The organism is Mucilaginibacter sp. P25 (assembly GCF_050859465.1).
Classification (GTDB): Bacteria; Bacteroidota; Bacteroidia; order Sphingobacteriales; family Sphingobacteriaceae; genus Mucilaginibacter; species Mucilaginibacter gossypii.
This window is the reverse complement of sequence record NZ_CP193937.1, coordinates 5918611-5973805: the sequence shown is the minus strand read 5'-3', so window position 1 is coordinate 5973805 and position 55195 is coordinate 5918611. Positions and strand designations below refer to the sequence as shown.

At 41.9% G+C, this 55195-nt stretch carries 65 protein-coding genes and 3 pseudogenes (2 of these 68 running past the window's edge); 24 read left to right on the top strand and 44 right to left on the bottom strand.

Annotated elements, in window-relative coordinates; all coding sequences use genetic code 11:
- From ACRQ5D_RS30150 to ACRQ5D_RS30140, 3 genes are all read left to right on the top strand, one after another.
- A protein-coding gene (locus ACRQ5D_RS30150; protein WP_091162225.1) for a glycoside hydrolase family 3 N-terminal domain-containing protein crosses the window boundary here: on the top strand, positions 1-834 show its 3' end. The gene continues 1584 nt to the left of window position 1, outside the view; 834 of the gene's 2418 nt are visible here — the last part of the coding sequence; its start codon lies beyond the left edge, outside the window; the stop codon is at positions 832-834.
- A 142-nt stretch (positions 835-976) separates the two neighbouring features.
- The gene (locus ACRQ5D_RS30145; protein WP_431198647.1) at positions 977-1105 is read left to right on the top strand and encodes a hypothetical protein; all 129 of its coding nucleotides are present in this window, start codon (positions 977-979) and stop codon (positions 1103-1105) included.
- Positions 1096-1416, top strand: a complete 321-nt coding sequence (locus tag ACRQ5D_RS30140) for a DUF695 domain-containing protein (protein ID WP_431198646.1) — start codon at positions 1096-1098, stop codon at positions 1414-1416. The genes ACRQ5D_RS30145 and ACRQ5D_RS30140 overlap by 10 nt, the downstream gene beginning before the upstream one ends.
- Before the next feature lie 38 nt (positions 1417-1454).
- Here ACRQ5D_RS30140 and ACRQ5D_RS30135 read toward each other — a convergent pair whose 3' ends face one another.
- Positions 1455-2285 (bottom strand): sterol desaturase family protein, encoded by an 831-nt coding sequence (locus ACRQ5D_RS30135; RefSeq protein ID WP_091162229.1) that lies wholly within the window; start codon positions 2283-2285, stop codon positions 1455-1457.
- Positions 2286-2556: 271 nt separating this feature from the next.
- On the opposite strand from ACRQ5D_RS30135, the gene ACRQ5D_RS30130 reads away from it, so the two are divergent.
- The 8 genes from ACRQ5D_RS30130 to ACRQ5D_RS30095 all read left to right on the top strand — a co-directional run bounded on the left by ACRQ5D_RS30130 (position 2557) and on the right by ACRQ5D_RS30095 (position 8625).
- Complete coding sequence (locus ACRQ5D_RS30130) at positions 2557-3198, top strand: DUF2071 domain-containing protein (RefSeq protein ID WP_431198645.1); 642 nt, start codon at positions 2557-2559, stop codon at positions 3196-3198.
- Between the two features lie 34 nt (positions 3199-3232).
- Positions 3233-4096 carry a helix-turn-helix domain-containing protein gene (locus ACRQ5D_RS30125; RefSeq protein WP_091162233.1) on the top strand — a complete coding sequence of 288 codons (864 nt, stop codon included), beginning with the start codon at positions 3233-3235 and terminating at the stop codon, positions 4094-4096.
- A gap of 96 nt (positions 4097-4192) precedes the next feature.
- On the top strand, positions 4193-4732 hold the full coding sequence (locus ACRQ5D_RS30120) for a carboxymuconolactone decarboxylase family protein (RefSeq protein ID WP_091162235.1): 540 nt from the start codon (positions 4193-4195) through the stop codon (positions 4730-4732).
- Between the two features lie 90 nt (positions 4733-4822).
- Complete coding sequence (locus ACRQ5D_RS30115; protein ID WP_091162904.1) at positions 4823-5440, top strand: pyridoxamine 5'-phosphate oxidase family protein; 618 nt, start codon at positions 4823-4825, stop codon at positions 5438-5440.
- Positions 5441-5504: 64 nt separating this feature from the next.
- Entirely contained in the window at positions 5505-5930 is a 426-nt protein-coding gene (locus ACRQ5D_RS30110; protein ID WP_091162237.1) for a VOC family protein, read from the top strand.
- A gap of 8 nt (positions 5931-5938) precedes the next feature.
- On the top strand, positions 5939-6472 hold the full coding sequence (locus ACRQ5D_RS30105) for a hypothetical protein (RefSeq protein ID WP_091162239.1): 534 nt from the start codon (positions 5939-5941) through the stop codon (positions 6470-6472).
- 18 nt (positions 6473-6490) lie between these two features.
- Entirely contained in the window at positions 6491-7183 is a 693-nt protein-coding gene (locus ACRQ5D_RS30100; RefSeq protein WP_091162241.1) for a DUF4288 domain-containing protein, read from the top strand.
- Between the two features lie 209 nt (positions 7184-7392).
- Entirely contained in the window at positions 7393-8625 is a 1233-nt protein-coding gene (locus ACRQ5D_RS30095; protein WP_091162242.1) for an ROK family protein, read from the top strand.
- 109 nt (positions 8626-8734) lie between these two features.
- Here ACRQ5D_RS30095 and ACRQ5D_RS30090 read toward each other — a convergent pair whose 3' ends face one another.
- From ACRQ5D_RS30090 to ACRQ5D_RS30060, 7 genes are all read right to left on the bottom strand, one after another.
- Positions 8735-9367 carry a hydroxymethylglutaryl-CoA lyase gene (locus ACRQ5D_RS30090; protein ID WP_432327573.1) on the bottom strand — a complete coding sequence of 211 codons (633 nt, stop codon included), beginning with the start codon at positions 9365-9367 and terminating at the stop codon, positions 8735-8737.
- A gap of 20 nt (positions 9368-9387) precedes the next feature.
- Positions 9388-9585 (bottom strand): hypothetical protein, encoded by a 198-nt coding sequence (locus ACRQ5D_RS30085; protein WP_432327572.1) that lies wholly within the window; start codon positions 9583-9585, stop codon positions 9388-9390.
- A gap of 127 nt (positions 9586-9712) precedes the next feature.
- The gene (locus ACRQ5D_RS30080) at positions 9713-11026 is read right to left on the bottom strand and encodes an NAD(P)/FAD-dependent oxidoreductase (RefSeq protein ID WP_091162246.1); all 1314 of its coding nucleotides are present in this window, start codon (positions 11024-11026) and stop codon (positions 9713-9715) included.
- A 236-nt stretch (positions 11027-11262) separates the two neighbouring features.
- Positions 11263-14253, bottom strand: coding sequence for a protein translocase subunit SecDF (gene secDF, locus ACRQ5D_RS30075; RefSeq protein WP_091162248.1), 2991 nt, complete (start codon positions 14251-14253; stop codon positions 11263-11265).
- 116 nt (positions 14254-14369) lie between these two features.
- Positions 14370-14852 (bottom strand): dihydrofolate reductase, encoded by a 483-nt coding sequence (locus ACRQ5D_RS30070; protein ID WP_091162250.1) that lies wholly within the window; start codon positions 14850-14852, stop codon positions 14370-14372.
- A 109-nt stretch (positions 14853-14961) separates the two neighbouring features.
- A complete protein-coding gene (locus tag ACRQ5D_RS30065; RefSeq protein WP_218134326.1) occupies positions 14962-15186 on the bottom strand; it encodes a four helix bundle protein in 225 nt (74 codons plus the stop codon).
- Between the two features lie 157 nt (positions 15187-15343).
- Entirely contained in the window at positions 15344-16165 is an 822-nt protein-coding gene (locus ACRQ5D_RS30060) for a thymidylate synthase (RefSeq protein ID WP_091162252.1), read from the bottom strand.
- A 179-nt stretch (positions 16166-16344) separates the two neighbouring features.
- On the opposite strand from ACRQ5D_RS30060, the gene ispE reads away from it, so the two are divergent.
- A complete protein-coding gene (ispE, locus tag ACRQ5D_RS30055; RefSeq protein WP_091162254.1) occupies positions 16345-17145 on the top strand; it encodes a 4-(cytidine 5'-diphospho)-2-C-methyl-D-erythritol kinase in 801 nt (266 codons plus the stop codon).
- Positions 17146-17470: 325 nt separating this feature from the next.
- On the opposite strand, the gene ACRQ5D_RS30050 is transcribed toward ispE, so the two are convergent.
- The 6 genes and pseudogenes from ACRQ5D_RS30050 to tgt all read right to left on the bottom strand — a co-directional run bounded on the left by ACRQ5D_RS30050 (position 17471) and on the right by tgt (position 22843).
- Positions 17471-17848 (bottom strand): NAD-binding protein, encoded by a 378-nt coding sequence (locus tag ACRQ5D_RS30050; RefSeq protein WP_431198641.1) that lies wholly within the window; start codon positions 17846-17848, stop codon positions 17471-17473.
- Positions 17836-18357, bottom strand: coding sequence for an NAD(P)-dependent oxidoreductase (locus ACRQ5D_RS30045; RefSeq protein WP_431198640.1), 522 nt, complete (start codon positions 18355-18357; stop codon positions 17836-17838). Before ACRQ5D_RS30045 ends, ACRQ5D_RS30050 begins: the two co-directional genes overlap by 13 nt.
- A gap of 3 nt (positions 18358-18360) precedes the next feature.
- The gene (locus tag ACRQ5D_RS30040) at positions 18361-18639 is read right to left on the bottom strand and encodes a lipopolysaccharide assembly protein LapA domain-containing protein (RefSeq protein WP_176844329.1); all 279 of its coding nucleotides are present in this window, start codon (positions 18637-18639) and stop codon (positions 18361-18363) included.
- Between the two features lie 1102 nt (positions 18640-19741).
- Complete coding sequence (locus ACRQ5D_RS30035; protein ID WP_432327568.1) at positions 19742-20545, bottom strand: DMT family transporter; 804 nt, start codon at positions 20543-20545, stop codon at positions 19742-19744.
- Positions 20545-21648: an LptF/LptG family permease gene (locus ACRQ5D_RS30030; protein WP_432327566.1), complete on the bottom strand. Its 1104-nt coding sequence runs from the start codon at positions 21646-21648 to the stop codon at positions 20545-20547. The genes ACRQ5D_RS30035 and ACRQ5D_RS30030 overlap by 1 nt, the downstream gene beginning before the upstream one ends.
- Before the next feature lie 65 nt (positions 21649-21713).
- Positions 21714-22843, bottom strand: a pseudogene (gene tgt / locus ACRQ5D_RS30025) (tRNA guanosine(34) transglycosylase Tgt).
- Positions 22844-23066: 223 nt separating this feature from the next.
- On the opposite strand from tgt, the gene ACRQ5D_RS30020 reads away from it, so the two are divergent.
- Genes ACRQ5D_RS30020 through rsmG form a run of 3 tightly spaced genes read left to right on the top strand, consistent with a single transcriptional unit; the run spans position 23067 to position 25400 of the window.
- Entirely contained in the window at positions 23067-24188 is a 1122-nt protein-coding gene (locus ACRQ5D_RS30020; RefSeq protein ID WP_243770809.1) for a glycosyltransferase, read from the top strand.
- Entirely contained in the window at positions 24179-24784 is a 606-nt protein-coding gene (locus tag ACRQ5D_RS30015) for an RNA polymerase sigma factor (protein ID WP_090526513.1), read from the top strand. Before ACRQ5D_RS30020 ends, ACRQ5D_RS30015 begins: the two co-directional genes overlap by 10 nt.
- Positions 24774-25400 (top strand): 16S rRNA (guanine(527)-N(7))-methyltransferase RsmG, encoded by a 627-nt coding sequence (gene rsmG / locus ACRQ5D_RS30010; protein ID WP_431198636.1) that lies wholly within the window; start codon positions 24774-24776, stop codon positions 25398-25400. The genes ACRQ5D_RS30015 and rsmG overlap by 11 nt, the downstream gene beginning before the upstream one ends.
- A 655-nt stretch (positions 25401-26055) precedes the next feature.
- On the opposite strand, the gene ACRQ5D_RS30005 is transcribed toward rsmG, so the two are convergent.
- The 3 genes from ACRQ5D_RS30005 to ACRQ5D_RS29995 all read right to left on the bottom strand — a co-directional run bounded on the left by ACRQ5D_RS30005 (position 26056) and on the right by ACRQ5D_RS29995 (position 28198).
- Positions 26056-27066: an energy transducer TonB gene (locus ACRQ5D_RS30005; protein WP_432327563.1), complete on the bottom strand. Its 1011-nt coding sequence runs from the start codon at positions 27064-27066 to the stop codon at positions 26056-26058.
- A 233-nt stretch (positions 27067-27299) separates the two neighbouring features.
- Entirely contained in the window at positions 27300-27824 is a 525-nt protein-coding gene (locus ACRQ5D_RS30000; protein ID WP_432327562.1) for a hypothetical protein, read from the bottom strand.
- Entirely contained in the window at positions 27821-28198 is a 378-nt protein-coding gene (locus ACRQ5D_RS29995; RefSeq protein WP_090526521.1) for a BlaI/MecI/CopY family transcriptional regulator, read from the bottom strand. The genes ACRQ5D_RS30000 and ACRQ5D_RS29995 overlap by 4 nt, the downstream gene beginning before the upstream one ends.
- A 248-nt stretch (positions 28199-28446) precedes the next feature.
- Between ACRQ5D_RS29995 and ACRQ5D_RS29990 the strand changes: the two genes are divergently transcribed.
- Positions 28447-28587, top strand: coding sequence for a hypothetical protein (locus ACRQ5D_RS29990; RefSeq protein ID WP_432327560.1), 141 nt, complete (start codon positions 28447-28449; stop codon positions 28585-28587).
- Positions 28554-29543 carry a DNA-processing protein DprA gene (dprA, locus tag ACRQ5D_RS29985; RefSeq protein ID WP_432329911.1) on the top strand — a complete coding sequence of 330 codons (990 nt, stop codon included), beginning with the start codon at positions 28554-28556 and terminating at the stop codon, positions 29541-29543. Before ACRQ5D_RS29990 ends, dprA begins: the two co-directional genes overlap by 34 nt.
- Before the next feature lie 111 nt (positions 29544-29654).
- On the opposite strand, the gene ACRQ5D_RS29980 is transcribed toward dprA, so the two are convergent.
- The 8 genes from ACRQ5D_RS29980 to ACRQ5D_RS29945 form a co-directional block, all read right to left on the bottom strand.
- Positions 29655-30131, bottom strand: coding sequence for a SixA phosphatase family protein (locus ACRQ5D_RS29980; RefSeq protein ID WP_091162280.1), 477 nt, complete (start codon positions 30129-30131; stop codon positions 29655-29657).
- Between the two features lie 305 nt (positions 30132-30436).
- Positions 30437-30916 (bottom strand): outer membrane beta-barrel protein, encoded by a 480-nt coding sequence (locus ACRQ5D_RS29975; RefSeq protein WP_432327558.1) that lies wholly within the window; start codon positions 30914-30916, stop codon positions 30437-30439.
- Between the two features lie 132 nt (positions 30917-31048).
- Complete coding sequence (locus tag ACRQ5D_RS29970) at positions 31049-32014, bottom strand: glycosyltransferase family 9 protein (protein ID WP_432327556.1); 966 nt, start codon at positions 32012-32014, stop codon at positions 31049-31051.
- Positions 32015-32027: 13 nt separating this feature from the next.
- Positions 32028-32531, bottom strand: a complete 504-nt coding sequence (gene rfaE2 / locus ACRQ5D_RS29965) for a D-glycero-beta-D-manno-heptose 1-phosphate adenylyltransferase (protein ID WP_432327555.1) — start codon at positions 32529-32531, stop codon at positions 32028-32030.
- Positions 32532-32612: 81 nt separating this feature from the next.
- Positions 32613-33179 (bottom strand): D-sedoheptulose 7-phosphate isomerase, encoded by a 567-nt coding sequence (locus tag ACRQ5D_RS29960; protein ID WP_432327554.1) that lies wholly within the window; start codon positions 33177-33179, stop codon positions 32613-32615.
- Between the two features lie 88 nt (positions 33180-33267).
- Positions 33268-34260, bottom strand: coding sequence for a D-glycero-beta-D-manno-heptose-7-phosphate kinase (gene rfaE1 / locus ACRQ5D_RS29955; protein WP_432327552.1), 993 nt, complete (start codon positions 34258-34260; stop codon positions 33268-33270).
- Between the two features lie 72 nt (positions 34261-34332).
- Entirely contained in the window at positions 34333-35808 is a 1476-nt protein-coding gene (locus tag ACRQ5D_RS29950; RefSeq protein ID WP_432327551.1) for a DNA polymerase/3'-5' exonuclease PolX, read from the bottom strand.
- On the bottom strand, positions 35787-36011 hold the full coding sequence (locus ACRQ5D_RS29945) for a helix-hairpin-helix domain-containing protein (protein WP_431198630.1): 225 nt from the start codon (positions 36009-36011) through the stop codon (positions 35787-35789). Before ACRQ5D_RS29945 ends, ACRQ5D_RS29950 begins: the two co-directional genes overlap by 22 nt.
- A 200-nt stretch (positions 36012-36211) precedes the next feature.
- On the opposite strand from ACRQ5D_RS29945, the gene ACRQ5D_RS29940 reads away from it, so the two are divergent.
- Positions 36212-36961 carry an ankyrin repeat domain-containing protein gene (locus ACRQ5D_RS29940; protein WP_091162293.1) on the top strand — a complete coding sequence of 250 codons (750 nt, stop codon included), beginning with the start codon at positions 36212-36214 and terminating at the stop codon, positions 36959-36961.
- Positions 36962-36964: 3 nt separating this feature from the next.
- Here the strand turns inward: ACRQ5D_RS29940 and ACRQ5D_RS29935 are convergent, their stop codons facing one another.
- The 4 genes from ACRQ5D_RS29935 to ACRQ5D_RS29920 all read right to left on the bottom strand — a co-directional run bounded on the left by ACRQ5D_RS29935 (position 36965) and on the right by ACRQ5D_RS29920 (position 39297).
- Positions 36965-37291: a hypothetical protein gene (locus ACRQ5D_RS29935; RefSeq protein WP_091162295.1), complete on the bottom strand. Its 327-nt coding sequence runs from the start codon at positions 37289-37291 to the stop codon at positions 36965-36967.
- Positions 37292-37508: 217 nt separating this feature from the next.
- Positions 37509-38102, bottom strand: coding sequence for a S49 family peptidase (locus tag ACRQ5D_RS29930; RefSeq protein WP_432329909.1), 594 nt, complete (start codon positions 38100-38102; stop codon positions 37509-37511).
- Complete coding sequence (locus ACRQ5D_RS29925; RefSeq protein WP_432327549.1) at positions 37988-39073, bottom strand: S49 family peptidase; 1086 nt, start codon at positions 39071-39073, stop codon at positions 37988-37990. The genes ACRQ5D_RS29930 and ACRQ5D_RS29925 overlap by 115 nt, the downstream gene beginning before the upstream one ends.
- Positions 39070-39297, bottom strand: a complete 228-nt coding sequence (locus ACRQ5D_RS29920; RefSeq protein ID WP_432327547.1) for a hypothetical protein — start codon at positions 39295-39297, stop codon at positions 39070-39072. Before ACRQ5D_RS29920 ends, ACRQ5D_RS29925 begins: the two co-directional genes overlap by 4 nt.
- Positions 39298-39384: 87 nt before the next feature.
- Between ACRQ5D_RS29920 and folK the strand changes: the two genes are divergently transcribed.
- Together folK and ACRQ5D_RS29910 are read left to right on the top strand one after the other, a co-directional pair.
- Positions 39385-39822 (top strand): 2-amino-4-hydroxy-6-hydroxymethyldihydropteridine diphosphokinase, encoded by a 438-nt coding sequence (gene folK, locus ACRQ5D_RS29915; RefSeq protein WP_431198627.1) that lies wholly within the window; start codon positions 39385-39387, stop codon positions 39820-39822.
- 66 nt (positions 39823-39888) lie between these two features.
- A complete protein-coding gene (locus ACRQ5D_RS29910; protein WP_091162301.1) occupies positions 39889-40266 on the top strand; it encodes an Hpt domain-containing protein in 378 nt (125 codons plus the stop codon).
- Between the two features lie 165 nt (positions 40267-40431).
- Here ACRQ5D_RS29910 and purS read toward each other — a convergent pair whose 3' ends face one another.
- The 3 genes from purS to rho form a co-directional block, all read right to left on the bottom strand.
- On the bottom strand, positions 40432-40686 hold the full coding sequence (gene purS / locus ACRQ5D_RS29905; protein WP_090526546.1) for a phosphoribosylformylglycinamidine synthase subunit PurS: 255 nt from the start codon (positions 40684-40686) through the stop codon (positions 40432-40434).
- Positions 40667-41389 carry a CDP-diacylglycerol--serine O-phosphatidyltransferase gene (pssA, locus tag ACRQ5D_RS29900; RefSeq protein WP_091162304.1) on the bottom strand — a complete coding sequence of 241 codons (723 nt, stop codon included), beginning with the start codon at positions 41387-41389 and terminating at the stop codon, positions 40667-40669. The genes purS and pssA overlap by 20 nt, the downstream gene beginning before the upstream one ends.
- A gap of 90 nt (positions 41390-41479) precedes the next feature.
- Positions 41480-43045 carry a transcription termination factor Rho gene (gene rho / locus ACRQ5D_RS29895; protein WP_432327545.1) on the bottom strand — a complete coding sequence of 522 codons (1566 nt, stop codon included), beginning with the start codon at positions 43043-43045 and terminating at the stop codon, positions 41480-41482.
- A gap of 505 nt (positions 43046-43550) precedes the next feature.
- Here rho and ACRQ5D_RS29890 point away from each other — a divergent pair.
- Positions 43551-43835 (top strand): orotidine 5'-phosphate decarboxylase / HUMPS family protein, encoded by a 285-nt coding sequence (locus tag ACRQ5D_RS29890; RefSeq protein ID WP_432329907.1) that lies wholly within the window; start codon positions 43551-43553, stop codon positions 43833-43835.
- Positions 43804-44310, top strand: coding sequence for an orotidine 5'-phosphate decarboxylase / HUMPS family protein (locus ACRQ5D_RS29885; RefSeq protein WP_432327543.1), 507 nt, complete (start codon positions 43804-43806; stop codon positions 44308-44310). Before ACRQ5D_RS29890 ends, ACRQ5D_RS29885 begins: the two co-directional genes overlap by 32 nt.
- Positions 44311-44429: 119 nt before the next feature.
- Here ACRQ5D_RS29885 and dnaJ read toward each other — a convergent pair.
- The 5 genes and pseudogenes from dnaJ to ACRQ5D_RS29860 form a co-directional block, all read right to left on the bottom strand.
- Positions 44430-45592: pseudogene (dnaJ, locus tag ACRQ5D_RS29880) on the bottom strand (molecular chaperone DnaJ).
- Positions 45593-45718: 126 nt separating this feature from the next.
- The gene (locus ACRQ5D_RS29875; RefSeq protein ID WP_223266176.1) at positions 45719-46333 is read right to left on the bottom strand and encodes a nucleotide exchange factor GrpE; all 615 of its coding nucleotides are present in this window, start codon (positions 46331-46333) and stop codon (positions 45719-45721) included.
- A 305-nt stretch (positions 46334-46638) separates the two neighbouring features.
- Positions 46639-47319 (bottom strand): cell division ATP-binding protein FtsE, encoded by a 681-nt coding sequence (locus ACRQ5D_RS29870; RefSeq protein ID WP_091162312.1) that lies wholly within the window; start codon positions 47317-47319, stop codon positions 46639-46641.
- A gap of 4 nt (positions 47320-47323) precedes the next feature.
- The gene (locus ACRQ5D_RS29865; RefSeq protein WP_090526558.1) at positions 47324-47527 is read right to left on the bottom strand and encodes a fructose-6-phosphate aldolase; all 204 of its coding nucleotides are present in this window, start codon (positions 47525-47527) and stop codon (positions 47324-47326) included.
- 100 nt (positions 47528-47627) lie between these two features.
- Entirely contained in the window at positions 47628-48653 is a 1026-nt protein-coding gene (locus ACRQ5D_RS29860) for an acyl-CoA reductase (RefSeq protein ID WP_091162314.1), read from the bottom strand.
- A gap of 101 nt (positions 48654-48754) precedes the next feature.
- On the opposite strand from ACRQ5D_RS29860, the gene ACRQ5D_RS29855 reads away from it, so the two are divergent.
- Both ACRQ5D_RS29855 and ACRQ5D_RS29850 read left to right on the top strand, forming a co-directional pair.
- A complete protein-coding gene (locus tag ACRQ5D_RS29855; RefSeq protein WP_090526563.1) occupies positions 48755-49108 on the top strand; it encodes a 4Fe-4S dicluster domain-containing protein in 354 nt (117 codons plus the stop codon).
- A 266-nt stretch (positions 49109-49374) separates the two neighbouring features.
- Entirely contained in the window at positions 49375-50106 is a 732-nt protein-coding gene (locus tag ACRQ5D_RS29850; RefSeq protein WP_431198625.1) for an NlpC/P60 family protein, read from the top strand.
- A gap of 122 nt (positions 50107-50228) precedes the next feature.
- Here the strand turns inward: ACRQ5D_RS29850 and ACRQ5D_RS29845 are convergent, their stop codons facing one another.
- The 7 genes and pseudogenes from ACRQ5D_RS29845 to hisB all read right to left on the bottom strand — a co-directional run.
- The gene (locus tag ACRQ5D_RS29845; RefSeq protein ID WP_091162319.1) at positions 50229-51140 is read right to left on the bottom strand and encodes a WD40 repeat domain-containing protein; all 912 of its coding nucleotides are present in this window, start codon (positions 51138-51140) and stop codon (positions 50229-50231) included.
- Between the two features lie 94 nt (positions 51141-51234).
- Complete coding sequence (hisIE, locus tag ACRQ5D_RS29840) at positions 51235-51822, bottom strand: bifunctional phosphoribosyl-AMP cyclohydrolase/phosphoribosyl-ATP diphosphatase HisIE (protein ID WP_091162321.1); 588 nt, start codon at positions 51820-51822, stop codon at positions 51235-51237.
- Between the two features lie 136 nt (positions 51823-51958).
- A complete protein-coding gene (gene hisF, locus ACRQ5D_RS29835) occupies positions 51959-52750 on the bottom strand; it encodes an imidazole glycerol phosphate synthase subunit HisF (protein ID WP_431200898.1) in 792 nt (263 codons plus the stop codon).
- The gene (locus tag ACRQ5D_RS29830) at positions 52683-53096 is read right to left on the bottom strand and encodes an endonuclease domain-containing protein (protein WP_432327539.1); all 414 of its coding nucleotides are present in this window, start codon (positions 53094-53096) and stop codon (positions 52683-52685) included. Before ACRQ5D_RS29830 ends, hisF begins: the two co-directional genes overlap by 68 nt.
- 80 nt (positions 53097-53176) lie before the next feature.
- Positions 53177-53927, bottom strand: a pseudogene (locus ACRQ5D_RS29825) (HisA/HisF-related TIM barrel protein).
- A gap of 5 nt (positions 53928-53932) precedes the next feature.
- Positions 53933-54520: an imidazole glycerol phosphate synthase subunit HisH gene (hisH, locus tag ACRQ5D_RS29820; protein ID WP_431200897.1), complete on the bottom strand. Its 588-nt coding sequence runs from the start codon at positions 54518-54520 to the stop codon at positions 53933-53935.
- A gap of 115 nt (positions 54521-54635) precedes the next feature.
- Positions 54636-55195 carry the final stretch of a bifunctional histidinol-phosphatase/imidazoleglycerol-phosphate dehydratase HisB gene (gene hisB, locus ACRQ5D_RS29815; protein WP_090526576.1) on the bottom strand. The gene runs 580 nt beyond the window's last position, so the window shows 560 of its 1140 coding nt (coding positions 581-1140); its start codon lies beyond the right edge, outside the window; the stop codon is at positions 54636-54638.

The window sequence follows — 55195 nt, the reverse complement described above, 5'->3', positions numbered from 1 at the left end:
GCCCAGGAGCAGGCGGGCATTGATTCGGCGGTTGCACAGGCTAAACAATCGGATATTGTGATTGCTGTGGTAGGCGAGGATGTTGACCGTGTTGGCGAAAGTTTATCGCGTACGGGTTTAAACCTGCCGGGCAGGCAATTGAAGTTGATCCAGGCTTTGCAGGCTACCGGAAAACCTGTGGTAATGGTGATGATCAACGGGCAGCCGCTTACCATCAACTGGGAAAATAAATACGTGCCGGCCATACTGGAAGCCTGGTTTCCGAGCGTACAAAGCGGGCAGGTGATTGCCGAAACCTTATTTGGCGATAATAATCCCGGTGGAAGATTGCCGATCACTTTCCCAAAAACAACAGGTCAACTGGAATATAACTTCCCTTTTAAACCATCGTCACAGGCAGAGCAGGGCGGACAGAACAGCTGGGGTAAAACAAGTGTGAAAGGAGCTTTGTACCCTTATGGTTACGGGTTAAGCTACACCACATTTGAGTACAGCAACCTGCAGGTATCGCCCGAAAAAGGCAATTCTCAGGGACTTATACAGGTTAGCGTTGATGTAACCAATACCGGGCAGCGCAAAGGCGATGATGTGGTGCAGCTTTACCTTAAGGATGAGGTGAGCAGCGTTACTACTTACGAGTACGATCTGCGTGGCTTTGATCGCATTACACTAAATCCCGGCGAGAAGAAAACAGTACAGTTTACCTTGCACCCTGATGATTTGGCCCTGTTGGATAAAAATATGAATTGGACTGTAGAACCCGGTAAATTTGAAGTTATGATAGGTAGTTCATCAGTTGACATTAAACTTAAGAAGGAGTTTGAGGTGCAATAAATCAACTATAAACATGTCAATATATCAATCGTTACGAAGCGTTTGAAGCTTCGTAACGGTTTTTAAAGAATATCGTTAGTCTGCAGTGATTTCAAGTATCTCTTCCCCGGTTTTTTTATAACTTCAGCCTAAAATACAACCTATGATCTTAGACGATACCTGGGTATCGGTTGAAGCCGTATCCGACGATGATATTCCGTTGCTGGTCCGCTACAGACCCAATTTATCAAACTTTTTGAAACCGGTGTTTACCTGCAGCGGATGGATGTAACCTGGAACTATGAATCATTTGATCCGTCATTATTGCCTTCGGCTGATGAAATGTTGCTGATGGAACAGGTAGAGGATGCTTTAGTCGATCTGCTTGAAGATGATCATCAAAGCATACTGGCCTTCGTATTTACCGGCGAAAACGAACGCTGGTGGGCCTGGTATACCACAGATATTGATGAAGCAGGCGACAGGTTAAACGATGCTTTATCCGAATTTGATGAACTCCCGATTAATATCACGGTTATTGACGACCCGGAATGGGAAGAATATTTTGGTGTAATGGAAGATTTTGGAGAGGATGGGGAGTAAACGATTGCCCCCGGTTAAACGATTGCCCCGGTTAAACGTTAATTCTGATGCCCGTTTGGCCGTTCCAGCTTTTGAAATGGTATTTTAAGAATGTTCACAAACTTGCCGGTTCTTTCTTTATCCATATGGGTATCAATGCCAAAGCGGATATCTTCCTGTTCAAGTTCGCCAAAAGTACCGAAAAGCCTGTCCCAGATGCTTAATACATCACCATAATTACGGTCGGTATGTGGTAGTTGATAATGATGGTGTACATGGTGCAGGTTAGGGGTTATAAAAATCAGGCCAACAATTTTGTTAACACGTTGTGGTAACCTGAACTCGGTATGGGCCAGGATATTAAATAATGATTGAAAAGTTTGCCTCAATACCAAAACGCCAATTGCCGGGCCGCAAATAAATACCCAAAGCATTAAGCAACAGGTGCGCACACAGGTTTCGCCGGGATGTTCACGTACTGTGGTTGAAACGTCGACGTGAAGATCACTGTGATGTACGAGGTGAAATTTCCAAAGGGGATCTATTTTGTGCATTACCACGTGATAAACGTATTCGCAAAGGTCAAGCAGCATGAAAAGGCTGATGTAATAAACCCACTTATTGTGATGACCGGGTATGTAATTGATCAATCCCCAATGATGTGTATTGGTCCAGCCTACTATGATTAAAACAATGGTAGTAAGTAATAGCTGGATAGGGAGAGCGGTAAAAATGAACAGGAGGTTGGTTTTGTTATGTTGCCAGCGTTTTTTTACCGAAATACCTGATGAAAAAACAACTTCCATCAGCCATAATGAGCATATGATTAAAGCATATAAAGCAACTTGCACAGCATCCTGATGCCGGTCGAGAAATTGGGTAATAGTCATTCTTAAATTAGTAGGGTAATCGCCTTTGATATTAGAAGGCAATTAGAATGCAATATCTTTTTTTGAATGAATGTTTGATGAAGTATGTTAAGCGGTTGTTAATGTACTGTGAATAGAAGAGGAGCAAATTTGACAGTATAATTTGTCCTGGGTTATCCGAACGCTGAAAAATCATTATAAATTTATCATATGAAGATTCCGAAAATTACCGGCATAATTGACAGGCGCATATTAGTGAACTTTACCGCGGATGCGGACATAGCAAAAAATAGTGCCGCCGCCCTTTACTCCCAAGCTTGTTAACGGCAAAGCTATAGCAGGGATCTGTTTGATCAGGCTTAAGCAGGTTCGCCCTAAAGGTATGCCTGCTTTTTTAGGCGTAGGTTCGGAAAATGGCGCACATCGAATAGCCGTACAATGGGAGGAAAACGGGGAATTGAAAGAAGGAGTTTATATACCTCGACGGGATACCTCGTCCTTATTTAATACGATTGCAGGTGGCAGGGTATTCCCCGGCAGACATCACCAGGCCAAATTTGACGTTAATGAGCACGACGACCAATATCACGTGGCTTTCACCAGTTCGGACGGAACGGTGATTAGTGTGGATGCAAAAGTTGCTGATGAACTCAATCCGGGTTCGATATTCGGGACGCTTGATGTAGCTTCTGATTTCTTTAAGGCCGGGGCAACGGGATATTCACCCAATGGCAATAAGTATGAAGGGTTAGTGTTATATACCGATAACTGGAAAGTACAGGCGCTCGAAGTGAGTGCTGTTAAATCAAGCTTTTTTGAAGATGAAAGCATTTTTCCGAAGGGTTCAGTAACGTTTGACAATGCGTTACTTATGACCAATGTTCAGCACGATTGGTCATCCGGCTGCGATAAACCGATGGTGGTGAGCGCTTAATTATTACTTTTAAATATCTTTGCGTTTGCGCAAAATGAAACTATCAGCTACAGAACAATCTACAGGCGGCGATCTGCTGCTGCTTATCAATGAAAAACATTTCGACAGGATGTTTTTTACCCGCGATCGTCAGCATAAATACCTTACCATAGCCTGGAACCGTGGCGAAAAGCAAACTGTAACCATTGATGAGGTGGATTATGATTTTCAGCCCAACACCGTTCTGCCCCTAATGGTTAACCAATCTTTCCGTTTTGAGCGGCCTGAAGATATAGTAGCCTGGCAGTTTAACCGCGATTTTTATTGCATTGTTGATCATGACGAAGAAGTAAGCTGCGTAGGCTTCCTGTTTTATGGTAGCTCCGACCAGGTATTTGTTACCCTTGATGAAGCCATGCAGTTTAAATTACAGCGCCTGCTGGATATTTTCATTGAAGAATTTGAAACAGCAGATAATATACAGATAGACATGCTCCGGATGCTGTTGAAGCGGCTTATCATTATCGTGACGCGCCTTGCCAAGGCGCACAGCGGGCCTCGTGAAGTTTTGGCCGATGAAAAATTTGGTACCATTCGTAAGTTTAATTTGTTGGTGGAGAATAATTACCGTGAACACCATACCGTGGCTTATTATGCGCAGCAGTTAAATAAATCGCCTAAAACGCTTTCCAACCTTTTTGCCCTGTATAACCATAAGACGCCTTTACAGGTGATACAAGAGCGTTTGATTATTGAGGCGAAGCGCCTATTGTATTATACCGATAAATCGGCTAAGGAAATTACTTATGAATTGGGCTTTGATGACGCGGCTTATTTTAGCAATTTTTTTAAAAAACACACCTCATTTTCACCAACCGATTTCAGAAATAATAAGGTTTTAGTTGCCGAAGGGAAATAATTACAAGTACCCGGGAAATTTGCCCATTCCGCAGGGCTGCTAAAGTTGCCACTTTTGTATTGTTAATTCAAAACAACAAAAATTAACATTACAAAAATGAAAACTTTCGCAATTCCAACAAGAGAACAAGTTACTCCAGAAAATCAGGCTATATTTGATACATTAACAAAAGTAGTAGGCCGCGTGCCAAACCTGTTTGCAGTTTTTGCAACTTCAGATCATGCGCTGGCTAACTATATAACCCTTTCAAACGGTAAAACATCATTACGTGCTAAAGAAAAAGAAGCTGTAAACCTTATCGTAAGCCAGGTAAATGATTGTGCTTATTGTTCTGCCGCACACACTGCCATTGCTAAAATGAATGGGTTTAATGATGACCAGATCGTTGAGATCCGTGGTGGTTCAGCTTCGTTCGATGCAAAAATTGATGCTTTAGTTAAGGTAGCTAAATCAATTACCGAAAATAAAGGCCATGCCGATCATCAACTGGTTGAAAACTTTTACGCTGCCGGTTATACACAAGCTAACCTGATTGATGTTGCCGTAGCTGTTGGCGATAAAACCATTACCAACTACGTATACGCCTTAACAGAGGTACCAGTCGACTGGCCTGCTATCCCTGAACTGGTAAAATAATACTTCTGATTTATAATTATAGTTTACACCCTTATGCCCGCCCTGCACTGCAGGGCGGGCATAAGTATTTATCTTAAAATTGTTTACATTATGAACTTTGCACGTTTTGCTTTTACTGATGGTGTTAAAAAGCTGCAGGAAAAATATGGCAGCCGTAGTAGTTATGCCCGTATGGAAAGCCTCATGGCTGATAAAGATGGCATTACCGAACCTGAACAAATGTTTATTGAAAGCCGCGACAGCTTTTATATGGCCAGTATAGGCGAAAACGGCTATCCATATATTCAGCACAGGGGAGGGCCGGCCGGTTTTATTAAAGTGATAGATAACCATACGCTTGGCGTGGTCGATTTCAGGGGAAACAAGCAGTACATTTCGGTTGGTAACGTAATGGAACATCCGCAGGTGTCTTTATTTTTGATGGATTATCCGCATAAAACAAGGCTCAAGATCTACGCTGACGCCCGCATTGTTGAGCTTGCCGACAATCCTGAACTATTTGACCTTATTGATCCCGCTGAGTACAAACATACGCCCGAAAGAATGCTCATCTTCGATGTAAAAGCGTTCGACTGGAATTGCCCGCAGCATATTACGCCGCGCTACACCGTTGATGAAATTAAGGAAGCCTTCGCCCCGCAAAATGAGTACGTACTTAAACTCGAGTACGAAATAGCAAAACTTAAAAAGCAACTGGAAGAAAAATAAGCTGCTTTGATAAATAGGCCGCAATAGTTTACCTTTAGTGCTGCCAACAGCCAGAGGTAAACCGATGAACAATAACCAGCAAATAATCCCTATGCTTGCCTATGAAGATGGCATCGCGGCTATGAACTGGTTATGCGATGTTTTTGGTTTTACTGAAAATATGCGGATGACGGATGCGGCTGATCGCCTTGCTCATGGGGAGCTCAAAATGGGCGAAAGCCTGGTTATGCTAGCCGAACCCTCGCCTCACTATCAGGGGCCATTACATCACGCTCAAAATTGTAATATCGCCGCAAAATGGAGCAGTGTTCCATATATTATTAACGGGGTTTTGGTGTACGTCGATGATGTTGAACAGCATTACAGAACTGCTAAAAGTAAAGGTGCAAGGATATTAAGTGAATTGGAATATGGTTTCCCCGGCACCCGCTATCGTGCTGCCGACCTGGAGGGGCAGCGCTGGATGTTTATGCAAATTGAAAGAGATTAAACCTCCTTATGACTACGCTGCTCCATTTATTGTTTGTTGTAATTAAATCATCCATTCTTGGGTTGTTTTATACCCCGGTAATCTGGTTTTTATGGATGCTGTTTTTAAAAGCACAGAAAAAGTATACCAACTTTAAATGGCTCAGTGTATTTGCAGTTTATAAAATTGTCGGTATATCATTAATGGTGTTTTCCTTTACCTATTATGGCGATCATGGTCTTGGTGATGAATCCCGGATCCCTTTGGGGCATGGAGAAGCTATGGAGGAGAGCGACCAGTTTGCTTATTTTGTGCCTAAAGGGAAAAGTAAACAAATCCTTGTGGATACCTATCTTTTAAAAGGCGATAATCTTTGCATGTCGGTTGATTCGGGATATAAAGTTTATAATTTAAGAACTAAAGGTGTTGTTAATTTCAGTGATGAGCCAATGTATAATGCTTTTGCTGTTTCGTACGGTTTACCACTATCGCGGCAACTAAAAGATTTTAGATCGCAGTATGATGAATACTGGAGCGGGTGGCGGTTTTGGCTGCTGCCATAGAACTCAATCAGTTATTTTATGGCAGAAATTCACGCATTAAAAGATTGGGCTTTAGATAAAAAGGTTTCCAATAATAAACGCTTTGCCGTAGTCAAGATAGTTCTCCAATACCCGGAGGAGGATCTGTATATCGACCTTAAGCCTAAGGAACGTATTAAGGCAATAAACAAAAGCTTCAGGGATAATTGTAAAAAACTTATCGCTCTTGATCTGTTTGAAAGTTTTGAAATTTCAGATCATAAAAAAAGGCCACAAGCTGTTATTGCGAAGCTAAAATATAGCCGGCTCAAAGATATTGCCGCACTTAACTATATTGCGGGCATCTGGATCCAATCGATAGATTTTGCAGAGCCCTTAGGTAAAGAAAAGGTATTAGTCGACAGGTATTTTTGTGTAAAAATGACTGTTGTTGTTGAGGAAGAGGGAGTTTTATCTAAGAAGCAGCAAATTGAAAAACGCTTTGTACTTATTAAAGCAAAATCAAGTGAGGATGCTTATGAACAACTGGAAAAGCGGGAACATGAATACACGCGGTCTTATTTAAATCCATACGGACGGTTTGTGAGGTGGCGTATTGATAGTTATGAGGATTGTTATGAAACTGATATTGAGTCACCTGCTGACCTTGATAATCCCGCTGGTGTCGAGGTGTATTCCAAACTCTCAACAAGAAAAAACACAGACCGAAGAGCCTGGGATGGTAAATTTTAATCAAAACTTTCGCTTATTTTATATCGTACACGGATATAATAGATATTTTTGTACGTTGTAGGCAAATGGTGTATTAATAGTGTCCATGTACTTACAACAGGTTTAATACTGTAATATTTACAGTTGTAGTTAATAACTTTATTTTTAATTTTATAAAATTCAGAACACTAAGGTGTTGCCTGTTATAAACCAAACTATAATAATTGTTGATGGAACTTACGAATAAAGGGGTAAAGGGCAGCCAGTTAAAAAATATGATCATTAAAAGGCTTTATTTTAATAAGGCCATGTCGTGTGCAGGATTAAGTGAGTTATTTGATAAAAGTATCCCGTCTATAGCCAAAGCTATAAACGAGTTAATGCACGAGGGTTTTGTGGTTGAACAGGGGTATGCCCCTTCGAGCGGCGGCCGTCGCCCGTTAATGTATTCGGTAAAGTCAAGCGCTATGCATATTTTAGCTATCGCGCTCGATCAGCTCACCGCCCGTATCCAGATGTTTGATCTGCTGAATAATCCGGTTGCCGATATGCTTACCTTTGAGCTTAAACTACTCAATAACCCCGAGGCATTGCCGACGCTGGTTGAGCAGATTAATAACTACATAGCAAACAGTGGGGTCCCTAAAGATAAGATTGCCGGAATAGGCATCGGTATGCCCGGCTTCATCAATATTACCGAAGGTATCAATTACACTTACCTTGACGCCGGCGGACAAAGCTTAACTGCTTACCTTACTTCCAAAACAGGCATCGCCACTTATATCGATAATGACTCGAGCCTTATAGCACTTGCCGAACAAAAATTCGGTATAGCCAAATCTCAGCAGGAAGTTATGGTAATAAACCTGGGCTGGGGTATTGGCCTGGGGATGATCGTAAATGGAAAACTGTTCCGCGGTCACAACGGTTTTGCAGGCGAGCTAAGCCATATCCCGCTATCGGAAGATGGTTCCCTTTGCGAATGTGGTAAACGTGGCTGCCTGGAAGCCGAAGCATCATTATTGGTAGTTGCTCAAAAAGCCATAGCAGGTATCAAAAAAGGCCGTGTAACCAGCTTAAAATATAATGAGGAAGATCACTCCAAACTAATGGGTGATGCCTTGATAGAAGCCGCCAATAATGGCGATCAGTTTGCGATTGAACTATTATCGGATGCGGGTTATAAAATAGGGAAGGCCCTGGCCATTCTTATCCATATTATGAACCCCGCCATCATTGTATTAAGTGGTCGCGGGGCTAAAGTTGCCAAGATACTGATGGCCCCGATACAACAAGCCCTTCACAAGTACTGTATCCCGCGCCTGGCAGGCGGTACCGAACTATTAGTATCTGAACTTGGATTTGATGCTGAGTTAATTGGTGCGGCTGTGTTGGTAATGGAAAACTTTGACAGAGTGGTGAAAAATAAAGCAGCTAAAGCAACTAAGCACGCCGCGGCATAAAGAATGGTCTGAATCAGAATTTACAGAATTTTTAAATTAGCAGAATTAATTTCTTTGCCCTGGTATGCAAGCTTCAATTCTGTAACTTCTTAAGTTCTGTAAATTATGCTCAGGCAAACACCCTTCCCGAGTAATCCATCGCTTCTTTAAATTTATCCATATTAAGCCCTGTGGGCTCATTTTGTATTTTAAGATAACCTATCAGGTTTTCGGTGGCAATGTTGCCTGTGAGATCGTCTTTGGCCATTGGGCAGCCTCCGTAGCCTTTTATTGCAGTATCGAAACGCTTGCAACCGCTTTGGTAGGCTGCGGCTATTTTTGGCTGCCATGTATCAGGAGTGGAATGCAGGTGAATGCCAAACTCGGTATTGGTGAATAAACGGCAAAGGTTGGGGTAAATGCCACTGATCTGTTCTGCATCCGCAATACCTACGGTATCCGCAAGAGCGATGTTTTTTATTCCTTCTGCTGTCATTTTTTCTGCCCAGTGTTCAATGATGCCGGTATTCCATTCATCACCGTAAGGGTTTCCAAAACCCATGGAAAGATAAACTAACAATTGCTTGCCGTTTTTATGGCTCAATTCATTTATCCGCTGTACGGTTTCAAAAGCCTGCTCAATGGTTGAGTTTGTATTTCTAAGCTGAAATGTTTCGGATATGGAAAATGGATAACCAAGGTAAGTGATCTCTTCATGTTTAGCCGCGTCTTCTGCCCCGCGATAGTTGGCTATAATAGCCAATAGCTTTGAGCGAGTATTACTCAGATCGAGTTTTTTAATACCTCCGCCGTGTCCTGTAACTGGGGGATAGCCTTGGGTGATACAAAGCTGCCAAAATCTATCGTATCAAAACCCACCTGTAAAAGCAGGTTAATGTATTCCGCCTTTATATCGGTAGGAATAAAATCATGAATGCCCTGCATGGCATCGCGGGGACATTCGGTTATTTTGATGCTCATTTTTGGAAATCTTAGGTTTTAAGTCTTAAGTCAAAAGTCATCAATTTAGTTTACAAAACGCTAAACTTCCAACTTAAAACTTTTGACTTAAGCCTTAGAACCCGAGACTTTAGACTCCGGACTTAAGCTAATCAACCGTATTAGGCAAATGCTGATCCTCAGTTAAGCCTTCGCGCTCAAATTTGCGGATAATAAGCCTTGTACCGCCATTATAGGTTACATAGCTCGATACCCAGTTAATGAATACAATCACCTTATTACGGCCGCCTAAAAGCGATATCAGGTGCACAAACATCCATACAAGCCATGCAAAAAATCCCTGGAATTTTACTTTGCCCAAATCGGCCACCGCCTTATTGCGGCCAATAGTTGCCAATGAGCCTTTATCGTTATACTTAAACGGTGAGGTTTGTTCGCCGTTAATGATATGAATGATATTTTTAGCCACGTGCTGGCCCATTTGTATGGCTACCTGCGCTACGCCGGGGTGTCCCTTAGGGGTTTCATCGGTGATCATGGCTGCAACGTCGCCAATTGCGAATACGTTGTTAAAGCCGGCAACGCGGCCTATGCTATCCACTTTTATTCTATTTCCACGTTCAATAACCTCTTTATCAAAGCCCTCGGGCACAACACCCATAACCCCGGCACTCCATATCACATTTTTGGTGCGAATGCTTTTACCGCCTTCAAATTTGATTTCCTCGCCGTTGTAGCTTTCCACCTTTACGCCGGTTAGCACTTCAACACCCATATTGGTCAGGAAGGTGCGGGCCGCGTTGGATGCCTGGTCGGAGAAGGGGCCAAGTACTTTCGGTAAAAAATCGACCAGGTACACCTTCATGTCCTCCTTTTTAAGTTCCGGGTAATCTTTTGTTAAAACGTGGTTACGGAGTTCGGCCAGTGAGCCTGCAAGCTCAACACCCGTTGGGCCAGCGCCTACCAGTACAAAAGTAAGGTAGGGATCGCGCTCGGCCTTGCCTACTTTAAGCAGGGCCTCTTCAATGTTCTGCAAAATAGAATACCGGAGGTTCAACGCCTCAGGGATCGACTTCATCGGCATAGCATAATGCTCGATGTCTTTATTCCCAAAAAAGTTGGTCGTTGAGCCTGTTGCTATCACCAGGTAATCATAAGCTAAATTGCCTATAGTGGTTTCGAGTATGTTATTTTCCGCATCCACCCTGGTTACTTCCGCTATCCTGAAGCGGAAATTCTTTTGGCTCGCAAAATTTTTCCTTAATGAGAAAGCTATCGACTCCGACTCGAGGCTACCCATAGCAACCTGGTATAAGAGGGGCTGAAAAGTATGGTAGTTGTGCTTATCCAGCATCAAAACGTCTACAGGTTTGTCCTTTAGTTGTTTTGCTACCTGCAGGCCGCCGAAGCCGCCGCCTACGATCACTACAAGTGGAAATTTTGAATTATTTGATGTGTTCATTTATGCAGGTTGATATTTAAAATCTATTCTTTTACAGGCAATACTGCCCGCATATGAAAGTAGCACAATCACCGTGCCGCCAATGCCGATTTGTATTGAAATACAGTGCAATTATACTTCATTGATTACGATATGCAACACCATCTGTCGGTTGTTTTGTTTTTTTTAATAGCAATAGATGATAACAAAAAAGGCCCCAAATTACTTTGGAGCCTTTTAACAATTTATCCTTTTTCTTATTTAAGGTCTTTCTTTCCAAAGTCAACGATTACTGGTGTTGCCACACAGATCGACGAGTATGTACCGAAAAGAACACCGATCAATAACGCAAATGAGAAGCCTTTGATCACGTCGCCACCAAAGATGAATAATACCAACAATACGAATACCACGGTTAATGCTGTGATAATTGTACGGCTTAATGTACTGTTGATGGCCCTGTTGATAACCTCTTCTGGTTTTTCGTTTTTGTTAGAGTGATCAAGGAATTCACGGATCCTGTCAAATACTACCACGGTGTCGTTAATTGAATAACCAATAACCGTTAATATAGCCGCAATAAACGCCTGGTCAATATCCAGTGAAAACGGAAGGAAGCCATTGAACAATGAGAAAAACGACAATACCAATAAGGCATCGTGAGCAGTCGCGATCATCGCTCCCAAGCTGAACTGCCATTTACGGAAACGGATCAGGATGTAAGCCGAAATCACAAAGATGGCGAACAATACGGTGTAAATAGCTGATGTTTTTAACTCATCGGCAATAGTAGCACTTACTTTTGAACCACCTAAAATGTTGCTGTCGGTAATTTTAGTTTCAGCTTTAGCAGCTAATGTGCTAACAAGGGTTGCCCTTACCTTGGCATCGGCAGCTGTTGAGTTATCATTGAACAGATAGTTGGTAGTGATACTGAATTTATCGGTACCCATGGTTTTAACCTCGGTACTGCGACCTAAAGTGGCGTCGATAGCATCGTGGATCTGCTCGGTAGTAACGTTTTTGTTAGGGAAGCTAACAATATAGTTACGGCCGCCTTCAAAATCCACACCGTAGGTAAAGCCGCGGGTGAAGATAGATATCAAACCTGCTGCAATGAATAAGCCTGAGAAAATGTAGAACTTGCCGCGGTTTTTTACGAACGCGAAGTTTGCATTTTTAAAGGTATGTGAGCTCCAAGGGTTAGAGAATTTGATATCCATGCCTTTGTCAAGCATCCACTCAAATATAACCCTTGAGATCAGCAATGAACAGAACAATGAAGTAGCGATACCAATCATCAATGTAGTTGCAAAGCCCTGAATAGGACCTGAACCAAATACAAACAGGATCAAGCCGGTAAGGAAGGTACTGATCTGTGAATCGAGGATTGAAGGCAAAGCATGTTTGAACCCATCGGCAACAGCAACCCTTAATGATTTGCCAAGGCCAAGCTCTTCACGCACACGTTCATAAACCAGTACGTTGGCATCTACCGCGATACCGAGGGTTAATACGATACCTGCAACACCTGGCACAGTTAATACCGCGCCTAAACTGGTCAGTACACCCATCAGGAAGAAGATATTGATGATTACTGCAACTACCGCTACAGTACCTGCACGGTTATAGTAAGCGATCATGAAGATCAATACCACAACTAAGCCTAAGACACTTGAAGTTATGCCTGCAGAGATAGCCTGCTCGCCTAATGACGGACCTACAATTGACTCAGACACGATGTGAGCAGGAGCCGGCAAACGGCCTGCTTTTAATACGTTGGCTAAGTCGCGCGTATCATCAATGGTAAAGTTACCGGAGATTGATGATACACCGCCCGAAATTTCGTTTTGTACGGTAGGAGCAGAGTATACGTTATCATCTAAAACGATGGCGATAGCTTTTTTGTTGGTGCCTGATGATGCTTCGGCCGTAACGGCACGCCATTTTTGAGCACCTTCTGAGTTCATGATCATCACAACCTCAGGGCTGCCTTTCTGGTCGTTATCAGCACGGGCGTCGTTAATTACGTCGCCAGATAATACCGGGCCATTTTCGGCACCTGTAAGTTTGATAGCGTATAACGCGAAAGTTTTGGTGTTTTTAATAGGTTTTACTTCCCACAAAAATTTGATGTTACGTGGAATAACTGCTAAAACATCTGCACTGTGCAGGTATGAATTTACTTTAGCAGTATCCTGAAGCGGAGCATAACCAACAACAGGGCCCTGGCCTAATTGCTGCTGGCCGTTTGCACCCTGGCCAACGTTTAATGACATTACTGCAAACAACGGGTGTTGTGCAGCTAATTTTGTTTTGCTTAATGAAGCAGCTGAAGTATCGTTTTTAGCGGCATTTTTCTGAACCTTGCTTAACAATGAACCACCTTTAGCTGTATCAGCTTTTCCGGCTGCAAGTTTAGCAGTGGTATCAGCTTTCGCTGATTTACCTGTGTCCGCTTTGGCAGTTTTGCTTTTTGCAGCAAGCAGGTTGTCAATATTGATCAGGTATTGATATGCCTCAGCATTATCAAAAGTTTCGTAAAACTCCAGTTTCGCAGAACCCGAAAGCAATTTACGAACACGCTCTGGTTCTTTAACGCCTGGCAACTCAACTAAAATCCTGTTTGAGCCTTGTTGCAACTGGATGTTTGGTTGGGTTACACCAAACTGGTTGATACGGGTGTTCAAAACAGTAAATGATTGTTTAACCGCAGTTGAAGCCAAATCCTCAAGATAAGTTTTAACCTCACTATTTGAAGCGTTGAACTTCAGGTGGTCCTGGTTATCTTTTGTTGAAAAGATAGCGGCAAGTTTACCATTGGGGTTTAGCTTTTCGTACTCGCTTACAAATAAAGCGATGTAATCTTTTTGGTTGGTTTGAGCATTTGCCTGCAATTTATCGGCGTTAGCCAAAGCCTGGTTAAAAGTAGCATCAGGATTGTTGTTGGCAATTTTCCTAACCAGCTCATCAAGCTGGATCTGCATGGTAACGTTCATGCCACCCTTAAGGTCAAGGCCTAATGCAATTTCCCTTTGCAATACATAAGCGTAATCATGTTTTAATAGCGGATAAACCGGTTGATTGGAAATAGAATCCAAATAAGCTTTTTCTTTCTCAGGATCTCCCTTTGAGTATACTTTGGCATCCTCCCTAACCTTATGGGCCACCCACGTAAATGATAGCTGGTATAAGCACACCACTGCCAGTAGTATGGCGAAAAATTTAATAACCCCTTTGCCTTGCATCGAATTTGTAATATGTAATAAATTAGTTTATAAGCTTTTTTTCAATAAGGCAGCAAATCTAATAAAATTTCGTAAGCACAAAATTTTAAATTAAAACAAAATCATGACAAAGAATGTTAGCGACGCTCAAGTGTGATAAACGAATATTTATACTTGTTTTTTTCGTCGGGCTCAAAATCTTCACGATCTTTTTCCTGCCACTCATCAGGATTTAACTCCGGGAAGAATGTATCCCCCTCAAAATCCTGGTCAACAATGGTGAGATATATGCGGTTTGTAAGCGGGATAGCCTGCCGGTAGATCTCGGCCCCGCCAACAATAAAAACTTCATCCTCGGTTTTGCAAAGCTCAATAGCCGCTTCAATGGTTGGCACCACCTCGCAACCATCGATACTGATGGCTTGCCGGGTAATAACAATGTTGCGGCGCCTAGGCAATGGCTTACCAACCGAATTAAAAGTTTTACGTCCCATGATCACGGTATGCCCCGTAGTAACATCTTTAAAATGTTTTAGATCGTTAGGCAAATACCAGAGTAATTTATTGTCTTTACCGATAGCGTGGTTTTTGGCTATGGCTACGATGATGGATAGTATCATTTCTTGCAGGTCATTAAGTCATTGGTCATTGAGTCATTTTTTTGACTTGCAATTATAGATTGCTATTTCCAATGAGTTTGATGTAGATGTTTAGTTTTATGTGAATTGTTTATAACTCTTTGAGTAATGTTTGATAATCCTCGTCGCTGATCAGGCTTCTTGTGTTTGCTTTCTTTAGCCAACCCTTAGTTTCAATCACTGAGCCTCTGCCAAAATAACAGAATTTTTTATTTTCCTTGTAATGAAATCGTCCAAAGCCCTCAGCAATGTTTGCGCCTATTGAATCGGACGAACGATTTGCTTGCCCAAAGTATCCTTGGCAAAATATTCCCACTTGGCCACCATAAACCAAACCCTATCAGCAAATGCTTCCGAAAGATTGTATACCTCGAGTTCTTCAATTCTATTACTCATGATAAGATTAGGACAGCTAAAAGCAGGACAATCAAAAAATGACTCAATGACCAAATGACGCGAAGCCAATGACTAAGTTACACCGCCACTTCCGCTTTAATATGCGGCCAGGGATCATAATTCTCCAAAGTGAAATCTTCAAACTTGAATGAGAAGATATCTCTTACCTCCAGATTGATTTTCATGGTTGGCAGGGGGCGAGGATCGCGGCTTAGCTGCAGCCGGGCCTGGTCCATGTGGTTGTTGTACAGGTGTGCATCACCAAAAGTGTGTATAAAGTCACCAAGGTCAAGGTTACAGACTTGTGCCATCATCATGGTGAGCAACGCATAGGAAGCTATGTTGAACGGAACTCCTAAGAATATATCTGCACTTCTCTGATACAACTGGCATGATAACTTTCCTTTAGTCTCGCCTTTTGAAATATCGGGCGGAGCTACGTAAAACTGGAACAAACTATGGCATGGCGGCAAGGCCATCTGGTTAACCTCGGCAACGTTCCAGGCTGACACGATGATACGGCGCGAGTCGGGATTGTTTTTAAGCTGGTTCACCACCTGTTTGATCTGGTCGATATGGCCGCCATCCGGTGTAGGCCATGAGCGCCATTGTTTGCCGTACACGGGGCCAAGGTCGCCATTTTCGTCGGCCCACTCGTCCCATATTTTTACGCCATTTTCTTTCAGGTAGCGGATATTGCTGTCGCCGCTCAAAAACCAGATGAGCTCATGGATGATAGATTTGAGGTGCAGTTTTTTGGTGGTTACCATCGGGAAACCATCCTTGAGATTGAAACGCATCTGGTAGCCAAACACACTTACTGTACCGGTGCCGGTTCTGTCATGCTTTTGCGCTCCGGTTTCCATCACATGCCTCATCAGATCAAGATACTGTTTCATTTTTTTGTATAGTTAGATTAAGGTGATCAATCAGATAGGCATACTTAGGCAAGGCTTTGAAAAAAACAATGACTTAATGACTAAATGACTCGATGACCAAATTTAAAGGGCAAAGAAAAATAATCTACCTTTGGTTTCCTACTGATGTTGGCAAATACATCACGTGTTAATTACTTTGTATGATTTTATTTCCGAATGCAAAAATAAACATCGGCCTTAATATTACCGAACGCCGGCCGGATGGTTATCATAATCTCGAAACCATTTTTTATCCTATCGATATTAAAGACGCCCTTGAAGTGGTGAAAAGCGACAAGCTCAGCTTCACCTCAACCGGCCTGGAAATTCCCGGGTTGATGGAGGATAATCTTTGCGTTAAAGGCTACCATATGCTTAAGCAGGATTATGACCTGCCGCCGGTAAGCATTCACCTGCATAAGCATATCCCCATAGGCGCGGGACTGGGCGGCGGTTCATCTGACGCGGCGTTTTTTATCCGGCTGATGAACGACAAATTTAAGCTCGGTTTATCTGTTGACGAGATGACTGATTACGCCCGTCGCCTTGGTGCCGACTGCGCCTTCTTCATCGAGAACAAGCCCGTGTTCGCCTTTGAGCGCGGAGACGAATTTGAGAGCATTAAACTTGATCTATCGGCATACAAAATAGTGTTGGTGATGCCTCCTGTTCATGTATCAACAGGGGAGGCTTTCAGAGGCATAAAACCAACTCCGGTAAAAGATTCGCTGTTTGATTTGATCAACGAACCAATAGCCGACTGGAAGAAGCTTATCAAAAATGATTTTGAACAAACCGTGTTTAAAAATCATGCGGAAATCAGAGGCATCAAAGCGGCCCTTTATGAGGCAGGGGCCATATACTCAAGCATGAGCGGAACCGGAGCATCTGTGTTCGGTATTTTTGCTGAAACTCCCGATTTGAAATTTTTGGAAGAGGAGAACCAGGTGTTCTATTTGTGATGTCGGATTTCGGATGTTTGATTTCGGATTTGGTAGGATTCGGGAAGCTGTCCCGAAGCAAAATAAAATCGTCATTGCGAGGTACGAAGCAATCCCCGATTGGCAGGTCGTCCCTGTATAGTTTGGGATTGCTTCGTACCTCGCAATGACGTTGTGATATAAAGCAATTCTGCTACCAAACTTACTTATCCTGCTGCATGTAAATGCCGGATGATTTATCGATCATTTTATCAGTCGATAGACCATCCGGCATTTTATTTAAAAGAAATATCCGATTCCAAAATCCTACTTACAAATTCCGAAATCAAACATCCGAAATCCGAAATCAAATGCCCGCGTCTTCACTCACGCCTCGCCCTATCCCTTCCACCCAGTCGTTCTCGCCCCAGCCTTTGGCAATAGCGGTTAGTAAACGGCTGTGTACGGCGTTTGCAATAGGCATGGGCATCTCGCTTGTCTGCGATAATTTAAATGCGAGGCGCGCATCTTTATAACCCAATTTTGATTTGAAGCCTACCGGTTGATATTGCTTGCCGGCAAGGGCCTTGCCGTAGCTCTGGAAAATTGGAGCGTTGAAAAGCGTCGAGCTGAAAAAGTCGGCTACCTGCATTCTGCTTAGTCCGTTTTTTTCGGCAAGGGTGAATGCCTCGGCCATCATTTCCATGGATGCCATGATCATAAAATTGCCTGCTATTTTAACCACATTTGCACCCCCGCCGAGGGGCCAAAATCAATCACTTCCTGGCCAAGTAAATCAAGTATAGGACGGGCATCAGTTTTAGTTTGTTCATCACCCGAAACGCAAATCCAAAGCTTACGTGCAGCGGCTGCTTCGGGCCTTCCGAATACAGGAGAAGCGAGGTAGCGATTTCCTGACTGTTCATGTAACCTGGCCAATTCTTCAGAAGTTCCAGGTGAAATAGTGCTCATGGATATGTGTACAGCATTTGGCTGTAGCGTTTTTAAAATTCCGCCGTCGCCTACAGCCGATTCTCGCAGCACCTCGTCATCTGATACCATGGTGATCAAAAATGGCACATTTGCCGCAGCTTCAGCAGGACTCTGGCATTTTGTTACACTGTCGGTGCCAAGCTCGTCTACCTTTGAAAGTGTGCGGTTGTAAACCTGCAAATGGTACCCTGAGTCAATGAGGTTTTTGGCCATGCTGGCACCCATGTTGCCAAGCCCTATAAATCCAATCTTTGTTTTCATATTTTAGCTGATGTATTCCCTGTCTTCGTCACTTAGTGTATCGGTGCCGTCTTTTTTGTGCATGGCGTCATGATAGCCTTCAATATCGAACTTTTGTTTTTTAGGCCATGCCACGATCAAGCCCAATATAAAACCTGTTACCGCAACTACCAGCATCATCATTAGTTTGGATACCCTGAAAGTGGCGAACAAAAATTTGAAGTAAACCTCGTCGGTATTTTGCATTAGTACGATGGTAAGCAAAACTGCGATGGCTACAATGACTATTGTTTTAATGCTCATGATGGATGTTGGTTTTAGAGTAATACAATATCCGCTTTTTAAATGTTTAATAAAAATTGATCTCATGTAAATCGAGGTCATGGAATTTGATCGCGAAATAGTGCGGAGATGTGTCTGCATTTTTAGGTTCATATTTTATTGGCTGTGTCCACCTCTGGTAGCTCTTCAATTTTAAATCGCCCAGATTTTGCCCGGTTGATAATTGCCCTTTCAAAAATGAGGTGACAATAACCGCAGTGAAATTTTGCCCATATTTTTCAAAGGCTAAAATCAGAACTTTTAATACCCCTGGAATTTGATATTGCGAGGATTTCTTTCGCCCAAAATTTCTTTGCGAGAATCCTGCGAGAGTGAAAAAAATCCGTTCGAAAACTGATTTTGTATACAAGCAGGAGAGGTGCCGCGATTTTTTTATTCCTGAATCATTACTTCACTACACTTTCTGACGTGGGCTTTGTTCGTGCCGAATTGGAAAGTTTTACACTAAATAAGATGTATTAATTATTTGATTTATAAATTTATATGATGATTTTTTTCTTGTTGTTTTTTAAATGCTAATTTCTTTAGTTTTTTGTGATTTTATTTGCATTGCTTTTGTTTGATTATTTGTTTATATAAATTATATAAATATCTGATTTTTAAATTTATATTTTTATAATATAAATAGTTAGTTCAAATTTATTAATTGATGTAAAATGACTTAAATTTAAATTGTATAGTTTGCCGATCCAATTTTTATATTGGAACTTAATACACTAAGTTAAAATTGGATTTTGCCGCTGTTTTGCGCTGAGATGTTAGTTGAGCCCAGAATGCCTTGAAAAATTTAAATCGCTCTGAGGGGCTAAAAATAGCCAAAGCGGACGCTGATATTTCGCTCCTATTTTGGAGTGGAGGATGTGAAAACTAAGGCTGATTGGAGTTGTTGAATCGCTGTTTAATAACAGGCAGAAGTACGGCCGTACAAGTATCTGTATGAGGCAAGCAAATGAGGAAGCTAAGAATTAGGACATGCTTTTATGCCGTGAAATTTGCTTTCGGGCTACGGGGTATAAAAAAATTGTAGACAAAATAAGGATGGCCCCGCCCCAAAATCCAAGCGTCATTTTATTAAGATCACCAAAAAAATAAACGACAGGATGATACCATACACCGGCTCAAGGTTGGTGACGAGTGCTACCCGAAAGGCGGAAAGCTCACGCATTACAGATACCCCGGCCACGTAAGCAAGCGATGTGCATACGGTGCCAAGCAGCACCAGGTAACCGATATCTGCAGGCTTTAACAGCATGGCACGGGTGTAGCCGGAGGTTATAAACAGGTATATCGAGATCCATACAAAGGCCCCTGACAGCTCATAAAATGCAATGACTGATGCCTGTACTTTTTGCACCTGGCGCGAATTAATGATAGAGAAAAGGCTTGCACAAACGGCGCTTGCAAGCCCGGTTGTGATGCCCTTAGTGTATCTGCTTTCAAATTTAAAAATTAAAATAATGCCGGTGATGATTAAAAGACCGGCTAAAATTTCAAGTTTTGAAATGCTTTTTTTATTGATCAGGGGTTCAAATATTGCCGTGAAAAGTGTGATGGATGACAGGCAAACCAAGGTGACAGCGACGGTAGAAAGTTTGATGGCAGCGAAAAAAAGGATCCAATGCCCGCCCACAATCGCGCCAGTGAGTACCAATTTTACAAGGGTTTTTCTGTCAACCTTAAAATCAGTTTTGTTGAATTTGAAATACAAAAATAACGATGAAAAGGCAATAAGTACCCTAAACCACACCAATTGTACGGCCGAAATGGTGATCAGGGCGCCCAAAATTCCGGTAAATCCCCATACAAAAACTGTAAAATGGAGAATAATTAGGTTCTTATTTGGGGATGAAGGGGTGTTTTGCGTCATTATTTGGGTGCTTTTAAAAGCAGATAGTAACCTAAAATGCCAAAAACGATGTTAGGAATGAATACCGCTATTAAAGGTGTCATGCCCCCTTTTACCGAAAATACAAGCGCAAACCGTTCTAATATAATATAAGCGAAGCATAATAGAATACCTATCCCCAGGGGTAATCCAACACCTCCGCGTACCTTTCTCGACGATATGGAAACACCGATTAAAGTAAGTACAAAGGCTGATAAAGGGTATACAAAACGGTGATATTTTTCAAAATAAATGGCCTTTAAATATTCCGGGCGGCGCAGTTTTTCCTTGTCAATATTCTTGTTCAGGTCGCTTAAAGACATGGCCTGGTATACGTTATCATATACAATAAAATCGCTCGGGTGCATATCCAAAACAGTGTCTTTTGGTGTGTTGCTTGTAATGAATTGTTCTTTCATTCCGTTTACATATTTAACACTGTATTGTTTAAGCGACCAGATCCGTTTTAAAGAATCGTATTGAATTTGTTCGGCAATCAGTTTTTCACGCAACGTATCACCATTAAATTTCTCCATTATAAAATTGTAACCTAAATGAGTTGTGGGATCGTAATTGGCAAGATAAACAAAAGTATGTTTGTCAATTTGCATGTGTACCTCCACCTTAGTCGGGTCATTGTCCATCATGCCATTCGCATTTTCAAAGTCGATTTTTAAGCGGTTTGTAAACGGAATGAGGTATACATTTGCAAAAAAAGACACCACAAATATGATTGATGAAGCGATTACATAAGGTCTTAAAAATCGATTAAAACTTGCCCGGCCGCTCAGTATCGGAACGATTTCTGTTTGGTTTGCCATCTTGGCTGTAAAGAAAATTACCGCCAAAAAGTTGATCAGCGGCGATAACATATTCAAATAAAACGGAATAAAACCCGCGTAATATCTAAAGACGATATCGTGCAAACTGGCGTGTTTATTCAGAAAGTTATCGAGCTTTTCTGATACGTCAAACACTACAGATATCACCATGAAAATACCCATAGTAAATATAAAAGTGCCCAGGTATTTGCCAATAATAAACCTGTCGATGATCTTTAAATATCTATGAAAAAAAGCTTTCATCTGTCGGTTGTTTGATTGTTAATTTCCATGTTTTTCCTGGAGATTTCTTTTGATTTTATGAGTTATTATAAACGCTGTCCAAGGCGCTTTACCATCATGCTTTTCCAATCGTAAAACTCACCCGCAATGATTTTTTTCGCGCCTCTTTAACCAGCCATAGATAAAAATGGAGGTTGTGCAAGGTGGCAATTTGAGCGCCTAACATCTCGCCAGAGTGGATCAAATGACGTAAATAAGCTTTACTGTAATCCCTGTCGGCAAACAGATCGCTGTCATCCTCAATGGCCGAAAAGTCGTTTTTCCATTTCTCATTTTTGATGTTGATGATGCCGTTTTTGGTGAAAAGCATGCCATTGCGCGCGTTCCTGGTTGGCATAACGCAATCAAACATGTCAATACCCAGAGCTATGTTTTCCAAAATGTTTACAGGCGTACCTACCCCCATTAAGTAACGCGGTTTTTGCTGCGGTAATATATTGCATACAATTTCGGTCATGGCATACATTTCCTCGGCCGGTTCACCGACCGAAAGGCCGCCTATGGCATTACCTTCACGCTCATATGAGGCTATTACTTCGGCCGATCGTACGCGCAGATCTTTATATACCGAACCTTGTACAATTGGGAAAAGTGTTTGACTGTAGCCATATTTTGGCCCGGTGCTGTCAAATCTGTCGCAGCAACGTTTCAGCCAGCGGTGGGTCATTTCTATCGATCGTTTTGCGTAGTTGTAATCGCAGGGATAGGGGGTACACTCATCAAACGCCATGATAATATCGGCGCCGATTATGCGCTGAATGTCCATTACATTTTCGGGAGTAAACAAATGTTTTGATCCGTCAATATGCGAGCGGAACGTTACCCCTTCCTCTTTTATTTTGCGTACTTCGGTTAATGAATATACCTGGTAGCCGCCGCTATCGGTTAAGATGGGACCGTCCCATCCATTAAATTTATGTAGTCCTCCGACGCTTTCAAGTGTATTTAAACCAGGACGCAGATATAGATGATAGGTGTTGCCCAATATAATTTGCGCCGAAATATCCTGTTTAAGCTCGTGCTGGTGTACCGCCTTTACAGTGCCGGCAGTGCCTACGGGCATAAAAATAGGGGTTTGTATGGTACCGTGGTCGGTAGTGATCTCGCCGGCTCGGGCCTTTGAAAGCGGGTCTTGTGCTGTTAAGTTAAATTTCATTTTAGGGTTGCAAAATTAGCAAAAAAACCCTCATGCCCGTCCTCTCCAAAACGGCGGCAGGATAAAAGCTATTTATAAACGTGCTGAATATTAAAACCATGTTAATTAAAGTAATTTTATTTTAAGGGAGATTAAATAAGAGTACATTAAACTTCAAATTAACGCTGATATTGAGCCTTAATTTCATTGATTTTTAACAAATTTGCCTCATTATTTTTTTTGTTTGGAAACGTACTTACACGACGCGCTTTTTATTCTTTTTCAGCTTTGTTTTATAGTTCAGCTATATTACCTGGTAAGCAGGCATACCCGCCTTGCAGGCCATAAACCCGCCGAAGGGCCGCCGCCCAGAGTCTTAATCCCCATTTCTGTTATTATCAGCGCCCGCAACGAAGCCCGTAACTTAGAGGAAAATCTCCCATCGATACTGGAACAAAACTATCCTGATTTTGAGGTGGTTGTTATCAACGATTGCTCTTTTGATACTTCCGACGAGGTGCTTGAAACCATGCAAAAAAAATACGCCCACCTTAAAGTTGTTACCATTACCGAGCATGACCGCTTTAAAACCGGTAAAAAGTTTGCCCTTACTTTAGGCATCAAGGCATCAAAAAATGAACACCTTTTATTTACCGATGCTGATTGTAAGCCAGCTTCCGAAAACTGGATAAGCCGTATGGCAGCCAATTTTGCAAGCGGGGTGCAAATAGTTTTGGGATACTCTCCTTATTATAAAAAAGGTGGTTTTATTAATGCTTTTACCCGCTTTGAAACCATAAAAACAGCAACCAGTTACCTGTCGGGCGCGTTAACCGGCGACCCCTATATGGGTATTGGCCGCAACCTTGCCTATACAAAAACGTTATTTTTTAGTGCAAAAGGTTTTGCTTCGCACATGCACGTAATATCAGGCGATGATGACCTGTTTGTTAACCAGCATGCTACTCCTGATAACACAGTGGTTGAACTGAGTCCCGAATCATTTATGTTTACAGAGGCTAAAACCACTTTTAAATCATGGTTTAAACAAAAAAAGCGACACATGGGGGTAGGGAAACTGTATAAAAACCAGCACAGGCGTATGCTTAGTTTTGATGCAGTTAGCGGGTTTATATTCTATATTTTATTGATATTATTCCTTATTTTGAGATATGAGCCGTTACTGGCATTAGGTTTGTACGTTTTTAGGTTGATATTACAAATGGCCATTTATAATCGTATATTTAAAAAACTTAATGGCAAAGACCTTTGGTGGTATCTCCCCTTTTTTGACCTATTATATTATACATATTTAAATGTTTTTGGATTGATCGGTACCTTTTTAAAAACTACTCAATGGAAATAAACGCCAACTTTACCGAGAACGCAAAGAATGATTTTCACCTGGTAGTGAAGGCCAGGCAGGGAGATCAAAAAGCCTATGCCGATTTGATGCACCGTTATAAAGATTCGATTTATTTCATGGTGCTTAAGATGGTAAACAACAAAGAAGATGCAATGGACCTAACGGTTGAAACGTTTGCCAAGGCATTTGAAAAACTTGAAAAATACCAGCCTGATTTTGCTTTTAGCACCTGGCTTTTCAGGGTAGCAACTAACAATTGCATCGATTTTATCCGCAAAAAGAAACTAAGTACCATGTCAATTCACGGCATGATGGACGACGAAGGGGATGAAAAACCGCTGCAAATTAAGGCTGACAGCCTTAACCCCGAAGAAACATCTATCAAAAAACAACAAACTCAGGAGCTAAGATCATTAATTGAAAGCCTCCCGACGCGTTACCGTAACCTGATTACCTTACGCTATTTTGATGAGCTTTCGTACGAAGAAATAGCTCAGCAACTCGACCTCCCTTTAGGGACGGTAAAGGCGCAATTATTTAGGGCAAGGTACCTGCTTGGCAATATTATTAACCGTTTTAACAGGGATGACATCTGAAATAATTCTACAATATTTTCCTGATTTAAGTGCCGAACAGCGTGAGCAATTTGAAAAATTGCCTGCTTTATATGAACACTGGAACAGCCAGATCAACGTAATTTCCCGCAAAGATATTGATCTTTTATTTGAACGTCACGTGCTCCACTCGCTTGGGATTGCCAAAGTAATTGCTTTTTTACCGGGCGAAAATGTGCTTGATGTGGGTACCGGTGGGGGCTTTCCTGGTATCCCACTGGCTATTTTATTCCCCGAAACACAATTTCATTTGGTTGATTCGATAGGCAAAAAAATCAAGGTTGTTACGGAAGTAGCTGTAGCCTTAGGCCTCAGAAATGTGAAAGCATCACACCTGCGGGCCGAACAAATTGCGGATAAATTTGACTTTGTAGTATCACGCGCTGTTACCCAATTAAAGGATTTTTATCCATGGGTAAAAGGTAAATTCAACAAGCAATCGAATAACAAATTACCCAACGGTATCCTGTATTTAAAGGGCGGCGATTTGGAGAAGGAGATCAAAGAATCGGGCTTAAAAGTTACCCAATATCATCTGAAAGATTACTTTAAAGAGGAGTTTTTCGAAACAAAACAGGTGATATACGTGAAGGGATAATCTATTTGTAATCCACCGTTCTGATTATAAATATGCACATAAAGACGCTACTGCGTTAAAGTAAATCACTTTACGCCTTCGCGTCTTTGCGAGAAATCATTTATAAAATGCGGTTTAACTTCTATATCAAATGATCATGATGCTGGTTGTCGGTGCGTGATGCTGCCCAAAAAACAAACCCCAGGAAAAATAACGCACCGCCGGCAAAAACAGGCAGTTTAAATGTCCATCCGCCATTTAAGCCGGTAGTGATAATTGAACTGCCAGAGCTATCTACCGCATTGATGGTATGCTTATAAAAAAATTACCTGCAATAAGCATCACAATGCCTACTATTGCTAAAATGATCCCAAACTTTTTCATATTATGAGGTTTAAAAATGAACAAAATCAGGCTAACGGTAAGGTCCAGGAAGTATAATTGGTACTTATTAAACAAAGCGGTATTTAATGTGTTTGCTTTGTTTTAGATATATTTTAAAAGAAATTGTCCCGATGGGATATATCTAAGTTACAAATTTTTGGATACTAAAAGAAATTATTTAGCTATTTGTAAAACAGGGCGGTTAAAGAGAACAGAGGGGTTTACGCAGAAAATTGCCGGGACGGTTTTAGGCCGGTCGGCAATTAGAAAAGCTTGTTAAAAGCCTTTTTATTTACTTATTGTCAGTCAGGGGGTCATAGCCTAAAACAACAACTTCGCGAAGAGTAGTTGAAAGTTTAGCGGCGGATGTATTTGCCTGAGCATATAGTTTTGCAGGGGTATAAGCGTATTTTTTATCCTGGGCATCTACCAATGATAGAGTTACAGGTATATTATAGTAACCTGATTTTACACTAAGGTTGCCATCAAAATCATTCACTACCCGCTGCACCTCATTGTCAATTTCCTGGTCAACACCTCTGATAATGTTTACATTGTTTATTTTCCCGTTATCGATACTGAAGGTGAGGATCACTCTTCCCGAAATATGGTTTAAGCGTGCCCTTGAAGGATAGCGAACGTGTTTTGCAACATACGAATACAGGTTCTGAAATGGATCGGCAGGTGGCGGTGGCGGCGGAACGCGCTCTGTAACTGCTGGTACAGGACCTGCCGGTGCTGCCGGGGTAACCGGTGTCACCTCTACCACTTTAGGTGCTTTCTTTATCTTTTCCGGATTTGCAGGCGGTGGCGGAGGTGGCAGCTTTACATCAATAACTTTTGGTTTTTTGCTGTTTGCGGGTGGAGCAGGCGGAGGTGGTGGAAGCTTTGGATAAATTAACATTTTAGGAAATGTATAGCCGTATTTAGTTTTCAGTGTAGCCAGCTCTTCCGGGGTAGCTTTGCTTTTATAGTATTCTTTTTGCTCGCCGTTCTTTTCGGTAATAATTACCCTGAAATCGGTTTTTTTATTAACAAGGTAACCGGTTTCTTCGTATTTAAAACCTTTGGAAGTAACATCTGCTTTTTTTATTCGGACTGGGTCTACTTTTACAGTGTCGGCGGGGGCTATATGCGTATTGGCCAGCTTTTTATTAACAATTTCCTGTTGGGGCATCAGATCGAAAAAACCATAAGTTTTACTGAATACCAGGGTTGATGCACAAAGCAGGCCGGCGCATATGGGTACGGCCACGAGGTATTTTAGCCTGGCTAATTTCCCCGAACGTTTTTGGTTTAACATAATTATCCTCTTTTTTAATAAGTTATAATTGAAAAATGAATGCGCCAGGGGCGAGCCGTTTAACCCATAAGCATTGCTTACCAAAAACGACGAGATAGCTAAAGGCATCACTTTCCTGCGCGGCAGTTTGCTCGTCGGCTATATATTCATGGATGGTTTTCAGGCTGATTTGCAATAAATAAACCAGCGGATTAAACCAATTAATGATCTTGATCAGCTCCAGAAAAACAATATCAACTGAGTGTTTTTGACGAGATGTGAACCAGCTCGTGCCTGATAATGATATTATTAGCCTGGGTTTTTGTGCCAATAAAAAGGTAGTTAAAGAAGGAAAAGGCGGTGTTTGATCCCTCTATATTGATGAGTTTATACTTACCATCAACCAGGGTTTTGGTGGCCTTTGTTAATTTGACCAATTGATAAAGCCTGATAAATAGTACTGTGGTAAGTACTATTATACCAAGTATATAGGCGTAAACCCAAATATCGTTAAAGGTTAATGTTTGCCGCACGGTAAGTTTTTGCACTGTTGTTTGGTAAGCCGTTTGAGGAATGATAACGATTGTTTTGGTTACAGTTTCAACCGGTTTTAGCCAGCCAATTTGTACAACGGGTAATACAAATGAAACCACACAGCTCAATAACAGGTATATACGGTTTAAGGTATAGTGTGTTTCCTTATTTAAAAACAGGCAGTACCCTGCATAAAATACGCATAGGTACAAGTTTGCTTCAAGCAAATAATATAGCCAGTTCATTGTTGTTTGCTTTTAAGTTTATCAATTAATGATGTTAGTTCGTCCAGTTCTTTTACGCTGATGTTCTTTTCATCCACAATAAAGGATACCAAACTTTGATATGAATTGCTGAAATAGTTTTTCATCATCTTATCAAAAGTGAATTTTTTGTACTCCGCGTCGCTGATGAGCGGGAAGTAAACATGCGAGTTACCATAGGCCTTATGGTCGATAAAGCCTTTGCCTTCCAATACCCTTACCACAGTCGACACCGTGTTGTAAGCGGGTTTAGGCTCAGGCATTTCTTCAATAATATCTTTAACAATAGCTTCTTTCAGTTGCCAAAGGATCTGCATTACCTGCTCTTCGGCTTTGGTTAGTTCTTTGATATGCATAGCAAACTATTTTTATAGTTAGATAAAGGTAGAACTATTTTTATAGTTTGCAAACTATTTTTGTAGTTTTTTAATAGATGTGCAGATTAGGGCTGTGCAGATGTGCAAATTAAATAACGAAAGGTATATGTTTTAGGGGTGAGTATGATATCCAGACTTTATTTATTGCATTGCAAATAACAGGTCCTGCTTGCAAATCGCCCGAATATTCATAATTTGCAAGGCTCTAATCTGCATGTCTAAACCCAATGTCATTACTCCATAAAGTAGCTTTATCTTTTGTTAAAAACCTCGGGCCGGTAGCGGCTAAGTCACTGATCGCGTATCTTGGCAGCGTGGAAGAAGTGTTTAACGCATCGCCCGAAAAGATGACCAGGATCCGGGAATAGGTGAGAAGCGCGCTGTAAAATGGGATTTTGACGATGCTTTAAGGCAAGCCGAAAGGGAGCTGAAGTTTATAGAAGAGCATAACATCGACGTTGTTTTTTACACCGATACCCGTTATCCTAAACGCTTGAAAAACTGCCACGATTCACCGGTGCTACTTTATGCAAAGGGTAAAATGGATCTTAACCCGCCACACATTATTAGTATAGTGGGCACCCGTAATGCGACCGATTATGGCAGGCAATTATGCCGCCAGTTAGTTGAGGAGTTACAGCAATATAATGTATTAATAGTAAGTGGTTTGGCGCATGGCATTGATGTAGCGGCACATAAAGAATGTGTAAAGCTAAATGTGCCAACCATCGGTGTACTTGGCCATGGGCTCGACAGGCTTTATCCTGCTCAAAATAGGGGTACCGCTGATAAAATGCTCGAAAACGGCGGCTTATTATCCGAATACCCTTCAGGCACTAATCCCGACAGGGAAAACTTTCCGCAACGAAACCGGATAGTTGCCGGTATTGCCGATGCAACCGTGGTAATTGAAGCCAGTATAAAAGGAGGTGCGCTCATCACGGCCGAAATTGCCAACTCCTATAACCGGGATGTTTTTGCTTTTCCGGGCAGATTAGGTGATGAATTTTCTGAAGGATGTAACTTCCTGATTCGCAATAATAAAGCGAGCCTGCTAACCTGCCCTGCTGATCTGGCTTATAGTTTAGGTTGGGAAAAGAATGATGTAAGTAAACCTGTTGAGCAATTTATGCTGCCGTTTGATCTATCGGACGATGAACGGCTGATCATGGATATATTACGGCAAAACAATACGCCCGTTGCTATTGATGATTTAACCCTGCGGGCTAATATGCCTATGAGCCAACTCGCTATGAATTTGCTTACTATGGAGATGCAGGGATATATCAGTTCGCTTCCTGGGAAAATGTATCGTGCAAATTAAGATTTGTAAGGAGTTGGAAAGTCCGAATGTAAAGGAAGTTCGAAAGATGGGAGACTTTTACGCCCTAAATAATGTTTACTTACTGACTTCTCTGACTTTCGGGCTTCTCCGCTACCCCTTCGGTGAATCAAAGTGTACCAGTTTCCCATCCTCTTCGCTGATAGATTGCCATGTATCGTTTTCAAAAGTAATGATAGCTACAGCACACGTAGGCATCTCTTTTAACTGGCTGGTGAGGTAATATAGTATTTGGCTTACGCCAGGGTTATGCCCAACTACGCCTATATAATCATATTCATTGGGCAGGCCATTAATCACTTTAACCCAGGAGTTTTCGCTGGCTTCGTAAATTCTTTTGTCTTCCCCGGGAGCCGGTAATTTAAACTGGTTGGCAAAAATTTCGGCAGTAGTTTTGGTACGAAGTGCCGGACTGGTTATAATAATTTGAGGAATTTGTAATTGTCCTTTTAAAAGGGTGGCCATTAAAACCGCATCCTGCATACCTGATTGTTTTAAAGGCCGGTCAAAATCAACATAACCGCTTTCATGGGTAGCTTTTGCGTGGCGTATTAATAATAACTTTTTCATGATTTTAAACGGCTGACCGATCGGTTTATAATGTTACGGTTTTGTGATTATAACGTGAGACATTTGTAATAAGTTTCCAATAATACTAAATAAATAAGGAGAAGCTGTTGCTTCTCCTTATAATAAAAGACAGGCAAAGCCTACATCAATTTTTCACCAGGTTAATTAAAACGCGTAACCAACTGAAATACCGAAAACACGGTTTGTAAGTTTGATGCCATCAACGTTGGTGATGTTGGTAAGGCCCCAATCATAATTAGCATTGATCAGGAAACCGGTTTTGAATTTAAAACCAACAATAGCATTTAAACCGCGTCGGTTCTTTTGATTTCGTCCTGGCCACTGCCAAATTTAATGTCTTCAGAATTGCCGCTGTTGTCTTTTGCTTTGCCGGAAACACCCATACCAAGGTAAGGGCCGGCACCAAGGTAAAAGTCACCGACTACCGCAGGCACGTGGTACACAACATTTACCGGAACTTGCAGGTAATAGAGTTTTACTTTGCCGCCAGAGTTTGCTTCGCCATCAAAAGAAACACTTGATGATCCGCCTTTACCGGTAAAGTTTAAGGCTGGTTGTAATGATACATTGCCAAATTTAAAATCGACAAAAGCGCCTACGTTGAATGTGGTTAAGCTGCCCGAATTGCCGGAGCCGCTAACCCCGTCAACTGTAGCATGTAACGTTGCGAAGTTTACACCTCCTTTAAAACCAACGGTAGGTAATTGTGCAAAGGCTGCGAAAGATGCCATTAAAAGGCACAGGCTTAGTAATGTTTTTTTCATCGTGAAAGGATTTTAAGTTAATGCACAAAATTATATAAATACACTAAGATTAAAACATATCTGGTGCTTTTTGTGAAATATTATCAATTGTGCATTTGTAAGTATAACTTAGGCAAGGTTTTATACTTGTAATTAGCGATTGGAGAAATCTACAATATCAGCTTCTGGCATATCGTTCATACATTTAAAGTGTCCGAGCGGGCATTTTTCAAGTCCGAATTTGGAGCAGGGACGGCAGGATAGTTCAATACCGGCAATCAGTGTTTCTTTTACTTTATAAGGCCAAACCCCCAGCAGATCGGGCGTGGTGCCACCCCAAACCGAGGCTATGGGCACATTAAACGCTTCGGCAATATGTGTGAGACCTGTATCAAAACCAATTACATTTTTTGCGCGCGATACCAGAAAAACCGATTCATCAAGTGATGTTATTCCGCAGGCATTATAAACTGAAGTACCAACTGCAGCAGCTATTTCATCGCCATTTGCTTTTACATCATTGCCGCCCAATAGCAAAACAGGTAAATTAAGCTGCCTGCAAATGCTAATGATCTTGTAACTAGGCATCCGCTTGGTAAAATGAGTTGCTCCTATTACAAATGCAACGTAACCATTTTGATGACTAAGCGGAAGTAGTTTAGTTATATCATGTTCAGCTTTAATATAATAGTCAATGGGATTATCATCATTAACCACACCTAAAAACTTAACAGCTTTTAAATACCTGTCTACCAAATGCTCTTTACTTACCAGGTTGCGTTTCAACTTTAAACTTAGCCACTTTAAAAGCGGCTGTTTTTTATAAGTTGATGCTTTAATACCGGCACGTAGCTTGATAATGCTTGTGCGGAGATTGTTATGCAGATCAATGATCTGATCATACTTTTCGGCCTTAATTTCGTTGATGGTATCTGCTAAAGATGGTTTTAATAATAGCAGCTTATCAACGTAAGGGTTATTATCATAAATATATTTAAAGGCCGGTTTAGTTAAAAAATGGACTTCGGCATTGGCGACCTGCCTTTTGAGGCAACGTACAACAGGCGTGGTATAAATTATATCACCCATTGAACTAAAGCGGATCACCAGTATCTTCATGTTGTTATCAAGTTCAGGAAATCTGGTTCCTGATTTTTTCGATTATAGAAGTGGATGAATATCCTTCAACAAAATTAATGGTTTTAACCTCGCCTCCGTTTGCAATCACTTCTTTAGCGCCTACGATGTTTTCAACAGCATAATCGGCTCCCTTTACCAGTATGTCGGGCAGAAGGAAGCTGATCAAATTAAGAGGGGTATCTTCCTCAAAAACAACGATGGCATCCACAAAAAACAATGCCGCCAACAGTGCTGCACGGCTGTTTTGATCATTTACCGGGCGGGTTGGGCCTTTGATGCGCCTAACCGAACTATCTGCATTAAGGCCAATCACCAGCTTGTCGCCAAGTTCGGCCGCTTTGGCCAGGTAGGTGAGATGGCCTATGTGCAGCAGGTCAAAAACACCATTGGTGAACACTACCTTTTTGCCTTCAGCTTGCCAGTTTTTGATCTGTGCCTGTAGCGACGTCTGATCTGTTATTTTATCAAGAATGATTTTTTCGAAGCCGGTCCTCATTTGTTTTTCCTGTAAACACACATCACATGTGTCTTTGTATATTATTAGAAAGACGCGTGTGATGCGTCTCTACGGTACTGTTTAATCAAAAAGGTCATCAACGGCGGTACACAGGATATGCCCGATAAGGATATGCATTTCCTGGATACGCGCGGTAATGTTTGACGGCACGATAATGTTCAGCTCGCAAAGACCATTCATTTTACCGCCGTCCCTGCCCGAAAGGCCTAATGTTTTAACCTCCAGTTTTTTAGCCGACTCAAATGCCGCCAGGATCCCCGGACTATTTCCACTTGTCGAAATGCCGATGAACAAGTCGCCGGGCCTGGCGAATGCCTCCAGTTGGCGCGAAAACACATGTTCATAACCATAATCGTTAGCGATAGAGGTAAGCGCCGAAGTATCAACTGTTAAGGCAATACCCGGTAAAGGCTGACGGTCTTTCACATAGCGGCCGGTGAGCTCCGCTGCAATGTGCTGGGCATCAGCAGCACTGCCGCCGTTACCAGCCAGTAATACTTTATTGCCGTTTTTTATGGTTGAGGTAATCATATCACAGGCTATCTCGATATCGCCGCCAAGCGTATCAATTACCCTTTGCAGCGTATCCTGGTGATCTTTAAGTTCGTTTAATATCTTTTGGTTCATTAGTTCACTTGTTCATTAGTTCATTGGTTGGTTAGGGCAAGCACATTTCAAACCCTTCGCCTTTAACCTTTGGCCTTTCACCTCTATCTCACCTTTCGCCTTTTAATATATCTTCAATTATCTCATCTACAGTGGTTGTTGCGCTACCTACACGGCGAATCACTATAGCAGCGGCATGGTTAGCCAATTCGCAGGCATCCTCAATATTCAGACCTCCTGCCATAAAGTATGCCATGGTGGCCAGTACAGTATCGCCGGCACCGGTTACATCAAATACTTCGGTTGCCTTTACCGGTAAACTTTGATAGCCTTCTTCATTCAGTATTACCATACCTTCTTCGGATAAGGTAACTACTATATATTGGGTCCCGGTTTGTTCAAAAATTACCTTGCCGGCCTGTTGCAGGCTTTCTATCGAGTTGATCTTATCGGTTTTAGCAGCTTCAGACAATTCCTTGCGATTAGGCTTAATGATAAAAGCCCCTTTGTATTTTTCGTAATTAAGCCCTTTAGGGTCGATGATCACTTTTTTGCCTTTAGCATTGGCCGCCCTGATAATGCCTTGCGTTAAAAACGGTGAAAAAAGACCTTTGTTATAATCCGATAAAAGTACCATATCTGCGTTGTCAATATAACTGCTTAGCTTACTTATAAGCTCGTTGGCAATAGGCTCCGATACTTCGTCGGTAATTTCCCGGTCAACACGTACCAGTTGGTGGCTGCCAACAACAACGCGGGTTTTTACTGTGGTAGGGCGGTTGCTATCTTTAATAATAGTGTGCGTTTCAACCCCTTCATCGGTCAGGATTTTGATCAATTCTCCGGCAGCCTGGTCATTTCCTATTATGCCGGCAACAATAACTTTTGCACCTAATGATACCAGGTTTTGAACCACATTACCGGCACCACCTAATGTAGTGGTTTCGTTTTTAACGTTTACAATAGGCACAGGCGCCTCGGGCGAAAGGCGGGTAGCGTTGCCCCATATATAATGGTCAACCATCAGGTCGCCAATTACCAGTATTGCGGGTTTGCGGACCGCTGCCTGGATGGATTGTACTTTATCTTTTAGGTTGCTCATTTAATTTTAGTCTTTGTTTCATCGGGTCATTAGGTCATGGTTTGTCGCGTAAAAAACATTAACCTTTGATCTCTAATCACTAACCTTTTTACTGGAAAACGCCTTTGTGATTTCTTCTAAGGTCATGGCATTCATGCACATCTCTTTATACAAACCGCCTTTACGTGCGGCGAGAATACCGTAATGCATATCTGTGAAGCCTTCAATGCGATGGGCATCGGGGTTTATGGACAGCATAACGCCTTTATCTAAAGCATATTGGTGCCAGCGCCAGTCGAGGTCGAGCCGCAATGGGTTGGCATTGATTTCAATAACTACGTTATTGGCTGCGCAGGCATCTATCACTTTTTTATAGTTGATAGGATATCCGCTACGGCTTAGTAAAAGTCTGCCTGTTGGGTGCCCCAATATAGTTGTATAAGGATTTTCGATTGCGGTGATCAGTCTTGACGTAGCCTTTTCCTCGTCCATTTTGAGGATTGAATGAACTGAGGCTACAATGAAATCAAACTTTTGCAGGATCTCGTCAGGATAATCAAGCGAACCATCATACAAAATATCCGATTCAATACCTCTAAAAATATGGAAACCGTCGAGTTTTTTATTCAGGGCATCTATTTCTTCATGTTGCTGCAATACCCGTTCAATACTCAAGCCTTTTGCATAAAACGCGCTCTTACTGTGATCACACATGCCCAGGTATTCTAATTTCAGGGTATCCCGGCAATATAAGGCCATTTCCTCAATGCTGTTAACACCATCGCTCCATGTGCTGTGGTTATGAAGTGTACCTTTCAGGTCGTGCCAGTTAATGAGCGTTGGCAGTATGTTCTTTTCGGCCTTTTCAATAAACAGGGTACCTTCACGCAGTTCGGGCTGCATCCAGCTTAAGCCGGCCTTGGTGTAGATCATTTCTTCCGTTTCTGGCTGTTCAACAGGAACATTAATCCTGTCGAAAACGGCTTGTACATGATCATCAGTACCTGTATTGATAAATAGTTCTTTGTAATAATCAGCCTTATCTACGCAAACAATATCAACGAGCAAGCCATTTTGCAGCTCGCCCTGAATATGGTTTTGATTTTTACTTACATTGCAAAGTATGGTTGAATTTACCAGCGCTTCGTAGGCAACATCATGGTTAAGGCTACCTACTACGATCACAATTTCGGTGATGATCTCATTCAAACGCCTGAATTCGCCTGCGAAGTGTTTTAGCGCATCAGGGAAAATGGCTTTTACCTCATCCATCAGTTCGTTGGCTTCCTTCTCAACCTGGGCAAAAAGAAACTTACCATTGCTCGCCATTCTGAACTCGATAGCTTTACGGATCTCTTCCTGCGTTTTAAGGCCAAAGCCTTTAGCCTCGATCAGTCGGTTTTCATTGCAGGCATAAAAAAGCTCGCCGGTATTTTCAATGCCCAACTCTTTCCAGATGACAGCTACCTTTTTGGGGCCGATGCCTTTGATACCCATCATTTCAACCACACCGGCAGGGGTTTTATCCAACATATCCTGCAGCTCGGTCATGGTGCCGGTTTCAAGCAACTCAGCAACTTTGCCGGCAATACTTTTGCCAATGCCATCAATCTTTTCCAGTTCATCCAGTTTTTTACCGGCGATAGGGAAGGGAGCTTATCAACCTTAAAAGCTGCATTAGCTACCGATTTGATCTTGAATGGATTAACTTCATGGAGTTCCATGAGTTGCGAAAGTAATCGAAGTGTACGGGCTATGGGTTTATTTTCCATAATTACAATGAGGCGGTAAAAATACAAAAAGCCATTGTAATGACAGCTTAGATGGTGGGTTTGTTTTTGTAAAGAGAGGTTTTAAGGCACGGTGATGCTGCAATAAGTTTGAGGAAGCTTATCGGTTTTACATCTCTGCGAGATTCCAGATTATCTGATAAGTAGTTCTTTGATTGTTTAACTTTAATAAAAAGAAGATCATGCCCAACTACAACGACATCCTTTACGCTGCAGAAACCCACTCAGTTGATGAGATCAAAGCGTATTTTAATAAAGGGGGCAGCCCGAACGAAGTTCATGACGGAATGCCGGTTTTTACCATGATGGTTGAAATGTATGCCCGCGGTCCCAGGTTTAAGGATTGTGTACGGGCTTTTATTGACGCCGGACTTGAGTATCACGACGAGCCGCTACTGGCCGTTTTAGCCCATGATGAGGCAATGTTAAAACAGGCTTTGACGACAGATCCATATGCTGTTAGCAAAACCTATTTTTTATACAATAACACCTATACTCCTTTAACCGGCGGTACATTAATGCATTTTTGTGCCGAATATAACAGCCTTGCCTGTGCCAAAATACTTTTACAACATGGCGCAGATGTAAACGCTAAAGCTGCTTATGATGAGCATGGTTTCGGCGGACATACACCTATTATTCATACGGTTAATCAAAACGGAAATAGTTCTGTTGATATGCTTCATTTTCTGTTACAAAATTGTGCAGACTTGTTGTACAGCGTTAAAGGATTGATATGGGGCAGGGGATACGAATGGGAAACGTTTATTCCGGCAGTAAACCCGATAAGCTATGCTATGATGGGTTCATTGCCTCAATTTCACCGCAGGGAGCAGGCTATTATGGAGGTAGTTAGCCTGCTTATAAAGCATGCTTACGGAATTGATTATGTACCGAAAAATGTGCCGAATGCTTATTTGAAGAGAGGATAGGGATTAACGTGAATGTCTTTTTAAAACCGTTCTTTCTATATTTTCACTGGGCCAAATCTCTATTCGATAGAAATCATCACCTTCATCGCCATAAACGGAAGCGAGGTTTGAAGAATATATTCTAACCCTGTAAGTTCCGGGTGCAGTGTGTAATTCTATCTGCACTGTCCAATCCGGGCAATTAAGTATTTGAATTACCCCGGATTTTATGTCAATGCCAGCTTCAACAATGTGATCGAAACTGGAAAAATCTACAATGTTATTCGCTGATTCCAAAATTTCAAGTTCAGCTTTAATCGGGCCATAACATTCCGTTCCTATGCCTAACACGCCATCTTCAATAGCTAATCTATCTTCGTAAGCTTCGTTTGTCCAAAAACTGGCAGAGTCAGTTTGGCCGGGAGAGTACTCGTCATAAACATAAAACTGACTTTATGAAGTATAGAAATCCAATGGATATTTCATGGTTTAAGTTTTTTCTAAAAATAAAAAAAGCCACCCAAATCGGGCAGCTTTTCACAATCAAAATTAATGTATTAATGAAATATTATTTGATCACCAAATCGTAAGGAAGGCGGGCTTGCGGAGTGCGCATCATTTGGGTGATCCCTTTTATTTGCTGATAAACACGGTAATTTTCGCCAAGCTCGTTTTTCACCATGCGGGTTTGTACTTCGGCGCTTAAGCCGCTGCCCACCTTGTTGAAAAAGCTTTTTTGCTCGGGATAACTTACAATATTATAGGTTTTGATCTTAGCTTTTTTGGCAGCTGAAGTGATAGCATCGTTGATATTCCCCAAACGGTCAACCAGGCCAATTTTTAGGGCTTGCTCACCGGTCCAAACACGGCCCTGCCCAATGCTGTTAATGTAAGCCTGTGTTTTGCCGCGGCCTTCGGCCACTGCTTTGGTAAATTCGTCATAACCACGGTTTACGCTGTTTTGTAATATCAGGCGTTCGTCGGGGCTAAGCGGACGGCTAATATCGCCCAAATCTGCATACTTCCCGGTTTTTACACCATCAAAGGTTACACCCAGTTTATCGTTAAACAGTTTTTGCATGTTTGGCAATACGGCGAAAATGCCGATAGAACCGGTAATAGTATTAGGCTGGGCAATGATCGAATCGGCTGCACATGAAATGTAATAACCGCCCGATGCAGCATAATCACCCATAGAAACAATGATCGGCTTTTTTCGTGGATGAGTTTCACCTCGCGCCAGATCACGTCTGATGCCAGTGAGCTGCCGCCCGGCGAATTTACACGCAATACCACAGCTTTAACTTTATCATCTAAACGAGCTTTGCGTAATGCTTTCGAAATAGTTTCGGAACCGATACTGTTGTCGTCGCCATCGCCACCGGTAATATCACCTGATGCATAGACTATAGCAATCCGGTTTTTAGATGATGAATCATCCTCCTTATCGTCCGAATCATCATTTTTGCTTTTGGCGTAATCCCTAAGGTCAACGCTTTTTAAATCGTCTTTTAAATCGGTACCAGTGCGCCTTTTTAAGTCGTTAAGGATCTCATCTTTATATTTTAAGCCATCAACCAGCTTCAATTTATATGCATCTTCAGGAAATTGAATACGCATATTATCGGCATAAGTGAATAACGAATCCCTGTTAAGGCCGCGGCTTTTGCTGATGCCGGTTAAAAAATGATTGTACAGTGAACCAAGATATGAGGTTACCTGTAGTTTATTAGCATCGCTCATCTTGGTAAGGAACAACGGTTCAACAGCGCTTTTAAAGGTACCAACTTTAATGATCTGTGCTTCAATGCCTAATTTGTCCAGTGCACCCTTCAGGAAAGTGGTTTGAGAGCTAAAGCCGTGAAACTCAAAAATACCTTTTGGGTTAATATAAACTTTATCGGCTACTGATGCCAGATAGTAAAAGCCCTGTGTATATACTTCGGCGTAGGCTACAATAAATTTGCCTGATTTTTTAAAGTCGATAAGTGCGTTGCGGATCTCTTCGGTAGTGGCCTGGCCGGCGGTCATATAACTCTCATCAAGGTATATGCCTTTAATATTATCGTCGGTTTTGGCTTTTTTAATATCAGCCAGGATATCATTTAAGCCGATTGATTTATCTTCATTCAAACCCAAAAATCCAGACCGGCAAGGGGATTGTTTGGTGTTCGCTCGGTGATCTGATTTTTAAGCGACATGTATAAAATAGAGTTTGGGCTAACGTCTACAGTTTTATCACTGCCAGCGGATGCAATAAGGCCGATAACAAGAACCGCTCCTACAACACCTATTATTATACCCGAAATAATTACCCCTACAATAGTGGCCAGAACGAATTTGAAGAATTGTTTCATTAATGTTATAAATCTTTTTAACTATGCAAACTTAGTAATAAGGAGCCGTATAATGCTAAGAGCGGTTTCCATTATATTTGTTACAACATGATTGATGTTTTTTTATTGCTTGGGAGCAACCTTGGCACCCGCGAATTGTTTCTGCAGCAGGTAATTGAATCTGTTTCGGCCCAAATTGCTCCGGTTAAATTGATATCATCGGTTTATGAAACCCAGTCGTGGGGTAAAACCGATGAGCCCGACTATTTAAACCAGGTGCTGATGCTCCAAACTGAGCTTTCGGCGCAGGATGTGTTGGAAAAAATATTGGGTATCGAATTACAAATGGGCCGTAAACGGGAGGTTAAATGGGGATCGCGCATTATTGATATTGATATTTTGTTTTATGGCGATGAAGTGATCCATGATTTTAACCTGGTAGTGCCACATCCCGAATTATATAAACGCAGTTTTACGCTGATCCCCCTGGCCGAGATAGCACCTAACCTTGTTCATCCTGTGTTCAAAAAAATATTTTGCAGCTAAAGCAAGAACTAAAGGATAACTTAATCGTAAAAAAGCATATTTTTGAATAAACACAAAGCTTTTATAATGGCAGATATTTCACCAGAACAGGATCTTGATCTTTCTTTTTTATACGAGATCGCCGACGGTAGTGACGATTTTATTGTTGACTCGATTGGGATGTTCCTTGAGCAATCGCCCGATCTACTTAATACGATCAGCAATGCATTAAATAACCAGGATTGGGCTTTAGCAGCCCAGGCAGCTCATAAATTAAAGCCTAACCTCGGTTTTTTTGGTATGCCCATAAGCCAGGCTACCATACAGGAAGTTGAGCTGGCCTGTAAAGCCGGCGGTCAAAACCCAACCGAAATAGTTGAAAAATTTAACCAGGTAAACAGTATGGTATCTGCAAACCTCATCACTTTAAAGGAAATTAAAGCCGAGAAGGAAGCTAATTTGTAGGTGAAAGGTGAAAGGTGAAAGGTGAAAGGTGAAAGGTGAAAGGTTCGCCGCTTAGATATAAAAAACAAAGGCAAGAGGTTTCCCTTTTGCCTTTTGTATTTTATAAAGTTTTTAGTTGTTTTATAGAGATAAGAAACCTTTGGCCTTTTACCTTTCGCTTTTCACCTAAACTTCAGATATTTTAAAAGTATAGCTTTCCATAATCAGGTTGGCCAGTAGGTTTTTGCAGGCCTGGTCAACTTTGGCGCTGGCAGCTTCGGCATTTTCGGCTTCTATTTCAAGCGTAATGTGTTTGCCAATGCGCACGTTATGAATTTCGGCTAAGCCAAGGTTTTTCATGCTACCGGTTACTGCTTTTCCTTGTGGGTCAAGTATTTCTTTTTTTGGCATTACGTCGATTTCAGCCTGGAACTTTGTCATTTGTGAGTTTTGTTTGAATTAGAGATAAGGTGATATAAATAAATATAACCACCGGAACGGCCACAAATTTAAAAAATAGTATGAGTATTGCCGAAAACAAGAGCAGTAAATAACGGAAAATGTTTTTGTTAAAGTCGCGGTTCTTGAATTTAAGCGACATGAGCGGTATTTCGGATACAAGTAGCGTACACATTATTAAAACCAGAACCGTTAGAAAGTAAGGATTTAAAATGTAATGCGCCAAAGCATCGTACTGTTGTACTATTAAAGGCAGCGATGCTATAAGGATGGCGTTTGCTGGTGTTGGCAAGCCGATAAAGCTATCTGATTGCCGCGTGTCGTTATTGAATTTTGCAAGCCTCAATGCCGAAAATACCGGTAAAAGGAATGCAACGAAGTTTAACAGGTGACTTATGCCGTCTAATTGCGGAGCCTGTAAAAATAGTTCGTACATGATCACCGATGGCAATACGCCAAAGCTTACCATATCGGCCAGCGAATCGAGGTCTTTGCCTATAAATGAATAAGAGTTTAAAACCCTTGATGCAAGGCCATCAAAAAAATCAAATATTGAGGAAAGAAAAATGGCATAAGCAGCCACTATGAGGTTACCCTGGAAAGCGAAAACTATACCTATACAACCGCTAAAAAGGTTGGCGCAGGTAATAGCATTTGGAAGGTGTTTTTTGACGCGTCTCTTCATTTCGCCATCGAAATTATCAGGAATTTATTAAGTAATAATGAAGTTACAAATAATATTCTACTTACTTATAACTTCATTATCGCTAAAATATTACGAATTCATCGAAATCAGAAATTCTTCGTTAGTTTTTGTGCCCCTAATTTGAGCTTGTAAAAACTCCATTGATTCCTGCGAATTCATATCAGCAAGGTGGTTGCGGAGAATCCAGATGCGCTGAAGCGTGTCACGGTCAAGCAGTAAGTCGTCGCGGCGGGTACTTGAAGCTGTAATGTCGATAGCCGGGAAAATACGCTTATTCGATAATTTACGATCCAGTTGTAACTCCATGTTACCGGTACCTTTAAATTCTTCAAAAATAACCTCGTCCATTTTTGAGCCGGTTTCGGTAAGCGCTGTAGCAATGATAGTTAATGAACCGCCATCCTCAATGTTGCGGGCGGCACCAAAAAATCGTTTAGGTTTGTGCAAAGCGTTAGCATCAACACCGCCTGATAATATCTTACCTGATGCGGGGGCGACAGTATTATAAGCGCGTGCCAAACGGGTGATAGAGTCAAGAAGGATCACTACGTCATGACCACACTCTACCATACGTTTTGATTTTTCAAGCACAATGTTAGCAATTTTTACGTGACGCTCGGCTGGCTCATCAAAGGTTGATGATACAACTTCGGCACGTACGCTACGGGCCATGTCTGTAACCTCTTCCGGACGTTCGTCTATCAGCAATATAATAAGGTATACTTCGGGGTGGTTTTTGGCGATAGCATTTGCCACATCCTTTAATAACATTGTTTTACCTGTTTTTGGTTGTGCCACGATCAAACCACGCTGACCTTTACCAATAGGCGAAAACAGGTCCATGATGCGGGTTGAATAGTTGTTCGGATCGGTGAAGAGGCTCAGTTTTTCGGAAGGGAACAAAGGTGTTAAGTGATCAAAAGGAACTCGGTCACGCACTTCGGCCGGGATCCGGCCGTTAATGGCCTCAACACGTACCAGCGGGAAGTATTTTTCACCTTCTTTCGGTGGACGGATGCTGCCCCTAACAGTGTCACCTGTTTTAAGGCCGAATAGTTTTATCTGTGATTGTGATACGTAAATATCATCAGGAGAAGTAAGGTAGTTATAATCAGATGAACGAAGGAAGCCATAACCATCAGGCATAATTTCCAAAACACCCTCATTTACAATAACATTATCAAAATCGAGATTGATTGGCGGTTCCTGCGCTTTTTGCTGGTTTTGGTTGTTGCTGTTAACCCTGCGCTCAAATTTTTGCGGGCGGGCTTCCGGAACAACTTCTTCTGTACGGGTAACTGTTTCACCGGCTTGCGGCGCTTCCGTTTCTGTGCTTACAGTAGGAATTTCAGTTTCCGGATCATCCTGTGACGGCTCATCATCCTGCGCATCAAAAAGATTGGTATCATCTAAAGGAACCTCTATACGCGGTTTTGATGAATCTTTGGTTTTTATAACACGGGTTCTTTTTCGGGGCTTTTCAATTGTTTCAGCAGGCGCTTCGCCTGGCGCGGGTGTAGGGGTATAGTTTGATTCAATTAGATCTTGTTGGGCCCTGGCGGCTTCAATAAGCTGTTGTTGTTCAATAATACGGGCAACAAGCTGAGCTTTACGTAGTCTCGTCGGCCTCAGCAATACCTAAATTTCTGGCAATTTCGCGCAACTCAGAAACGAGTTTGTCGTTCAATTCAATTTTATCAGACATGATATGAATTATAGTTCAATGGGATTTTTTAATTGTAATTTGTTTTCAAACGGCAAAAATTTCTATGCAAGTGTTAAAGCTTGACCACATGTAAAAACATATGAGGCTATAATTGAAAGAAATTGATCTTGAAACCTTGTTTTAGTAAACATCCAAACCCATGCAAGTATTATGTAAAGTGATAATAAAAAGCGTGGTGATTTAAATTGTTTCTTTAGTGCAAGAAAAATTCAATGGAAAACGATGCAAGTGTAAACAATTATTCTTTAATTTCAAATTAATTAAATAAATATCACTTATATCAGAACACATAAGCCAAATTTTTAGTTTTTTTGACAATTAAAATATTATTCAGCCGCTGATGATGTCCCGCCAGGAGTTAATTGAACAAATCAAAAAAAGAAATCGTTTTTATGTGTTGGGCTTGATCCCGATATTAATAAGATCCCTGAGTTTTTAAAATCGTATCCCGATCCTATACTTGAATTTAACAAACGCATCATTGATGCTACGCAGGATCTCTGTATAGCTTATAAGCCTAATGCCGCTTTTTACGAAGCCTATGGTATAAAAGGATTACAAAGCTTAATTGATACCTATAAATACCTGCCCAAAGATTGTTTAAGCATCATTGACGCTAAACGGGGCGATATCGGCAATACATCAGACAAATACGCCAAAGCATTTTTTGACAGAACAATCGGGCGGGATGAGCTTTGATGCTATTACCATTACGCCTTATATGGGTAACGATAGTGTTACACCATACCTGGCTTACGAAGGTAAATGGGTTATTATTTTAGCCCTAACATCATCCGTTGGCAGTAAGGATTTTCAATACCTGCAAACCGGCGATGGTTACTTATATGAAAATGTCATTAAAAAGGCTAACACCTGGGCCGGCGCCGACAGGATCATGTATGTAGTAGGCGCAACCAAAAGCACCGAGTTTACTAACATCCGTGCATATGCGCCCGATAATTTTTTATTAGTACCCGGAGTAGGGGCACAGGGCGGAAGCCTTGAAGAAGTTTGCAAATACGGCATCACTAAAGATTGCGGCCTTATCGTAAACTCGTCGCGTTCTATATTATATGCAAGTAATGGCGAAGATTTTGCCGACGCTGCCCGCGCAGAAGCGCTGAGTTTGCAGCAACAGATGCAGGCGGAGTTGGAAAAGGCGGGCATTTTATAAAGCAAGTCCGGCGTCTACGCTTCAACTTTCTTTAAACTAAAAAGCCCGAAGTCATAACAACTCCGGGCTTTGCATATACCTTTCAGCTTTCGCCTTTATCCTTTTACCTAAAGAAAATACTATTCAAAATATTCCTTCATCCGTTCAAAGAAACTTTTTTCGTTTTTACCGGGGTTGGGTTTAAAGTTAGGAGAACCCTGCAGTTTTTCCAGGATCTCACGTTCCTCGCGGCTTAACGCTTTTGGTGTCCAAATGTTAATATGCACCAGCTGATCGCCACGGTGATATGAATTTACTTCCGGTAAACCCTTACCTTTCAGGCGTAGTATTTTGCCCCCTTGTGTTCCGGGATCAATTTTTATTTTAGCTTTACCGTCAATGGTTGGTACTTCAATAGATGTGCCTAAAGTTGCATCAACAAAGTTTACATGCAGATCATAAATCACGTTATTGCCATCACGTTTTAATGTTTCGTGAGGTACCTCTTCAATCAGGATGATCAGGTCGCCGGGCACACCGCCGCGTGGAGCTGCATTACCTTTACCGCTCATGCTCAACTGCATACCTTCGCTAACACCTGCAGGCACCTGGATGGTGATCAATTCTTCACCGCGAACCACGCCGTCACCATGACAAACGTTACATTTTGACAGTATGGTTGAACCTTCGCCGTTGCAGGTAGGGCAGGTGCTGGTAGTTTGCATCTGACCCAAAATGGTATTGGTTACTCTACGTACCGCTCCTGAACCACCGCAGGTTTTGCAAGTTTGGAACGATGATTTGTCTTTAGCCCCGCTGCCATCGCAGGTTTTACAGATGATCTGTTTATTTACTTTGATCTTCTTTTCGGCGCCGTTGGCAATTTCCTCAAGGGTTAAGCGTACTTTGATACGCAGGTTGCTGCCGCGGGCTACACGCCTGCCGCCGCCACCGCTTTGACGGCCGCCGCCAAAGAAACCTTCAAACGGACTGCCACCACCAAAAATATCGCCAAACTGGCTAAATATGTCGTCCATATTCATACCACCGCCACCATAACCACCACCATTTGGCGATGAAGCGTTGGCTGCGTGACCAAACTGATCATAACGCTGACGTTTTTCGGGGGTGCTTAGTACCTCATAAGCTTCGGCAGCTTCCTTAAACTTTTCTTCCGCTTCCTTATCGCCCTGGTTTTTATCAGGGTGATATTTAATAGCCATTTTACGATATGCTTTTTTATGTCATCAGCACTTGCGCCTTTCGCAACCCCAAGCACATCGTAATAATCTCTTTTAGCCATAATTTTAAAAATTTCGGATTCCGAAATTCAGATTTCGGATTTATAATTATTTAATATTGTGTAAGATCAGGATAGACTATCACATCCGGATAAATCCGAAATTGAAAGTCTCAAATCCGAAATCAGTTACGCTCCTACAACCACTTTAGCAAAGCGGATCACTTTGTCGTTCAGGGTATAACCTTTTTCCATTTCGTCCATTACCTTGCCTTTAAGGTCATCAGTAGGTGCCGGAATATTGGTGATAGCTTCATGCAGGTCGGCATCAAAGGCATTGCCTATTGATGTCATTTCTTTCAGGCCTTTTTGGCCAAGTATATTTTTTAGCTTGTTTTGGATCAAAGTAACGCCCTCTTTAACCGGGGTCACTTCGGTAGCCTTATCCATGGCGCGTTGCGCGCGTTCAAAGTCGTCAAGTACAGGTAGTAAAGCCACAATTACATCTTTACCTTCAGTTTTGCGGGCTTCCTCGCGTTCTTTAATGGTACGCCTTCTAAAGTTATCAAATTCGGCATATAAACGCAAGTACTTGTCATTAGCCTGTGCCAGCTCGTCTTTCAACTTTTCTTCGGCAGTTGGGGCAGCGGCAGTTCCCTGTTGGGTTTCTGTGGCTGTAGCTTCTGCTACCGGGGCTTGTTCCTGCCCTTCATCATGTAATTGCTCGTTGTTCACTTCGTTTATATTTTCAGTATTATCCGTATTTTCTTTCTTCTTTTTCTTCAACATATCGTTAAATTTCATAGCGAGTAGTGCAATCAAGTATCTTGCCACAACTGTAAAGCAGTCAAGCTGTCAGTAGCATGAAATGATTTTAAGAAAGGGTGACAGACGAACCGCTGATTTGACACCCTGGTGTTTTGATTACGCCGATTGCGTTGATTTTTATGCGGGACTACACAAATTAATTTTTTGATTACGCCGATTTTGCCTGAACCAGAGATTTTATAATGAAGCAATTAAATTAGTTGTCCAGTAAATTCTAAAAAATCTTTAATTCGAGTTCAGATAAAATCGGCGAAATCAACGTAATCATCGATGGTCAGCGGTCATATCTCCACATCTTCCAGAACCTTACCGTTCTCGCATTTGATAATACGTGATGGAAAAGCACGGATAATGTGATAATCGTGCGTGGCTACCAGTACGGCAGTGCCCGATTGGCTGATTTGTTTGAGCAGGAGTACAATTTCTTCAGATGTTTCGGGGTCGAGGTTGCCTGTAGGTTCATCGGCCAGGATTATTTCCGGGTCATTAAGCAAGGCGCGTGCTATAACCACACGCTGCTGCTCACCGCCTGAAAGTTCGTGAGGCATTTTCTTTAATTTTGACCGCAGGCCAACTTTTTCAAGTACATCAAGAGCTTTATCTGAAATCAGCTTTTTATCGTTCCAACCGGTGGCGCGCATTACAAAGTTGAGATTTTGCTCAATGGTACGATCGGTAAGTAATTGGAAATCCTGGAAAACTATACCCAGTTTACGACGCAGATAGGGAATGTCGCGGCTGGGCAGCTTGCTTAATTCATAACCACAGGCATGACCGGTACCTGCTTTAATCCCCAAATCGCCATAAATTACTTTCAGCAGGCTGCTTTTCCCTGATCCTGTCTGACCTATCAGCCAAACAAAATCACCTTTATCAACATGTAAATTTACGTTTGAAAGTACCAGGTGCGCCTGTTGAAAAATATCAACGTTGTTTAGTTTTATTATAGAATTTCCAATCATTGTTTTATAACTCTAATTTTAAGATCTGCCCAAACGGCAGATCTTTGATAATATTCATGATCTCGTCGGCCTTGTCGCCTAATCCAACCTTATCAAGCGATTTATCCGGTCTGTCAACCCTGAAATAAGCCAACAGCGTAAACTTATCATCACGCAGTTGTACATAATCAGGTATTTTGGCAACACCTTTAACTTTTATGATATACATTTTTTTAAGGTTAAAGCTGAAAGGCAAAAGGTGTAGTTCAAGTACAATAGGGTAGTAACCTTTCGCCTTTTACCTTACTTCCCAAAGGTATTTATTTTATTTAAAGACTTGACAAAAATTCCATCGTATCCACGCCGTCGGCATAATCCCATAGTTTGGGTTGCTGGCTTTGTCCAAAACCTACTACCTGGCTTGTAACCTGCAGCGGTAGTTTGCTTACTATACACTGGATATTTTCGGCATTCTGATCGATGATATTTTCGGCCTCTGCTATGCCATGATAATAGTTAAAAAACAATACTGACAGCGGAGATGTCAGCCTGTCATCTTCTTTAACCATCAAAAAACCATTATCAAAATGTTTATCACCGTTAACCAGGTAAATGGATTTGTTATAATCGTAATTATTGTTGTATTTATGATGATTGATAATGGCTTTATGATCTTCTATCGATTCGAAAAAGAAAGTAAAGTCATACCCCTCCGGTACCAGTATTTTGGATACGTTACGACAGCCAAGGCCGTAATAATCTAAAATATCATGTCCAAGGCTAAATAAGTCTGTAGCGCTTTCCTTGCCGCTTAAAACGGCAATACTGTTACGGTTTTTACGAATGATGTTAGGAACTTTGCCAAAGTAATAATCAAAATAACGCGAGCTGTTGTTGCTGCCTGTGGCTATGATGGCGTCAAAACCTTCCAGCCTGTCAACAAAGTTAAAGCTGCCGGCAAAAGCAGGATCAATAGCTACCAGTTTTTCCAAAACAGCTTTGATGAGTCGTGCATCCTGTGATGAGGCTTTGATAAGCGCCTTGTTGCCGGAAGCAATAACACAAAGCACGTCATGAAATCCTACCAGCGGGATGTTTCCTGCCAGTATAAGCCCTACGTTTTTTGCAGGTTTGCCTGTTTCAAGCACATATTTCGAAAGCCATGTAGTTAGATCTTCCACGTTAAGCATGGCGCCTATGGCTGTAACCGCTTCTGAAACACTTGCCGGTGTAAACCAGGCATTATGATATTGTTCGTTTTCAATGAGTGCGCTTAATGCCGCATCGGGGGCCAGGAGTTGCCTGCCTAACTCCGAAAATGAATTTATTGAGTTTTTTGGATTAATTTTTGACATATATATGTTAAGGGATTAAACCCTTAAAGCCTTTTTTTGTTATATTTGTGCGCTTGTAATTTGCAGGCAAAGTTAATTGAGATTATTAGATATTTAGAAATATGGCGATTAAAATCACCGACGAATGCATAAACTGCGGGGCCTGCGAACCGGAATGCCCTAATAATGCTATTTATGATGCAGGAGCGGCCTGGCGTTTCAGCGATGGGACTGGCCTTAGAGGGATAATTGATTTTGGCGATGGTAATACCCTGAATGCCGAAGAAACACAAGCTGCATTATCTGACGATATTTATTATATAGTACCCGATAAGTGTACCGAATGTGTGGGTTTCCATGATGAACCTCAGTGTGCTGCGGTTTGCCCTGTAGATTGTTGTGTTGATGATGAAGATATCCGTGAAAGCGAAGAAGAGCTGCTTGCCAAAAAAGAGTGGCTGCATATGAACGAATAGGATTTTATTTTAAGGATATTAAAAGGGATATGCAATGCATGTCCCTTTTTAGTTAGCGACGATTCGGCGAGTGATAAATTAAATATTAAGGATTGCCAGAAGATTTCTGTTGGGCTAAATATTTTAAAAATATTTTGTATTATCGTATAGCTTTTACCTCCAAAAGTTACTGATACCAATTATTAAATAATATCATATTAAAATGTTAACCGCGTGTAGATTGAAAACTACGCGCCAGATTTTTGTTTATTTGACATTACAGAACTATGGAGTACGGGATATGTAATCTTGCTGTAATCCCGCTCAGGGCCGAGCCCAGTGAGCGGAGCGAGCAGGTATCGCAATTACTATTTGGCGAAGTGTTTGAAATTACTGAGTGGCAAAACAACTGGGTTAAGATCATTGCCGAGGCGGATGGGTATATCGGGTGGATAGGCCGCTTGCAATTTGCTATGCTTGGTCATATAGCTTATAAAAATATCAGGAACCATCCCTCAAAGCTCACTTACCAGCCGGTTACGCAGGCATGGAAAATGAGCGACAATAGTGTTGTTTATTTGCCGGCGGGCAGCTCGCTTGCTTTTTTAGAAGGGACCTCATGCCGCATTGGTCATGAACGTTTTGAAATAATTGGTAAAATTGGTGAGCCTGAAGATATTGCTGCTACCGCTAAAGCATTTCTGAACTCTCCTTACTTGTGGGGCGGGCGAACGCATTTTGGTATTGATTGCTCGGGCTTTACGCAAATGGTTTACAAACTTAAAGGCCTCAGAATTAAGCGGGATGCAAGCATGCAGGTGAAAGAAGGTACCAAGGTTGATTCGATAAAGGAAGCACGGTTAGGTGATCTGGCTTTTTTTGATAATCCCGAAGGCAGGGTAACTCATGTGGGTATTATACTTAATAATGAGCACATCATTCATGCATCGGGCAAGGTTAAAATTGATACCATTAACGAAGATGGTATATACTCGCGGGAGCAAAAAACATACCCATAACCTGTGCAGTATAAGGCGTTTTTTTAATTAGCTTCATGCCTTATTTATCCAAAAATGGTAAAGGCATACGGAGGGAAGGTAGTTTAATTTGGTAAGATAAGTTTCCTGAAAAAAGAAGGATGTCAACTAAATTTAATCTCCCATGAAATGATCTTTTTATCGTCACTTACCGAAAGGAGCTGGTCGGACGTTCCCCAGGCTAATTTGTTGATAGATAGCACATGGCCTGGATAGCCTTTTTCCCTGCTGATATTTTTGTAGAGTTTAAAATCGTCCGATCCCCAAATCTTGATACTTTTATCCATGCTGGCGGTAGCAAAATAGGGTAGGGTGGGATGGAATGCAATATGGTTCACCGCAAATAAATGGGCCGGAACATTTTTTATTTCATGATAACTGCTGCTATCCCAAATCTTTACCTGTGCATCTCTTGAGCCGGAAGCAATGTAACTCCCATCGGGACTGTAGACAAGCGCAAAAACAGCCATAGTATGGCCGTGAAGAGCTTTAATAATAGTATAATCTTCCAGGTCGTAAATGGCGATGTGATTATCCCGGCAACCGAATGCCACCTGTTTTTGATCCGGCGAAACGGCAATACAACGAACGGTGTCCCTGGATACTGTTATGCTGTGCACCATTTCAAGCGTTTTAAGGTTCCATACAGATACGGTGCCATCTTCCGATGCTATTAATAACTCATCTTTTTTAACTGATGATTTGATATCGAAGATAGCCTTGCGGTGGTGCCTTAAAGGTTTTAGCAATTTTTGCTGAATAAAATCAAACACCAGAACTTCGCCGCTGCGTAAACCCGCAAACATAAGTGGATATCCCTCCGGGCAATGAATAGCATAAATAGATGCATTAACCGGGAACATCACTTTAATAAAAGTGAAATCATTCAGGCCCCACTCAACCAATCCTTTATCATTTCCGCCCGTAAACAATATGCCCGGCTTTTGCGATAACTCAAGCGTGAATATCGGGTTGGCATGGCCTGTGAGCTCGGCTGTTTTTTGAATGGTGATCATTTTAGTTCATAGTTGATGGTTCATAGATCATAGCAAAATTAACATGTTAGGCAATTTTAGCCATGAACCATGATCTATGAACCATGAACAAATATTACTTATGCCTTGATTCTAAATTTTTAGCGATAGTTTCCAGTGTTAAACCTTTTTCGCGAAGCAGAACCAATAGATGGAAAACCAGGTCTGATGATTCATTGATCAGGTCGGTTTCTGTTTCGGCAAGGGCGGCGATAACAGTTTCAACTCCTTCTTCACCAACTTTCTGGGCTATTTTGTTAAGGCCTTTGTTGCGAAGTTTATTTACATATGATCCTTCAACCGGGTTAGTATACCTGTCGGCAATGATATTTTCCAGCTCCAGGATAAAATTTTGATTAAATTCGGTGTTGAAGCAGCTGCGTGAGCCTGTATGACAGGTTGGGCCGTCGGCTTTCACTTTGATCAGCAGCGTATCATTATCGCAATCAATGCTGATGCTTTTTACATGCAGGAAGTTGCTGCTGGTTTCGCCCTTAGTCCATAAACGGTTTTTTGTACGAGAATAAAAAGTAACGATATTTTCCTGAACGGTTTTATCATAAGCTTCCTGGTTCATGTAACCCAGCATCAGTACTTCTAAAGTTTGCTCGTCCTGTATGATTACGGGGACAAGTCCACCGGTTTTTTCAAAATCTATATTCATTCTTTTCTTTTAATTCCCTCCCTGGGGAGGGGTGTATTGGGAATGTGCAATGGCAGGGAGGGGTTTTACATCTGTTGCTGAAACCCCTCTTTACACCCTCCCAAGGGAGGGAATCGCGCAAGGCCGCCGCTTTATCTCAAATCCTAACTTCTATTTTATTACCCTGTAACTTCCGCTTTAAATCGGGTATCAATATCTCACCATAATGAAACACTGAAGCCGCCAGTGCTGCATCCACATTGGTTTTTTCAAATACATCAACAAAGTGTTCAACCTTGCCTGCACCGCCCGAAGCTATCACCGGGATGTGCACGGCATCATTAACAGTTTTCAGTAAACCATTATCAAAGCCGCTTTTGGTGCCGTCATGATCCATAGAAGTGAGCAGGATTTCGCCTGCGCCACGGCTTTCAGCCTCCAGGATCCACTCCAGTGTTTGGCGCTCGGTTGGCAGTCTTCCGCCATTGAGGTGTACTATATTTTTATCACCAATGCTACGGGTATCAACAGCAATCACCACAAACTGTACACCGAAGGCATTAGCAAGTTCATCTATCAGCTTAGGATTACGTACCGCGGCCGAATTGATGGAGATTTTATCGGCTCCGGCATTGAGCAGTGCATCGGCATCCGCAATTTCATTAATACCTCCTCCAATAGTGAAAGGGATATTGATCTGCTTGGCAACAGCTTTTACCAGCTCCACCATAGTTTTACGGCGCTCAACGGTAGCTGTGATATCCAGAAATACCAACTCGTCGGCTCCCTGGTTCGAGTAATTCCAGGCCAGCTCTACCGGGTCGCCGGCATCGCGCAAGTCAACAAAGTTTACACCTTTTACCGTACGACCGTCTTTAACGTCAAGACAGGGGATGATTCGCTTGGCTAATCCCCCGCCCCCTAAAGGGGGTGCCTTTGATTTGCATATTTATTTGCTCCAAAACCTTATTTAAGTTATTGAAAACTTCATTGTTCGACAATCTTAATACCCTCAAACCTTGACCTTCAAGAAAAGTCTGCTTGTCGATATCGTTTTTAATTACGTCAGGAAGGCTATGAATCCTTCCGTCTAATTCAATCACAAGTTTATGTTTGTGACAATAAAAATCAGCAACGTAACTCCCCAGCGGATGTTGTTTCCTGAATTTTATATCTGAAAAGGTAACATTCAACTGACTCCATAAAAATGTTTCGGCCGGTGTCATGTTATACCTGAGTGCCTTGGCGTTAGCAAATATTTCGGGGTTAGCGCCCAGAAATAACTTCTTTTTCATACCCGGCTTTTCAAAAACATTTAAATTATACTTGATAAATAATCCACCTGCTAAGCAGCACCCCCTTCAGGGGGCGGGGGTTATATCGATATCAATGCGTCCAAATTCCAGTGTTTCACGTTTTCAATGGTGATATGGCCCTCGTATATGGCTTTGCCAACTACTACCGACTCAACTTTTAAGCGGTTAAGTTTTTCGATATCGCTCATGGAGCTAACGCCGCCTGAGGCGATCAGTTTAATGAATGGAGAATGATCAAGCAGTTTTTCGTATAGCTCAATACCTGCACCTCCTAATTTACCATCTTTGTTAATATCGGTACAAAGGAAACGGAAGAAACCTAAAGCCAGGCATTTATCAACGTAATCCATCAGTTTGATGGGGGAGCTTTCCATCCAGCCTGAGTATTTGATTACCTCGTCAAGTACGTCGATGGCTACTACCACCTGGTCGGAGCATTTGTCTTTGCCGCAGATCTCTTTGCTCAGATCTGGTAAAAAATCAGGGTTGGTAAGTGCCTGCGTGCCAACAATAACGCGGTGAACGCCTGCATCTATCAGCTCTTTTACCTTATCGATGCTGCGGATACCTCCGCCGTACTGCACTTTCATGTCGGTTTTGCGGATCACATCAAACAGGTACTGCTGATTGCTGAAATCATTTTTTGCGCCATTAAGGTCGATAATGTGGATGAAGTTGGTGCCGTTGCTCTGGTAGCGTTCAATCATTTCTTCAAGGGTAACATCGTATTCGGTCACCTGTTTGTAGTCGCCTTCACGAAGACGAGACAACCTTCTTGTTCAAAATGTCAATGGCAGGAATAATGTACATATCCTTTATATTTTTGAGAAATTAGTTAACAATGTTTCGCCAACCACACCCGACTTTTCGGGGTGAAATTGAACGCCATAAAAATTATCAAGCCAAATTGATGCCGAAAATTCATTTCCGTAATCAGAAGCTAATAAAGTGTATGCTTTATCATACTCAATAAAGTATGAATGTACAAAGTAAAAATGTGAACCTGACGGTATATTTTCAAATAGCGGGTTTTCTTTTTCGGGATAAACCCTGTTCCATCCCGTGTGCGGCACTTTATGATCGGCGCTATCTTTAAACCTTAAAGTTTTAACCGGTATGATATCCAACAGGTTAGAGTCGCCCTCTTCAGAGTAAGAGGTAAGCAATTGCATACCTACACAAATACCGAGGGTGGGCTTTTTTAACGCTTTGATGGAAGGTACAAGCCCGGTAGCTTTAAGCTTATTCATGGCTGCGCCCGCATGTCCGACACCGGGGATGATATAGCGGTCGTACTTGTCAAAATCCTCCTCGCTGTTTATAAAGCCATAGGGGATACCTAAGCGCTCTAAAGCGGCAGTTAGGGAAAATATGTTTCCGGCTCCGTATAGGATGATGCCGATACCCCCCGCCCCCTGAAGGGGGTGCCTCTGCGAGGCTTTTATCGGTTCCCGATGTATTGTTTTGATCTGGTGTTTCCATTTTGATTAGTTACTCCCCCTTTAGGAGGCTGGGGAGTTACAAAAGCCCTTTAGTGCTTGGTAAAACCATCTTATCTACATCACGTTTTACAGCCACTTTTATTGCCTTGGCAAAGGCTTTAAATATAGCTTCAATTTTGTGATGTTCGTTTTGTCCTTCTGCTTTTATATTCAGGTTGCTTTTTGAGGCATCGCTGAATGATTTGAAGAAGTGGTAGAACATTTCGGTAGGCACATCGCCTACTTTTTCGCGTTTAAAATCGGCTTCCCAAACAAGCCAGTTACGGCCGCCGAAATCAATAGCAGCTTGTGCAAGGCAATCGTCCATTGGCAAACAGAAACCGTAACGTTCAATTCCCATTTTGTTGCCCAAAGCAGCGGCAAATACTTCGCCTAAAGCAATGCCGGTATCTTCAATGGTATGATGCTCGTCGATATGCAGATCTCCTTTGGCTGTAATTTCCAGGTCAATACTACCATGACGGGCAATCTGATCCAGCATGTGGTCAAAAAAATGCAAACCGGTTGATATTTTGGCATCGCCCTTACCATCAAGGTTTATTTTGATATAGATATCGGTTTCCTTAGTGGCACGGC

What these genes read in the sequence shown, in the direction of transcription:
- ACRQ5D_RS30080 (WP_091162246.1), bottom strand. Translation starts at nt 11,026, where the DNA reads ATGAACACATCAAATAATTCAAAATTTCCACTTGTAGTGATCGTAGGC.
- rsmG (WP_431198636.1), top strand. Translation starts at nt 24,774, where the DNA reads ATGACATCTGAAATAATTCTACAATATTTTCCTGATTTAAGTGCCGAA.
- secDF (WP_091162248.1), bottom strand. Translation starts at nt 14,253, where the DNA reads ATGCAAGGCAAAGGGGTTATTAAATTTTTCGCCATACTACTGGCAGTG.
- ACRQ5D_RS30110 (WP_091162237.1), top strand. Translation starts at nt 5,505, where the DNA reads ATGAACAATAACCAGCAAATAATCCCTATGCTTGCCTATGAAGATGGC.
- ACRQ5D_RS30125 (WP_091162233.1), top strand. Translation starts at nt 3,233, where the DNA reads ATGAAACTATCAGCTACAGAACAATCTACAGGCGGCGATCTGCTGCTG.
- ACRQ5D_RS29990 (WP_432327560.1), top strand. Translation starts at nt 28,447, where the DNA reads ATGTCATTACTCCATAAAGTAGCTTTATCTTTTGTTAAAAACCTCGGG.
- folK (WP_431198627.1), top strand. Translation starts at nt 39,385, where the DNA reads ATGATTGATGTTTTTTTATTGCTTGGGAGCAACCTTGGCACCCGCGAA.
- ACRQ5D_RS30145 (WP_431198647.1), top strand. Translation starts at nt 977, where the DNA reads ATGATCTTAGACGATACCTGGGTATCGGTTGAAGCCGTATCCGACGAT.
- ACRQ5D_RS30060 (WP_091162252.1), bottom strand. Translation starts at nt 16,165, where the DNA reads ATGAAACAGTATCTTGATCTGATGAGGCATGTGATGGAAACCGGAGCG.
- ACRQ5D_RS29875 (WP_223266176.1), bottom strand. Translation starts at nt 46,333, where the DNA reads ATGAAATTTAACGATATGTTGAAGAAAAAGAAGAAAGAAAATACGGAT.
- ACRQ5D_RS29865 (WP_090526558.1), bottom strand. Translation starts at nt 47,527, where the DNA reads ATGTATATCATAAAAGTTAAAGGTGTTGCCAAAATACCTGATTATGTA.
- ACRQ5D_RS29860 (WP_091162314.1), bottom strand. Translation starts at nt 48,653, where the DNA reads ATGTCAAAAATTAATCCAAAAAACTCAATAAATTCATTTTCGGAGTTA.
- ACRQ5D_RS29980 (WP_091162280.1), bottom strand. Translation starts at nt 30,131, where the DNA reads ATGAAAAAGTTATTATTAATACGCCACGCAAAAGCTACCCATGAAAGC.
- ACRQ5D_RS30095 (WP_091162242.1), top strand. Translation starts at nt 7,393, where the DNA reads ATGGAACTTACGAATAAAGGGGTAAAGGGCAGCCAGTTAAAAAATATG.
- ACRQ5D_RS29995 (WP_090526521.1), bottom strand. Translation starts at nt 28,198, where the DNA reads ATGCATATCAAAGAACTAACCAAAGCCGAAGAGCAGGTAATGCAGATC.
- rfaE2 (WP_432327555.1), bottom strand. Translation starts at nt 32,531, where the DNA reads ATGAGGACCGGCTTCGAAAAAATCATTCTTGATAAAATAACAGATCAG.
- ACRQ5D_RS29940 (WP_091162293.1), top strand. Translation starts at nt 36,212, where the DNA reads ATGCCCAACTACAACGACATCCTTTACGCTGCAGAAACCCACTCAGTT.
- ACRQ5D_RS30035 (WP_432327568.1), bottom strand. Translation starts at nt 20,545, where the DNA reads ATGACGCAAAACACCCCTTCATCCCCAAATAAGAACCTAATTATTCTC.
- ACRQ5D_RS30070 (WP_091162250.1), bottom strand. Translation starts at nt 14,852, where the DNA reads ATGATACTATCCATCATCGTAGCCATAGCCAAAAACCACGCTATCGGT.
- ACRQ5D_RS30140 (WP_431198646.1), top strand. Translation starts at nt 1,096, where the DNA reads ATGGATGTAACCTGGAACTATGAATCATTTGATCCGTCATTATTGCCT.
- ACRQ5D_RS29910 (WP_091162301.1), top strand. Translation starts at nt 39,889, where the DNA reads ATGGCAGATATTTCACCAGAACAGGATCTTGATCTTTCTTTTTTATAC.
- ACRQ5D_RS29830 (WP_432327539.1), bottom strand. Translation starts at nt 53,096, where the DNA reads ATGAAAAAGAAGTTATTTCTGGGCGCTAACCCCGAAATATTTGCTAAC.
- ACRQ5D_RS30105 (WP_091162239.1), top strand. Translation starts at nt 5,939, where the DNA reads ATGACTACGCTGCTCCATTTATTGTTTGTTGTAATTAAATCATCCATT.
- ACRQ5D_RS29850 (WP_431198625.1), top strand. Translation starts at nt 49,375, where the DNA reads ATGGAGTACGGGATATGTAATCTTGCTGTAATCCCGCTCAGGGCCGAG.
- ACRQ5D_RS29960 (WP_432327554.1), bottom strand. Translation starts at nt 33,179, where the DNA reads ATGAACCAAAAGATATTAAACGAACTTAAAGATCACCAGGATACGCTG.
- ACRQ5D_RS30120 (WP_091162235.1), top strand. Translation starts at nt 4,193, where the DNA reads ATGAAAACTTTCGCAATTCCAACAAGAGAACAAGTTACTCCAGAAAAT.
- ACRQ5D_RS30000 (WP_432327562.1), bottom strand. Translation starts at nt 27,824, where the DNA reads ATGAACTGGCTATATTATTTGCTTGAAGCAAACTTGTACCTATGCGTA.
- ACRQ5D_RS30030 (WP_432327566.1), bottom strand. Translation starts at nt 21,648, where the DNA reads ATGAAAGCTTTTTTTCATAGATATTTAAAGATCATCGACAGGTTTATT.
- pssA (WP_091162304.1), bottom strand. Translation starts at nt 41,389, where the DNA reads ATGAAGAGACGCGTCAAAAAACACCTTCCAAATGCTATTACCTGCGCC.
- ACRQ5D_RS30015 (WP_090526513.1), top strand. Translation starts at nt 24,179, where the DNA reads ATGGAAATAAACGCCAACTTTACCGAGAACGCAAAGAATGATTTTCAC.
- ACRQ5D_RS29975 (WP_432327558.1), bottom strand. Translation starts at nt 30,916, where the DNA reads ATGAAAAAAACATTACTAAGCCTGTGCCTTTTAATGGCATCTTTCGCA.
- rfaE1 (WP_432327552.1), bottom strand. Translation starts at nt 34,260, where the DNA reads ATGAGCAACCTAAAAGATAAAGTACAATCCATCCAGGCAGCGGTCCGC.
- ACRQ5D_RS29845 (WP_091162319.1), bottom strand. Translation starts at nt 51,140, where the DNA reads ATGATCACCATTCAAAAAACAGCCGAGCTCACAGGCCATGCCAACCCG.
- ACRQ5D_RS29945 (WP_431198630.1), bottom strand. Translation starts at nt 36,011, where the DNA reads ATGGAAAATAAACCCATAGCCCGTACACTTCGATTACTTTCGCAACTC.
- ACRQ5D_RS29970 (WP_432327556.1), bottom strand. Translation starts at nt 32,014, where the DNA reads ATGAAGATACTGGTGATCCGCTTTAGTTCAATGGGTGATATAATTTAT.
- purS (WP_090526546.1), bottom strand. Translation starts at nt 40,686, where the DNA reads ATGACAAAGTTCCAGGCTGAAATCGACGTAATGCCAAAAAAAGAAATA.
- ACRQ5D_RS30045 (WP_431198640.1), bottom strand. Translation starts at nt 18,357, where the DNA reads ATGAAAACAAAGATTGGATTTATAGGGCTTGGCAACATGGGTGCCAGC.
- ACRQ5D_RS29870 (WP_091162312.1), bottom strand. Translation starts at nt 47,319, where the DNA reads ATGATTGGAAATTCTATAATAAAACTAAACAACGTTGATATTTTTCAA.
- ACRQ5D_RS29920 (WP_432327547.1), bottom strand. Translation starts at nt 39,297, where the DNA reads ATGAAACAATTCTTCAAATTCGTTCTGGCCACTATTGTAGGGGTAATT.
- ACRQ5D_RS30115 (WP_091162904.1), top strand. Translation starts at nt 4,823, where the DNA reads ATGAACTTTGCACGTTTTGCTTTTACTGATGGTGTTAAAAAGCTGCAG.
- ACRQ5D_RS29855 (WP_090526563.1), top strand. Translation starts at nt 48,755, where the DNA reads ATGGCGATTAAAATCACCGACGAATGCATAAACTGCGGGGCCTGCGAA.
- ACRQ5D_RS30135 (WP_091162229.1), bottom strand. Translation starts at nt 2,285, where the DNA reads ATGACTATTACCCAATTTCTCGACCGGCATCAGGATGCTGTGCAAGTT.
- ACRQ5D_RS30085 (WP_432327572.1), bottom strand. Translation starts at nt 9,585, where the DNA reads ATGAGCATCAAAATAACCGAATGTCCCCGCGATGCCATGCAGGGCATT.
- ispE (WP_091162254.1), top strand. Translation starts at nt 16,345, where the DNA reads ATGATTTTATTTCCGAATGCAAAAATAAACATCGGCCTTAATATTACC.
- ACRQ5D_RS30040 (WP_176844329.1), bottom strand. Translation starts at nt 18,639, where the DNA reads ATGAGCATTAAAACAATAGTCATTGTAGCCATCGCAGTTTTGCTTACC.
- ACRQ5D_RS30100 (WP_091162241.1), top strand. Translation starts at nt 6,491, where the DNA reads ATGGCAGAAATTCACGCATTAAAAGATTGGGCTTTAGATAAAAAGGTT.
- ACRQ5D_RS30005 (WP_432327563.1), bottom strand. Translation starts at nt 27,066, where the DNA reads ATGTTAAACCAAAAACGTTCGGGGAAATTAGCCAGGCTAAAATACCTC.
- hisIE (WP_091162321.1), bottom strand. Translation starts at nt 51,822, where the DNA reads ATGAATATAGATTTTGAAAAAACCGGTGGACTTGTCCCCGTAATCATA.